At 69.0% G+C, this 56,357-nt stretch carries 55 protein-coding genes (1 of these 55 running past the window's edge); 27 read left to right on the top strand and 28 right to left on the bottom strand.

The window, feature by feature from the left end:
* A protein-coding gene (locus tag E1267_RS08090) for a diacylglycerol/lipid kinase family protein (protein ID WP_132331361.1) crosses the window boundary here: on the bottom strand, positions 1-193 show its 5' portion. It extends 767 nt beyond the left edge of the window; the window shows 193 of its 960 coding nt (coding positions 1-193); it begins with the start codon at positions 191-193; its stop codon lies off the left edge, out of view.
* 89 nt (positions 194-282) lie between these two features.
* Here E1267_RS08090 and E1267_RS08085 point away from each other — a divergent pair, with 89 nt between their 5' ends.
* Positions 283-666 (top strand): hypothetical protein, encoded by a 384-nt coding sequence (locus E1267_RS08085; RefSeq protein ID WP_132331359.1) that lies wholly within the window; start codon positions 283-285, stop codon positions 664-666.
* Between the two features lie 4 nt (positions 667-670).
* On the opposite strand, the gene E1267_RS08080 is transcribed toward E1267_RS08085, so the two are convergent.
* From E1267_RS08080 to sodN, 3 genes are all read right to left on the bottom strand, one after another.
* Positions 671-1,450: an RNA polymerase sigma factor SigF gene (locus E1267_RS08080; RefSeq protein ID WP_171055307.1), complete on the bottom strand. Its 780-nt coding sequence runs from the start codon at positions 1,448-1,450 to the stop codon at positions 671-673.
* 17 nt (positions 1,451-1,467) lie between these two features.
* Positions 1,468-1,914: an ATP-binding protein gene (locus tag E1267_RS08075; protein WP_132331358.1), complete on the bottom strand. Its 447-nt coding sequence runs from the start codon at positions 1,912-1,914 to the stop codon at positions 1,468-1,470.
* A gap of 173 nt (positions 1,915-2,087) precedes the next feature.
* The gene (gene sodN, locus E1267_RS08070; protein ID WP_132331356.1) at positions 2,088-2,489 is read right to left on the bottom strand and encodes a superoxide dismutase, Ni; all 402 of its coding nucleotides are present in this window, start codon (positions 2,487-2,489) and stop codon (positions 2,088-2,090) included.
* A 17-nt stretch (positions 2,490-2,506) separates the two neighbouring features.
* On the opposite strand from sodN, the gene E1267_RS08065 reads away from it, so the two are divergent.
* Entirely contained in the window at positions 2,507-2,911 is a 405-nt protein-coding gene (locus tag E1267_RS08065) for a S24 family peptidase (RefSeq protein ID WP_220449378.1), read from the top strand.
* A 1-nt stretch (position 2,912) separates the two neighbouring features.
* Here the strand turns inward: E1267_RS08065 and E1267_RS08060 are convergent, their stop codons facing one another.
* The 4 genes from E1267_RS08060 to E1267_RS08045 all read right to left on the bottom strand — a co-directional run bounded on the left by E1267_RS08060 (position 2,913) and on the right by E1267_RS08045 (position 5,830).
* A complete protein-coding gene (locus E1267_RS08060) occupies positions 2,913-3,338 on the bottom strand; it encodes a CGNR zinc finger domain-containing protein (protein ID WP_132331352.1) in 426 nt (141 codons plus the stop codon).
* Between the two features lie 66 nt (positions 3,339-3,404).
* Positions 3,405-4,148 carry an amino acid ABC transporter ATP-binding protein gene (locus tag E1267_RS08055; RefSeq protein ID WP_132331351.1) on the bottom strand — a complete coding sequence of 248 codons (744 nt, stop codon included), beginning with the start codon at positions 4,146-4,148 and terminating at the stop codon, positions 3,405-3,407.
* Positions 4,145-4,972 carry an amino acid ABC transporter permease gene (locus E1267_RS08050; RefSeq protein WP_132331349.1) on the bottom strand — a complete coding sequence of 276 codons (828 nt, stop codon included), beginning with the start codon at positions 4,970-4,972 and terminating at the stop codon, positions 4,145-4,147. Before E1267_RS08050 ends, E1267_RS08055 begins: the two co-directional genes overlap by 4 nt.
* A 3-nt stretch (positions 4,973-4,975) precedes the next feature.
* Positions 4,976-5,830 (bottom strand): ABC transporter substrate-binding protein, encoded by an 855-nt coding sequence (locus E1267_RS08045; protein ID WP_132331347.1) that lies wholly within the window; start codon positions 5,828-5,830, stop codon positions 4,976-4,978.
* A 273-nt stretch (positions 5,831-6,103) separates the two neighbouring features.
* Between E1267_RS08045 and E1267_RS08040 the strand changes: the two genes are divergently transcribed.
* On the top strand, positions 6,104-7,294 hold the full coding sequence (locus E1267_RS08040; protein ID WP_246063602.1) for an NAD(P)-dependent malic enzyme: 1,191 nt from the start codon (positions 6,104-6,106) through the stop codon (positions 7,292-7,294).
* A 237-nt stretch (positions 7,295-7,531) separates the two neighbouring features.
* Positions 7,532-8,884 (top strand): NsdA family TPR-like regulatory protein, encoded by a 1,353-nt coding sequence (locus E1267_RS08035; protein ID WP_132331343.1) that lies wholly within the window; start codon positions 7,532-7,534, stop codon positions 8,882-8,884.
* A gap of 68 nt (positions 8,885-8,952) precedes the next feature.
* Here the strand turns inward: E1267_RS08035 and E1267_RS08030 are convergent, their stop codons facing one another.
* The 4 genes from E1267_RS08030 to E1267_RS08015 form a co-directional block, all read right to left on the bottom strand.
* Entirely contained in the window at positions 8,953-10,452 is a 1,500-nt protein-coding gene (locus tag E1267_RS08030; RefSeq protein ID WP_132331341.1) for a trypsin-like serine peptidase, read from the bottom strand.
* Positions 10,453-10,629: 177 nt separating this feature from the next.
* Positions 10,630-12,162, bottom strand: coding sequence for a trypsin-like serine peptidase (locus E1267_RS08025; RefSeq protein WP_132331339.1), 1,533 nt, complete (start codon positions 12,160-12,162; stop codon positions 10,630-10,632).
* 433 nt (positions 12,163-12,595) lie between these two features.
* Positions 12,596-14,125, bottom strand: coding sequence for a trypsin-like serine peptidase (locus E1267_RS08020; protein WP_132331337.1), 1,530 nt, complete (start codon positions 14,123-14,125; stop codon positions 12,596-12,598).
* 518 nt (positions 14,126-14,643) lie between these two features.
* Positions 14,644-15,081: a transposase gene (locus E1267_RS08015; RefSeq protein WP_132331335.1), complete on the bottom strand. Its 438-nt coding sequence runs from the start codon at positions 15,079-15,081 to the stop codon at positions 14,644-14,646.
* 319 nt (positions 15,082-15,400) lie between these two features.
* On the opposite strand from E1267_RS08015, the gene E1267_RS08010 reads away from it, so the two are divergent.
* Positions 15,401-16,477 carry a DUF418 domain-containing protein gene (locus tag E1267_RS08010; RefSeq protein WP_132331333.1) on the top strand — a complete coding sequence of 359 codons (1,077 nt, stop codon included), beginning with the start codon at positions 15,401-15,403 and terminating at the stop codon, positions 16,475-16,477.
* Between the two features lie 185 nt (positions 16,478-16,662).
* Positions 16,663-18,744: a sugar transferase gene (locus E1267_RS46205; RefSeq protein ID WP_132331331.1), complete on the top strand. Its 2,082-nt coding sequence runs from the start codon at positions 16,663-16,665 to the stop codon at positions 18,742-18,744.
* Between the two features lie 36 nt (positions 18,745-18,780).
* On the opposite strand, the gene E1267_RS07995 is transcribed toward E1267_RS46205, so the two are convergent.
* A complete protein-coding gene (locus E1267_RS07995) occupies positions 18,781-19,866 on the bottom strand; it encodes a trypsin-like serine peptidase (protein ID WP_132331329.1) in 1,086 nt (361 codons plus the stop codon).
* 339 nt (positions 19,867-20,205) lie between these two features.
* The gene (locus E1267_RS07990) at positions 20,206-21,330 is read right to left on the bottom strand and encodes a trypsin-like serine peptidase (protein WP_132331327.1); all 1,125 of its coding nucleotides are present in this window, start codon (positions 21,328-21,330) and stop codon (positions 20,206-20,208) included.
* 283 nt (positions 21,331-21,613) lie between these two features.
* Here E1267_RS07990 and E1267_RS07985 point away from each other — a divergent pair, with 283 nt between their 5' ends.
* The 4 genes from E1267_RS07985 to E1267_RS07970 all read left to right on the top strand — a co-directional run bounded on the left by E1267_RS07985 (position 21,614) and on the right by E1267_RS07970 (position 26,171).
* Entirely contained in the window at positions 21,614-23,053 is a 1,440-nt protein-coding gene (locus E1267_RS07985) for an acetyl-CoA synthetase (RefSeq protein ID WP_132331325.1), read from the top strand.
* 264 nt (positions 23,054-23,317) lie between these two features.
* Positions 23,318-24,217, top strand: a complete 900-nt coding sequence (locus E1267_RS07980) for a hypothetical protein (protein ID WP_132331323.1) — start codon at positions 23,318-23,320, stop codon at positions 24,215-24,217.
* Between the two features lie 65 nt (positions 24,218-24,282).
* The gene (locus tag E1267_RS07975) at positions 24,283-25,239 is read left to right on the top strand and encodes a zinc-binding dehydrogenase (RefSeq protein ID WP_132331321.1); all 957 of its coding nucleotides are present in this window, start codon (positions 24,283-24,285) and stop codon (positions 25,237-25,239) included.
* 74 nt (positions 25,240-25,313) lie between these two features.
* On the top strand, positions 25,314-26,171 hold the full coding sequence (locus E1267_RS07970) for an oxygenase MpaB family protein (RefSeq protein ID WP_132331319.1): 858 nt from the start codon (positions 25,314-25,316) through the stop codon (positions 26,169-26,171).
* 82 nt (positions 26,172-26,253) lie between these two features.
* Here the strand turns inward: E1267_RS07970 and E1267_RS07965 are convergent, their stop codons facing one another.
* From E1267_RS07965 to E1267_RS07945, 5 genes are all read right to left on the bottom strand, one after another.
* Complete coding sequence (locus E1267_RS07965; RefSeq protein WP_132331317.1) at positions 26,254-26,994, bottom strand: PadR family transcriptional regulator; 741 nt, start codon at positions 26,992-26,994, stop codon at positions 26,254-26,256.
* Complete coding sequence (locus E1267_RS07960) at positions 26,991-27,794, bottom strand: DUF4097 family beta strand repeat-containing protein (RefSeq protein ID WP_132331315.1); 804 nt, start codon at positions 27,792-27,794, stop codon at positions 26,991-26,993. Before E1267_RS07960 ends, E1267_RS07965 begins: the two co-directional genes overlap by 4 nt.
* A gap of 98 nt (positions 27,795-27,892) precedes the next feature.
* Positions 27,893-28,072, bottom strand: a complete 180-nt coding sequence (locus tag E1267_RS07955; protein WP_132331313.1) for a DUF6104 family protein — start codon at positions 28,070-28,072, stop codon at positions 27,893-27,895.
* 100 nt (positions 28,073-28,172) lie between these two features.
* Positions 28,173-31,811 carry a multifunctional oxoglutarate decarboxylase/oxoglutarate dehydrogenase thiamine pyrophosphate-binding subunit/dihydrolipoyllysine-residue succinyltransferase subunit gene (locus E1267_RS07950; protein WP_132331311.1) on the bottom strand — a complete coding sequence of 1,213 codons (3,639 nt, stop codon included), beginning with the start codon at positions 31,809-31,811 and terminating at the stop codon, positions 28,173-28,175.
* 203 nt (positions 31,812-32,014) lie between these two features.
* On the bottom strand, positions 32,015-32,659 hold the full coding sequence (locus tag E1267_RS07945) for a B3/B4 domain-containing protein (RefSeq protein ID WP_132331309.1): 645 nt from the start codon (positions 32,657-32,659) through the stop codon (positions 32,015-32,017).
* Between the two features lie 73 nt (positions 32,660-32,732).
* Here E1267_RS07945 and E1267_RS07940 point away from each other — a divergent pair, with 73 nt between their 5' ends.
* Both E1267_RS07940 and E1267_RS07935 read left to right on the top strand, forming a co-directional pair.
* Positions 32,733-33,299: a winged helix-turn-helix domain-containing protein gene (locus tag E1267_RS07940; RefSeq protein ID WP_138199345.1), complete on the top strand. Its 567-nt coding sequence runs from the start codon at positions 32,733-32,735 to the stop codon at positions 33,297-33,299.
* A complete protein-coding gene (locus E1267_RS07935) occupies positions 33,296-34,579 on the top strand; it encodes an MFS transporter (protein WP_132331306.1) in 1,284 nt (427 codons plus the stop codon). Before E1267_RS07940 ends, E1267_RS07935 begins: the two co-directional genes overlap by 4 nt.
* Here E1267_RS07935 and E1267_RS07930 read toward each other — a convergent pair.
* Positions 34,527-35,372 (bottom strand): glutathione S-transferase family protein, encoded by an 846-nt coding sequence (locus tag E1267_RS07930; RefSeq protein ID WP_132331304.1) that lies wholly within the window; start codon positions 35,370-35,372, stop codon positions 34,527-34,529. The two genes, E1267_RS07935 and E1267_RS07930, sit on opposite strands and share 53 nt — an antisense overlap.
* Before the next feature lie 55 nt (positions 35,373-35,427).
* Between E1267_RS07930 and E1267_RS07925 the strand changes: the two genes are divergently transcribed.
* The 8 genes from E1267_RS07925 to E1267_RS07890 all read left to right on the top strand — a co-directional run bounded on the left by E1267_RS07925 (position 35,428) and on the right by E1267_RS07890 (position 44,559).
* On the top strand, positions 35,428-36,486 hold the full coding sequence (locus E1267_RS07925; RefSeq protein WP_132331302.1) for an MBL fold metallo-hydrolase: 1,059 nt from the start codon (positions 35,428-35,430) through the stop codon (positions 36,484-36,486).
* 82 nt (positions 36,487-36,568) lie between these two features.
* Entirely contained in the window at positions 36,569-37,441 is an 873-nt protein-coding gene (locus E1267_RS07920; RefSeq protein ID WP_132331300.1) for an SDR family NAD(P)-dependent oxidoreductase, read from the top strand.
* 195 nt (positions 37,442-37,636) lie between these two features.
* Positions 37,637-38,794, top strand: a complete 1,158-nt coding sequence (locus tag E1267_RS07915) for an ROK family transcriptional regulator (RefSeq protein ID WP_132331298.1) — start codon at positions 37,637-37,639, stop codon at positions 38,792-38,794.
* 38 nt (positions 38,795-38,832) lie between these two features.
* A complete protein-coding gene (locus E1267_RS07910; RefSeq protein ID WP_132331296.1) occupies positions 38,833-40,317 on the top strand; it encodes a sugar ABC transporter ATP-binding protein in 1,485 nt (494 codons plus the stop codon).
* Positions 40,317-41,348: an ABC transporter permease gene (locus E1267_RS07905; protein WP_236667550.1), complete on the top strand. Its 1,032-nt coding sequence runs from the start codon at positions 40,317-40,319 to the stop codon at positions 41,346-41,348. The genes E1267_RS07910 and E1267_RS07905 overlap by 1 nt, the downstream gene beginning before the upstream one ends.
* Complete coding sequence (locus E1267_RS07900) at positions 41,345-42,391, top strand: ABC transporter substrate-binding protein (RefSeq protein WP_132331294.1); 1,047 nt, start codon at positions 41,345-41,347, stop codon at positions 42,389-42,391. Before E1267_RS07905 ends, E1267_RS07900 begins: the two co-directional genes overlap by 4 nt.
* A gap of 11 nt (positions 42,392-42,402) precedes the next feature.
* Positions 42,403-43,554, top strand: coding sequence for a Gfo/Idh/MocA family protein (locus E1267_RS07895; protein ID WP_132331292.1), 1,152 nt, complete (start codon positions 42,403-42,405; stop codon positions 43,552-43,554).
* A gap of 3 nt (positions 43,555-43,557) precedes the next feature.
* Positions 43,558-44,559: a sugar phosphate isomerase/epimerase family protein gene (locus tag E1267_RS07890; protein ID WP_132331290.1), complete on the top strand. Its 1,002-nt coding sequence runs from the start codon at positions 43,558-43,560 to the stop codon at positions 44,557-44,559.
* Positions 44,560-44,684: 125 nt separating this feature from the next.
* Here the strand turns inward: E1267_RS07890 and E1267_RS07885 are convergent, their stop codons facing one another.
* Genes E1267_RS07885 through E1267_RS07875 form a run of 3 tightly spaced genes read right to left on the bottom strand, consistent with a single transcriptional unit; the run spans position 44,685 to position 46,473 of the window.
* Complete coding sequence (locus E1267_RS07885) at positions 44,685-45,773, bottom strand: Zn-dependent alcohol dehydrogenase (RefSeq protein ID WP_132331288.1); 1,089 nt, start codon at positions 45,771-45,773, stop codon at positions 44,685-44,687.
* A 59-nt stretch (positions 45,774-45,832) separates the two neighbouring features.
* Positions 45,833-46,024 (bottom strand): ferredoxin, encoded by a 192-nt coding sequence (locus tag E1267_RS07880; protein ID WP_132331286.1) that lies wholly within the window; start codon positions 46,022-46,024, stop codon positions 45,833-45,835.
* The gene (locus tag E1267_RS07875; protein WP_181957761.1) at positions 46,021-46,473 is read right to left on the bottom strand and encodes a pyridoxamine 5'-phosphate oxidase family protein; all 453 of its coding nucleotides are present in this window, start codon (positions 46,471-46,473) and stop codon (positions 46,021-46,023) included. Before E1267_RS07875 ends, E1267_RS07880 begins: the two co-directional genes overlap by 4 nt.
* An 86-nt stretch (positions 46,474-46,559) precedes the next feature.
* On the opposite strand from E1267_RS07875, the gene E1267_RS07870 reads away from it, so the two are divergent.
* The gene (locus E1267_RS07870; protein ID WP_132331385.1) at positions 46,560-47,189 is read left to right on the top strand and encodes a class I SAM-dependent methyltransferase; all 630 of its coding nucleotides are present in this window, start codon (positions 46,560-46,562) and stop codon (positions 47,187-47,189) included.
* 271 nt (positions 47,190-47,460) lie between these two features.
* Here the strand turns inward: E1267_RS07870 and E1267_RS07865 are convergent, their stop codons facing one another.
* The 4 genes from E1267_RS07865 to E1267_RS07850 form a co-directional block, all read right to left on the bottom strand.
* Positions 47,461-48,456, bottom strand: a complete 996-nt coding sequence (locus E1267_RS07865) for a DUF1702 family protein (RefSeq protein ID WP_132331284.1) — start codon at positions 48,454-48,456, stop codon at positions 47,461-47,463.
* A 131-nt stretch (positions 48,457-48,587) separates the two neighbouring features.
* Positions 48,588-49,670, bottom strand: coding sequence for a glycoside hydrolase family 15 protein (locus E1267_RS07860; RefSeq protein WP_165959508.1), 1,083 nt, complete (start codon positions 49,668-49,670; stop codon positions 48,588-48,590).
* On the bottom strand, positions 49,667-50,377 hold the full coding sequence (locus tag E1267_RS07855) for a class I SAM-dependent methyltransferase (RefSeq protein WP_181957760.1): 711 nt from the start codon (positions 50,375-50,377) through the stop codon (positions 49,667-49,669). Before E1267_RS07855 ends, E1267_RS07860 begins: the two co-directional genes overlap by 4 nt.
* Before the next feature lie 31 nt (positions 50,378-50,408).
* Positions 50,409-51,653 (bottom strand): glycosyltransferase family 4 protein, encoded by a 1,245-nt coding sequence (locus E1267_RS07850; protein ID WP_132331282.1) that lies wholly within the window; start codon positions 51,651-51,653, stop codon positions 50,409-50,411.
* Between the two features lie 248 nt (positions 51,654-51,901).
* Between E1267_RS07850 and E1267_RS07845 the strand changes: the two genes are divergently transcribed.
* Entirely contained in the window at positions 51,902-52,933 is a 1,032-nt protein-coding gene (locus tag E1267_RS07845) for a GDP-mannose 4,6-dehydratase (RefSeq protein WP_132331280.1), read from the top strand.
* 110 nt (positions 52,934-53,043) lie between these two features.
* On the opposite strand, the gene E1267_RS07840 is transcribed toward E1267_RS07845, so the two are convergent.
* A complete protein-coding gene (locus tag E1267_RS07840) occupies positions 53,044-53,958 on the bottom strand; it encodes a helix-turn-helix transcriptional regulator (RefSeq protein WP_132331278.1) in 915 nt (304 codons plus the stop codon).
* A 60-nt stretch (positions 53,959-54,018) separates the two neighbouring features.
* Between E1267_RS07840 and E1267_RS07835 the strand changes: the two genes are divergently transcribed.
* The 5 genes from E1267_RS07835 to E1267_RS45525 all read left to right on the top strand — a co-directional run.
* Complete coding sequence (locus E1267_RS07835) at positions 54,019-54,597, top strand: helix-turn-helix domain-containing protein (RefSeq protein ID WP_132331277.1); 579 nt, start codon at positions 54,019-54,021, stop codon at positions 54,595-54,597.
* Positions 54,590-55,423: an SRPBCC family protein gene (locus tag E1267_RS07830; protein ID WP_132331275.1), complete on the top strand. Its 834-nt coding sequence runs from the start codon at positions 54,590-54,592 to the stop codon at positions 55,421-55,423. The genes E1267_RS07835 and E1267_RS07830 overlap by 8 nt, the downstream gene beginning before the upstream one ends.
* Positions 55,424-55,476: 53 nt before the next feature.
* On the top strand, positions 55,477-55,887 hold the full coding sequence (locus E1267_RS07825) for a DUF2000 domain-containing protein (RefSeq protein WP_132331273.1): 411 nt from the start codon (positions 55,477-55,479) through the stop codon (positions 55,885-55,887).
* 45 nt (positions 55,888-55,932) lie between these two features.
* On the top strand, positions 55,933-56,160 hold the full coding sequence (locus tag E1267_RS07820; protein ID WP_132331271.1) for a hypothetical protein: 228 nt from the start codon (positions 55,933-55,935) through the stop codon (positions 56,158-56,160).
* Positions 56,157-56,357 (top strand): hypothetical protein (locus E1267_RS45525; protein ID WP_220449376.1); only part of this gene is annotated, 201 nt, incomplete at its 3' end. The genes E1267_RS07820 and E1267_RS45525, both read left to right, overlap by 4 nt.

Here is a 56,357-nt window from a genome sequence, read left to right as displayed (position 1 = left end):
CGTCGCCGCCGAGCACCGCCACCAGGTCATATCCCTTGGCCCGCGCCGTGGACGCCAGCGAGGCCGCGTGACCGCGGTAGCGGGTCTCCTCGACGGCGAGGTCGACGGCCGCGCCGAGCGCGCGGATCAGCACGTCACGCGTACGGGCGTTGGTGGTGGTGGCCTTGGGGTTGACCAGCAGCATGGCGCGCATATCGCCAGCGTAGCCGGTCTGGCTCGTCCGCTTTATGGGCCTTACGTCCTGTTTCTCGGAGCGAACGTCCCGGGCGGTAGGGTACGGGCGTGAACGGTCGCCCGCTTACCCTGCTCATCGCCGCCGCCGTCGTCGCCCTGGAAGGGCTCGTCGCGCTCGGGCTCGGCGTGCTCGTCGCGGTGCAGACGCTGACCGGGACGCCGGGCAACGTGACGACGGCCCTGGCGGAGTCGGGGTTCGCGCTGCTGGTGGCGGCCGGGCTGCTCTGGGTGGCCTGGGGCGGCCTGCTCAGGATGGAACGGTGGGGGAGGTCACCTGCCGTGCTGACGCAGATCTTCATGCTGATCATCGCGATCACGCTCATCCGGTCGGACCAGCCGCAGCTCGGCATCCCGCTGGTCGTGGTCGCCGTGGCAGGGTTCGTCACCCTGCTGGCGCCCCCCACCACCCACGCGCTCTATGGAGACGGTTAGACGGTTAGTCGTCGGCGGTCAGGCCCTCGCGCAGCTGGGCCAGCGTGCGGGCCAGCAGGCGTGAGACGTGCATCTGTGAGATGCCCAGCTCGGTGGCGATCTGCGACTGCGTCATGTTGCCGAAGAAACGCAGCAGCAGAATACGTTTCTCGCGCGGGGGCAGCCGCTCCAGCAACGGCTTGAGCGACTCGCGATATTCGACGCCCTCGAGAGACTCGTCCACGATGCCGAGGGAGTCGGACACCGCGGGAGCGTCGTCGTCGCCGGAGTCGGGGGCGTCGAGCGAGACCGTCGAGTAGGCGTTGGCCGACTCGAGGCCCTCGAGCACCTCCTCCTCGGTCATCTTCAGGTAGGAGGCCAGCTCGGAGACCGTCGGAGCCCGGCCCTCGCGCTGCGACAGATCGCTGATGGCCTTGGTGAGCGAGAGCTTCAGCTCCTGCAGGCGGCGCGGCACGCGGACCGCCCAGCCCTTGTCGCGGAAGTGCCGCTTGATCTCGCCGACGATCGTGGGCGTCGCGTAGGTGGAGAACTCGACCCCCCGGTTGAGGTCGAACCGGTCGATCGACTTGATCAGACCGATGGTGGCGACCTGGGTGAGGTCGTCGAGCCACTCGCCCCTGTTGCGGAAGCGGCGCGCCAGGTATTCCACCAGCGGAAGGTGGAGCTCGACCAGCTCGTCCCTGATCCGCTGGCGACGTGGCTCCTCGGGACCCAGCTCGGCCAGCTCGGCGAAGAGCCTGCGGGCACGGACCCTGTCGGGCACGGCGTGTTCGCTGGTGGCCATGGCTCCAGTCCTTTCCGTCACGCCGGCCCCGCCGTTCTCTGGGCCGCGCCTCGGCGCTTGCGCAGGACGATCGCCATGCGATCGGGGAAGCCCTGGGAAGGTGCCACGGCATCCACGTCGTCGGCCAGGGCGGTCAGCACCATCCAGGCGAAGTCGTCACGCTTGGGAGCGGAGCTGCCGACGGTGGCGACCTCGACCCTGATCTGCATCTCCTGGCCGGTCAGCTCGAACTCGGCGGTCAGGTCGGTGCCGGGCACCGCCTCGCTCAGCAGCATGGCGCACGCCTCGTCGACCGCGATCCGCAGATCCTCGATCTCGTCCAGCGTGAAGTCGAGCCGCGCCGCCAGCCCGGCGGTGGCCGTGCGCAGCACGGACAGGTAGGCACTGGCGGCGGGGAGCCTGATGCTCACCACGTCACGGATGCCTGCCACGCCCTCCGCGCGGGTCTCGGTTTCCTCGGTCACGTTCCTCCTCGCGTACGTGGGAACCGCCACGTGGCGGGCTGCTGACCGCGACCCACCGTATCCGACGCCAACTGCAACTTACCGCCCCTGAGCGGTGCTTGGACGCTTCAGACTCGCCATCAATGGAAAAGGCTCTGCGCGGTCGCCGACCGCGCAGAGCCTTAGGTGCCGTTTTATGCGGCCTTGGTCTCCCAGAAGATCTTGGAGATCTCGTCGATCTTGCCCAGAAGGTCCTCGGCCTTGCCGACGTCGACCGTGCCCTTGGCGCCGGCGGCGCCCGCGAGCTTTGTCGCGTCCCAGAACAGCTGGTGGAGCTGAGGGTACTGCTCGAGGTGCGGCGGCTTGAAGTAGTCGGTCCAGAGCACCCAGAGGTGGTGCTTGACCAGCTCGGCGCGCTCCTCCTTGATGGTCACCGCGCGGGCGCGGAAGACAGGGTCCTCGTTCGCCGCGTACTTCTCCATGATCGCCTTGACCGACTCGGCCTCGATGCGGGCCTGGGCGGGGTCGTAGACCCCGCAGGGCAGGTCGCAGTGTGCGGATGCGACATGCTTGGGTCGTAGCAGTCGTGCGAGCATCGGAAAGTCCTTCCTTGATGCTGAATCAGCTTGGTCCACAACCGACCTTACTCGGGTCCCGGTGCCCGTGGAGCAGGGGGTCGCAGCCCATGAGAGTGCGTGTCGAAGGTGACTCGATGCGTCCCGCGCTGGTGCCGGGAGACTGGCTCCTCGTGCGCCGCGGCGCCGCCGTGCGCCCTGGTGACCTCGTGGTGGCCAGGCTCCCCGACGATCCGGAATGCCTCATCGTGAAGAGGGCGCAGTGGCACGGCGCCGACGGCTGGTGGCTGGAGAGCGACAACCAGCGGGCGGGCGGCCGGCGCGACAGCTGGGACTTCGGCCCCGTCCACGACATCGTCGGCCGCGTGGTGCTGCGCTACTGGCCGCTGGTGCGCCGGGCGGGCACCGCGTCCCGGCCTCGCCGGCGGCGGCAGACGTCCTGAGTCAGGAGGCGGTCCTGCGGCGGGCGCGGAAGGCGGCCACGTTGGCGCGGCTGGCGCAGCGGGCCGAGCAGTAGCGGCGCGAACGGTTGGACGAGGTGTCGAGGAACGCCTTGCCGCAGCGCGGGTCGAGGCACCGGCCGAGCCGGTCGACGCCCAGTTCGGCCACGACCGCGGCCAGGCCCATCACGGCGCAGGCGGCGTAGTCGTCGGCCAGATGGAGGTGCCAGGGCCCGCCGTCGTGGTCGGAGAGCTGAGGGCGTACGGGATAGCGCACGAGCAGGGCGTTGAGCAGCTCGACCACCCGCCGGTCGTCGCCGGCCGCGTCGAACACCGCGGCCAGCTCGTCGCGCAGGCGGGCGAGGTCGGGCGGCGGGGCGGGATCGTCGGCCAGCCGGACCGCCCACGAGGCGTAAGAGGTCAGGTCCATCCCGGTCCATTACATCACGACGGCCGGGACGGCGGGCCGGTCCGTGGAGCCGGCCCGCCGCCGGCGCTATCCCTCGGGGTGCAGCACCCGGTGCAGGAACGCCTGGGTGCGCTCCTGCTGCGGGTCGCCGATGACCTGTGACGGAGGACCGTCCTCGACGACCACGCCGCCGTCCATGAACACCACCCGGTCGGCCACCTCGCGGGCGAAGCCCATCTCGTGGGTGACCACGAGCATGGTCATCCCCTCCTCGGCCAGCTTGCGCATCACGGTCAGGACGTCGCCGACCAGCTCGGGGTCGAGCGCCGAGGTCGGCTCGTCGAACAACATCAGGTCGGGGTCCATGGCCAGTGCCCGCGCGATGGCCACCCGCTGCTGCTGCCCGCCCGACAACTGGCCGGGCAGCGAATCGCACTTGTCGCCCACGCCGACCTTGTCGAGGTTCTCCCGGGCGGTGACCTCGGCCTCGCGCCTGCCGCGCTTCAGCACCCGCTGCTGGGCGATCATCACGTTCTGCAGCGCGGTCATGTGGGGGAAGAGGTTGAACTGCTGGAAGACCATGCCGATGCGGCGGCGTACGGCGTCGATGTCGACGTCGGGGTCGGTGACCTCGATGCCCTCCACGAACACCTTGCCCTTGGTGGGCTGCTCCAGCAGGTTGACGCAGCGCAGCAGGGTGGACTTGCCCGATCCCGACGGGCCGATCACGCAGACCACCTGCCCGGGCTCGACCGTCATGTCGATGCCCTTGAGCACTTCGTTCTTGCCGAAGTATTTGTGCAGGTTCTTGAGCTCGATGGCGTGCGTCATCGGTTCCTCCCCTTACGTCCCTCCAGCCGGGACGCGAGGTATCCCAGCGGGATCGTGACGATCAGGTACGTCACGCCCGCCACCATGATGGGCGTGGCGTTGGCGTACTGGGAGGCCAGGTCGTTGCCGAACTTGGCGAGCTCGACGTATTCGCCGGAGACGCCCAGGAACAGCACCAGCGACGAATCCTTCAGCAAGGAGACGAACTGGTTGGTGGTCGGCGGGATCACCATGCGGACGGCCTGCGGGATCACCACCGTGATCTGCGCCCTGGTCGCCGACATGCCCAGCGACCTGGCGGCCTCTGTCTGCCCCTTGGGCACGGCCTGCAGCCCGGCGCGGAAGACCTCCGCCTGGTAGGCGGCGCCGACCAGGCCGAGGCCGAGAATGCCCTGGCCGTAGGTGCCGAACGGCACCTCGAACCCGGGCAGCGCCAGCGGCAGGAAGGTGATCATCAGGAAGATCAGCAGCGCGGGAAGGCCGCGGAAGACCTCGATGTAGAGCAGCGAGATCCAGCGGTAGGGCTTGACCTGGGAGAGCCGCATGAGCGCGAGCACCAGGCCCAGCACGAACGCGAAGAGGAACCCTCCGGCCGCGTAGATGATCGTGTTGCGCAGCGCGATGGTGAAAAGGTCGGGCAGCGCCTGCTCGGCCACCTGAACCTTGGCGAAGTTCTCGGCGAGGCTGCCCCAGTCGGCGTACAGCGCCACGGCGACGAGCGCCACGACCAGGATGGCGTATTGGATGCCGCGGCTGATCTGCTGTTTTTTCCGAGGGCTGAACCTGGCGCGGACAGGCTCAGCCGTCGTCGGCTGGTCGGCCATGGATCAGCTCAGCTCGCCAGGCTTCTTGCCGAACCACTTCACGAAGATCTTCTCGTACGTGCCGTCGTCCTTGGCCTTGGCGAGCTCGTCGTTGATCGTCTTGAGGAGCACCGGGTCGGCGTCCTTCTTCAGGCCGATGCCGTACTGCTCGCCGGTGTCGAGGCTGGCGATCATCTCGAACTTGGCGGCGACCTCCGGCTTCTTCAGCCAGGTGAGCACGACGGGCAGGTCCTGGACGATCACGTCGGCCTGGCCGGCCTGCAGGGCGAGCAGTTCCTTGGACGAGTCGGCGTACTCGGTCGGGTTGTGGCCGTTCTTCTTGACGTAGTCGAGGCCGGTGGTGCTGGCCTGCGCGCCCAGCTTGAGCCCTTTGGCCTTCACGTCCTCCAGCGACTTGGCGCCCGTGCCCTTCTTGGCCAGCAGCGCCTGTGTGGCGTCGAAGTACGGGTCGGAGAAGGCGATGTTCTGCTGGCGCTCCGGGGTGATGGTCATGCCGGCGGCCGCCACGTCGCACTTCTTGGCGGCCATGGCGGCGCCGCTCTTGATCACCGCGAAGTCGATGTCCACGATGTTCTGCTCCACGCCGAGCTTCTTCGCGGCGAGGTCGACGATGTCCACGTCGAACCCGACGATCTTGCCGGTGTCGTCCTTGAACTGGAAGGGTTCGTACGGGATGTTGGTGCAGACGGTGAGTTTGCCCGGCTGCACGAGCTGGGCGCCACCGGCTGCGGAGGCGCTGGCGCTCGTGGTGCCGGAGCTCGAGCCGGATTCGCTGCCGCACGCGGAGAGCGCGAGAGCGGCGGTCAGGGCGAGCGCGCCGGCGGCACAGCCACGGCGGCCCTTGGGGCTGAGGGCCATGAACGGCCTCCTCGAAGTGAAAAGCCACGAAACTTGCGTTTTGTGCAGTTTAAATGGGGTTTTGTCCAGGTACGTCATCTGTGATTTAACGATGCGTCAACGGAAAGGCGTCGGCGCCGACACCATCTCACCATGTGGCAAGATGGGCACACGGGTGACCCCCGTAACCCCCTCCGAGATGACCGACGAGGGGATCCTGGCAGCTACCGAGGCCAGCCCGCTCGCGCTCGTCGCCGAAGGTCTCTTCCGCTACCGATATGCACAGGGGTCGTTGTGGCTGCCACGCCCGCTTCTTCTTCTCCCGACACACTCGACGTCGATCCTGCCTTCGCTCTGCACCGCGGGGGCAAGCTCGAAGTCCGTTCCACCGTTCCCGTCCGCGACGCCGGCGACCTGTCGCTGGCCTACACGCCCGGCGTCGCCCGGGTCTGCACCGCGATCGCCGACAACCCCGCCCTGGCCGGCGAGTACACCTGGGTCCCCAACGTGGTCGCCGTCGTCTCCGACGGCACCGCAGTGCTCGGCCTGGGTGACATCGGCCCCTCCGCCGCCATGCCGGTCATGGAGGGCAAGGCCCTGCTGTTCAAGGAGTTCGCCGGCGTCGACGCCGTGCCGATCTGCCTCGACTGCACCGACGTCGACGCGCTCGTCGAGACCGTCGTGCGGCTCGCGCCCTCGTTCGGCGGTATCAACCTCGAGGACATCAGCGCCCCGCGCTGCTTCGAGGTCGAGGACCGGCTGCGCGACCTGCTCGACATCCCGGTCTTCCACGACGACCAGCACGGCACCGCCATCGTGGTGCTCGCCGCGCTCAAGAACGCCGCCCGCCTGACCGGCCGCCCGCTCGGCGGCCTGCGTGCCGTGGTGGCCGGCGCGGGCGCCTCCGGCGTCGCCGTCACCAAGATCCTCCTGGAGGCCGGCGTCGGCGACATCGCCGTCGCCGACTCCAAGGGCATGATCTACGAGGGTCGCGAGGGCCTCAACCCCGTCAAGGAGGCGCTCGCCAGCCAGACCAACAAGGCCGGGCACACCGGGTCGACGGAGGACGCCCTCGCGGGCGCCGACGTGTTCATCGGGCTGTCGGGGTCGACGGTGTCCGAGCAGGCCATCGCGTCCATGGCACCCGACGCCTTCGTCTTCGCCCTGTCCAACCCGACGCCCGAGGTCGAGCCCGACGTGGCCGCCAAGCACGTCGCCGTCGTCGCCACCGGGCGCTCCGACCACCCCAACCAGATCAACAACGTGCTGGCCTTCCCCGGTGTCTTCCGCGGCGCTCTCGACGTGCGGGCCACCACCATCACGGAGAACATGAAGGTGGCCGCGGCCACGGCGTTGGCGGACGTCGTGGGCGACGACCTGTCGGCGACGTACGTCATCCCGAGCCCGTTCGACGACCGGGTCGCGCCCGCCGTGACCGCCGCCGTGGCCGCCCAGGCCCGCGGGGACGGCGTCGCCCGAGCCTGACCTGCGGCATCTCTCCCGAGCGGGGGCCTGCCAGGCCCTCGCTTTCCTATTGCCGCGGTTATCCCGTGAAACGGCGGGTAGGTGCGGGCCCTCTGCAGGAGAGGGGGCGCAGACGGGTCGCGTGCGGGATGGAGTCTGGTTGAGGTCAGCGTACTGCCACATTTTCTTTACGCTAAGTGCTATAACTGTAGCTCTCTGTAAAGTTTGTGGGCGCCGGCTCCTGCGACGAGGAGAGCGATGGAACGCGAGCCTAACCGTCTGCTGCAGCAGCTCATCGCGGAGGCGGGGTTCTCCCATAAGGGACTGGCCAGACGCCTCAACGATCTGGGAGCCGCACGCGGGACACCAGGCCTCAAGTACGACCACAGTTCCGTGCTGCGCTGGATCGGCGGGCAGAAACCGCGTGATCCCGTGCCGAGTCTGCTCACCGAGATCTTCGCGCTACGGCTGGGCAGACGGGTCACCTCGGAAGACCTGGGCATGCCGGCCGTCGCCCCCCTCGATCTCGGACAGGAGTTCACGCACACCTGGCAGGAGGGGGTCGCGACCGTGACGGCGCTATGGCATGCCGATGTAGAGCGACGAAGGTTTCTGATCGACTCGACATTCGCGATCGGAGCCGGCTCCGTAGGAGCCATACGCTGGTTGACGTTCCCCACCGAGGGACGCCCGAGCGGGATGGGCGCGCGGCGGGTGGGCCGCGCGGACATCGCCGCCATCCGCGAGGTCACCCGATCGTTCGGTGAGCTCGACAACCGCTTCGGCAGCGGCCGGGTCCGCTCGTCCGTGGTGAAATATCTCGACAACGCCGTCTCGCCGCTGCTCAAGGACGGCTCCTACGACGACGCCACCGGCAAGCAACTGGCGTCCGCGGCCGCCGAGCTGACCCGGCTGGCCGGATGGATGGCCTACGACATGGAGCAGCACGGCCTCGCCCAGCGCTATCTCATCCAGGCCCTGCGGCTGGCCAGGGGCGCGGACGACCAGACCCTGGGGGGCGAGATCCTGGCCGGCATGGCCCACCAGGCCATCTACATGGGCCAGCCGGCGCACGCCCTCGACCTGGCCAGGGCCTCCCAGATGGCGGCCCGCGGCGCCGGCGTCAAGACCCTGCTGGCCTCCTCGCAGGTCCTGGAGGCCCACGCCCACGCCGCCATGGGCGACACCCGCTCCTGCTCCGCCTCGCTCAACGAGGCTGAGCGCGCCTTCGACGCCCGCATGCCCGCCGACGAGCCCTCGTGGCTGAGCTACTTCGACGAGGCCTACCTGTCGGCCAAGTTCGCTCACTGCTTTCGCGACCTGGGGGCGGGCGAGCAGGTCGTCCGCCACGCGCACCGCTCGCTCGACATGGACGGCCGCTACGTGCGCGGGCGGATGTTCAACCTGTCGCTGCTGGCCGCGGGCCTGCTGCAGTCGGGTGAGCTGGAGGAGGCCTGCAAGGTCGCGACCCGCGCGCTGGAGCTCTCGGGTGAGCTTCAGTCGTCCCGGTCCCGCTCCTACGCCGACGACCTGCGGCGGCGCCTGAAGCCCTACCGCAACGAGCGGCCCGTGCGGGCGCTGCGCGAACGGCAGTTGTCCGTCGCCGTCTGAACGGTGCTCCCGACACGGAACGGCCCGGACCGCCCCTGCGGGGGATCCGGGCCGTCACGCTGTTCCTCCTACTTGAGAAGCTCGCCGTGCGGGCCGACGATCCTCTTGGTGGCCGCGTAGTTGGCCTTGTTGTACACGTCGGCCGTCTCGCTGTCGAAGACGGCCGAGCTGATGGTGTCGATCCGGCCGTTCTTGTCGGTGTCGTGGAACATGCTCGTCACGCCGTTGACGTAGCCCACGCGCTTGGCGTTGCTGTACTTCATGAGCCACGGGCCACCGTCGGCGCCGGGGGTCATCGAGCACTTGAGCGTCTGGTGCGTGTCGACCCTGAACATGTTGACCTGAGACTTCTTGGTGCCGGTCTTGCCGTAGCAGTGCTTCGGCGTCACACCGGTGAAGGGCTTGTTGCCGTCGGGGTGCGGGGCCGACGGGTAGCCGAAGGCCATGACCTTCTGGTTCAGCGGCTGGTTCCAGGAGAAGCCCTGACCACCGACGGTGTCGCCGAGCCGGCCCATGTCCTTGGCGATGCCGATGATGAACTGTGCCTCGTAGTACTTACGGGACGTGCCAGGCTTGACCCACTTCTGCACGTAGTAGTGGGTGATCTTGTAGTTGCCGAGGGCGTCGGGGCCCCTGCCCTTGTCGCCGGGACCGTTGTAGGCGGCCCACTTGCGCTTGGTGACGTGCTCGACGACGGGCTCACCGAACTTGAAACCCTGGCCCTTGCCGACCCTGGCGGCCTTGTACTTGGCCGCGCTGACCTCGACCTTCTCGAGGACGGCGTCGGGGTGGTCGGGGCCGACCAGGTCGGCGGGCGTGGTCTTGCCCTCGGAGTAGCACTCGCCGAGGTTCAGCACGCACTTGAGGTATTCCTCGCGGCTGATCTCGCGCGGCTTCACCCACTTGTCGCCGGCCCAGGCCTTGAACTGCTTGAAGGAGACGGCCCTCTCCGGGCCCAGGGAGAAGCCGTTGTGCACGGCGACGAAGGCGTAGTCGCCGTCGTAGTCGTCGTAGGTGTCCAGGTCGTACGCGGTGTAGGCGTACGCGCCGACGTAGACGCCCCAGGGGGCCTTGCCCTGGTAGTAGCCGGGGACGAAGATCCACTTGTCGTAGACGTCGTCCTTGCCGTTCTCGAACACGCAGTGTCCGGCGGTGGCGACCAGGTTGCGGTTCCTGGACTGGATGGACGTGGCCGTGCACCAGCGGTAGCGACCGGCCTTGTCGAGGAAGAAGACCTTGCCGACGGTCTTGGGCAGGTTGACGTTCGAGACCTTGGCGGAGCTCTTGGTCGTGCCGGTCGGGGCGGTGCTCCCCGGCTTGCCGTTGTCCGTGCTGCCGTTGCCGCCGGACGTCACCATCTTCGGCACGGCCTTGGTGTCCAGGGTGTACTGGGTGGCCTTCTTCAGCGCGGCTCCGTTGGAGTCGAGCCAGAAGAAGGCGGCGCCGTAGGCGTCGGCGGGCTTGGGCTGGAGGTTGTCGGACGCCCAGTTCGGTTTGGCGGTGGCGGGTGCTGCAAGGGTAACGGCGCTCAGGCCGGCGGCGGCTAGGGGGATGAGCAGGCGCTTCACGGGAGGCTCCACAGTTGTCAAAACGGGCGTAAGAACCCTATCGACCCTTGAGTCACTCTTGTAAGGGGATTCACGGATTTCACGCTATTAACGGCCAAAGGGCCCGGCTGGATGCCGAGCCCTTCGGGTTGAGCTGGGTGAACGAAGACGGGTCCTCGTTCACGTCCGTAGCGTGAACTACGGGATGAGCTTGCCGGACCACGCGGCCGAAGCGGCCTTGTAGACCGTGTTGGCCTCACCGTCGAAGTACGCCGAGGTGATGGTGTCGTAGCGCTTGTTGTCGTCGCTGTCGACGATCAGGCTGGTGACACCGTTCACGTAGCCGAGACGCTTCGCGTTGCTGTACTTGTACAGCCACGGGCCACCGGCGTAGCCACCGGTGACGGCGCACTTCAGCGCCACCTGCTCCTCGACCCTGTACTCGGGGATCTTGTAGGTGTTCTTGCTGGTCTTGCCGTAGCACCACTTCGGCGTAACGCCCGTGTAGGCCTTGTTGCCGTCGGGGTGCGCGCCCTGCGGGTAACCGAACGTCCGGACAGCCTTGCCGGTCGGCTGGTTCCACGCGAAGCCCTGGCCACCAACGTTGTCGCCCAGCTTGCCGACGCTCTTCACCTCGTGAACGATGATGAAGAAGTCGGTGCGGAGGTACTTCCGCTCCGAGCCCGGCTTGTACCACGCCTGCACGTAGTAGTGCGTGATCGTGGAGTTGCCGCGCTTGTCCAGCTTGACGGTGCCGGGGAACTTGTCCCGGTCCCGGCGCTGGTTCTGGAGGTACTTCCAGGCGTCGTTGTAGGTCACGTTCTCGACGATGGGCTCGCCGAACTTCTTGCCGTTGCCCTTGCCGACGCCCGCGGCCTTGTACCGGCCCTCGGAAACTTCGACCTTGGCCACCTCGGCGCCCGGGAAGTCAGGGCCGGCAAGCTCGGCCTTGCTGCCCCGCTGCACCGAGTAGTAGTCGGCGGTCTTGGGGTCGAGAACGCCCTTGCGGTACTCGTCCCTGCTGACCTCGACGTCCTTGGCCTCCTTCTCGCCCTTGTAGGCGTCGAACTCGGCCTTGGTGACCTGCTTCGGCTTGTTCAGCGAACCGCCGATGCCGTCGTAGACGGTGACGAACGCGTAGTCGCGGTCGAAGTCCTCGTACACGTCGAAGTCGTAGTGGGTGAAGGCCTGCTTACCCACGTAGACGCCCCAAGGAGCCTTGCCCTGGTAGTAGCCGGGGACGAAGACCCAGCGAGACACGGTCTCCTGGTTGGCCTTGATGTCGTACACGCAGTGACCGGCCGTGGCGACCAGGTTGCGGTACTTCGACTGGATCGAGGTGCCCGAGCACCAGTACAGCTTGCCGTCGCGACCCTCGAAGAACACCTTACCGATGGACTTCGGGAAGTTGACGTTCTGGGTCTTGGAGGAGGACTTCTTCTCCTCGCCGATCGGCGCGGTGGAACCGGGCTTGGTGTCCGCGGAATAGCCGCCGCTGCTCGAGATCTTCTTGACCTCGAGGGAGTCCGGGCTGAACGCCACGGCGCCCTTGAGGGCAGCGTTGTTGGACTTGGTCCAGAACTCGAGCGTCTCCGCCGCCTTCTGCGCGTTCGCCGCCAGGGCGTCGCTGGCGACGGTCTTGTCGGCGGCCTGAGCGGTGCCGGCCAGACCAGCGGCCAGCATGCCGGTGGCCAGAACCACGCCACCAGCCGGGATGAGGATGCGCTTCACTGTGACTCCTTGCGCTGTCGTGGAACGCCTCTTGCGTCCCATGCGTCAGTAAAGGGATAGCCAGGAACATACAGTGTCGATCTTGGGAACCGGTAGCCGCTTTGCCAGGAAAAGGCGCGACAAGTCGGGCGTGATCGTTTCGTGATGTTTAGCTGGCTGAACCCCAGGAGCTGAGCGAAGCTCGCCTTGTTGTTGTTTGCCCTGATCAACATGAGTGCGTTCTCAGGGTGGTCAGCGGGACCCCAGGGCCACGATGACCGAGGGCGACGGACCGATGTGACGCAGATCACAACGTATGCATGGCACCATCTGGCGGTCCCGTGCGTCCAAACGCCTTCACTTCTGAGCCGGAAAAGCAGAGAGGCTCGGCAAGTGCCGAGCCTCTCGCTTGTAACGCCTAACGAACGGTTGGAGGCCGGTCGCTATGTGTTACTTAGACGACCTTGCCGGACCACGAGGCCGCAGCGGCCTTGTAGACGGTGTTGGTCTCGCCATCGAAGTACGGCGACGAGATGTAGTCAACGCGGCCGTTGCCGTCCTGGTCGTTGAAGGTGCTCACGACACCGTTCACGTAGCCGAGACGCTTGGCGTTGCTGTACTTGTACAGCCACGGGCCACCGTCGGCGCCCTCGGTCATGGCGCACTTGAGGGCGACGTGCTCCTCGATCTTCTTGGCAGCCGAACCGACCAGCTTCTTCGTGGTCTTGCCGTAGCACCACTTCGGAGTAATGCCGGTGTAGTTCTTGTTGCCGTCGGGGTGCGGAGCGGCCGGGTAGCCGAACACGCGGACAGCCTTGCCGGTGGGCTGGTTCCAGGCGAAGCCCTGACCGCCGACGTTGTCACCGAGTCGACCCGCGTCCAGGGACTTGTGGTCGATGATGTAGAAGACGGTCTTGAAGTACTTCGCGGCCTTGCCGGGCTTGTACCACGCCTGCACGTAGAAGTGCGTGATCGTGGAGTTGCCACGCTTGTCCAGCTTGACCGTCCCCGGGAACTTGCCCGGGTTCTCCTTCTGGTTCTTCAGGTAGGCAGCGGCCTCGTTGTAGGTCACGTTCTCGACGATGGGCTCGCCGAACTTGCGACCGTTGCCCTTGCCAACCCTGGCGGCCTTGTAGCGGCTCTCGGAAACCTCGACCTTGGCCACTTCGGCGCCCGGGTAGTCGGGGCCGGCAAGCTCGGCGTCGCTACCCTTCTGGCGCCAGTAGTAGTCGGCGGTCTTGGGGTCGAGCTTGCCCTTGCGGAACTCTTCCCGGCTGACCTCGATGTCCTTGGCGTCCTTGAGGCCCGCGTACTTGTCCCACTCTTCCTTGGACACGTTCTTGGACTTGGTCGCGTCCAGCTTGACACCGTTGTAGACGGTGACGAAGGCGTAGTCGCGGTCGTAGTCCTCGTACACGTCGAAGTCGTAGTGGGTGAAGGCCGTCTTGCCGACGTAGATGCCCCAGGGAGCCTTGCCCTGGTAGTACCCCGGAACGAAGACCCACTTGTCCATGGTGGCTTCGTTCTTCGCAGTGTCGTACACGCAGTGACCGGCCGTGGCGACCAGGTTGCGGTACTTCGACTGGAGCGAGGTGGCAGAGCACCACTTCTTCTCGCCCTTGCTGTTGACGAAGAACACCTTGCCGATGGTCTTCGGCATGTTGACGTTCTGCGTCTTCGAGGAGGACTTCTTCTCCTCGCCGATCGGGGCGGTCGCACCCGGCTTGGTGTCCGAGCTGTAGCCGCCCTTGCTCTGCATCTTGCTCACGTCGGACTTGGCCCAGACGTCGGACTCCTTGGCGGCCTTCAGGGCAGCGCCGTTGTTCTCCGCCCAGAAGCTCGCGATGGCGTTTGCGTTGGCCGCGCTGGTCGCCAGGTTGTCCTTGGCGACGTCGCTGTCGGCCTGAGCCGTACCGGCGAGGCCGGCGGCCAGAAGACCGGTGGCGAGAACGGCACCACCGGCGGGGATGAGAATGCGCTTCAAGGGAACTGCTCCTTGCTCTGTCGTGGGTCGCAACTTGCGTCCCATGCGTCAGTAAAGGGATAGCAAGGAACATAGCGTGGTGATCTCCGCAGGTGAAACCCGCTTTGGAAGATCCGGAAGGCGCCCCTATCGCCGTTACCGTGCTGTGACCAGTCAGAGATCTTCGCGTATGGTGACCGAGGCGTTACGTTTTTGCAGGGTACGAGGGAGATGTTGCTTGCGGTACGAAAGTTCCGTTAGTGCCCCGACACAGAGTGTAGTCGGTTGAATGTGACTTAGATCACAGGAACCAGATGGAACCCTAACCCGTCTAATGTGCTCGGCCTCTCACAGACGATCTTCAGGTTCCGACCCAAAACATCCGCATTAGCCTTATTTGTCGGGATTCTGTTGCCCGAGCAACAAGGCGCGGTCCCCCTGTGAGCCGGCGACCGGCCGCTCGGGAAGGCGTGGCTGGGCGGGCCGGGCTCCGACCCCAGAGTTGTTGTCCCTCGACCCTGCTGAACGGTGCGGCGGAACTAGACGGTCCTCCGGCTGACGACCTCCGCGAGGTGGTCGCGCAGCCGCGCCAGCGCCGGATGGCTCGGAGTGGCCCGCCTGCGTCGCGGCGCCGGCGGCGGGACGGCGCGCAACTTCGGGCGACGACTCGACGCGCCGCTGGGCGTCTGCGCGCACGTGCCCTGCACGACTTCGATCGCGGACAGCAACTGTTGCCAGGTGCCGTCCGCCGCCCACCGTCGATGACGCTTGTATATGGCGACCCAGCATCCGAACCGCTGTGGCAGATCTCGCCAGTGCTCTCCGGTGCGGGCCTGGTAGAGCATCCCGTTGATCGCCGCTCGATGACCGGTCCGCGGACGGCCGCGCCGGCTGTCGTCAGGAGGGAGCAGCTCTTCCGGCGGCAGCAACGGCGCCAGGCGTTCCCATTCGGCGTTCGTCAGATCACCACGACGCATGCGCTCATCGTGACAAGGTCAACACGGTGTGTCAGACAAACCAAAGAAGATCTTCCTAAGCGCCCCGCCCGCTGCCGCAGTCCCGCTTCTGGTCAGACGGCCTGCGGGACGCCCATGGTGCCGGGCGGCTGCAGGAAAGGCCACCCGCACCAGCGCCGAAAGCGACCGCATCGAGGTCACCGACCAGGCTGCAACAAGACGGCCGACCATGGGGCGTCGCCACCGTCGGCAACTCCGCCTGAAAGTACGTTCATGGATGCGGCTGACCGTGCTTTCGGCCGATGTCGTCCCCGGGGGCGGCTCTGCAGGATACGGCCCTATGCCTCGCGAAGAGTTCCCCGGAGAACCGACCGGCCATCCCGGTCGCCATCTCCCGGACGACGCCACCGCCTCTACTGCCACGCCCGCGTCCGGCCGGTCGCCGACGGCTGCGCCCGCCTCTGGGCGGCCCCGCATCATCGCGCTCGACGTGCTGCGCGGGTTCACGTTGTGCGAGATCCTGTTCGCCAACATCCAGCTGATCGCCGACCACGGCACCGCCGTCGTGACGCAGCCCATGGGCGACTGGGATCCGTGGCTCGGGTTACCGATCTTCTCCCTGCTGTTCGGCATCGGGTTCACGCTGCTGCTGGACTCCGCCGCCGACCGCGTCTCCCGCCCGCGGCTGGTGCTGCTGCGACGGCTGGTGGCGCTGCTCGCGATCGGGCTCGTGCACGTGGTGCTGTGGCCGGGGGAGATCCTGACCAGGTACGCGGTCGTCGGCCTGCTGGTGCTGCTGCCCTCGTCCTGGCTGCCGCGATGGGCCGTGGCCGGCCTCGCCGCCGTGCTCGTTCCGGTGGCGCTGTGGGGCGGGGGCGGGCCCCTGCTGATCGCCGGGCTGTTCCTGCTCGGCTCGGCACTGGCCCGCTATGGGGTGGCCGACCAGATCGAGCGGTCCATCCGAGGGCCGCTCCTGCTGGGGCTGGTCCTCACGGCAGGGGCGGCCACTGCCTTGTGGGCGCACGGCCAGATGGAGGCCGGGGCGGACCCGATGCAGCCGTCGTTCACGTCCAGCCTGGCGGATCTGCTGATCGCCGGCGTGGTGGTGTGCGCCCTGCTGGTCCTGCTCAGAACGCCGCTGCGGCCGGTGCTGCGGGTCGTCTTCGCGCCGCTGGGCCGGATGGCCCTGACCAACTACCTGACCGCCACGCTTCTCGTCCTCGCGGCGACGCACGTTCTCGGCCTGCCGATCGGGCAGTCCTTGCAGGTGGCGTTCCTGGCCGCGGGAGCCATCCTCGCGGCCCAGTGGCTGCTGTCCGCCCTGTGGCTGCGCCGCTACCGCCAAGGCCCGCTCGAATGGCTCTGGCGCTGGGCCACCTGGGCCCGCCGCCCGCCCTCCAGCCGGGTCGGTACGTGAGGAACTGCGCCCCGGATCGCGGGCCGCGGGTCGTGTGCTCTCCTGAATGCTGACGAAGCTGCCCATGCCTCGCACGGTGTGGATGGAGCCCTCTTCGCGGAGGGCTCTCATGGCCTTGCGCGCCGTCATGCGAGCGATGCCGAACTCCTGCATGAAGGCTGCGCGTACGGTCGTCGACCCGTAGCGTGGGGTTCTGTACCCGAATTGCACCGTTCGGTGATTCTCGTACACTCTTGACAGTCTTCCTGACAAGATCAACCCGATCGTCGGTAAAGCTCGCTGGGGTCGCAACCATGCCGGAAACCGCATTCTCCGCCAAACTGTGGATGGGAGCCGGGGGTGGCGTCCACGACGCGGCGCGCGCCCTGCGGGTCGGTGTGGACGAGTTCTGCGACGCGATGGGCGAGCGGCCGTTCGGGAGTGACGATCTGGGCCGGGCCCTGTACGAGGGCGATCGGGCGCGCAAGGCGCCGGGTTTCGTGGGGCTGCGCGACGCCCTGCTGGAGAACCTGGTCGGTACGGTGAACCTGCTCCAGGGCATGTCCGCCGGGATGGTCAACGCCGGCACCGTCTACCGCAGCGCCAACAGCGCGACCATGGATGTCCTGGACGGCCGTGAGTCCTCGCAGCCCTCGTCCTCCGCGGCGTTGGCGGAGATCGAGGAGTATCGGCCGGTGATCGACGGCGGCAGGCTGCCCTCGACGGTCGAGCCGCCCGGTTTCGTGCAGCAGGCCGCATGGTTCTTGCAGGCCATGGGTTTCGGGTGCGCCTACCCTGATGGCGACATCGCCCAGGTGAACGTGCTGCGCGAGGCCGCCCTGACGATCGGCCGCGTTGTCGATCGGGCGGCGGAGGAGGTCGATCAGCACGCGGGGCGGGTGATCGCGTCCGGGCACGGGCCGAACACGGACGAGTTCAAGAACGCCGTGAAGATGCTCACCGGCGAGAAGGGACTGCTGAAGGAGCTGAAACGGCAGACGGATGAGCTCGCCGACTACTGCCGGACGGGGATGGACGCGATCTCCAAAGCGCAGTGGCACTACTGGGTGGCCGCCGCCTTCGTGGTGACCTTGGTGTACGTGGCGATCGTCATCAACCCCTATCTCAACGCTGCGGCGGCGAGGCTCATCCGGCTGGAGGGTATGGCCCTGCAGATCACCTTGCGAATCATTCGCGAGGCGGTGCTGGGCATGGCCTTCGCCGGGGGGCTGAACATGATCGACCAGCTGTTCGCCACCGGTGACATCGACCTGAAGCAGCTGTTGCAGTCGACATGGCACGGGGCGGTCGCCGGCGGCCTCATGGCCGGCGCGCACGGCGCCCTGCCCTCGCTTCTGCGCAAGGGCGGCCCCCTGCTGACCGGCCTGGCCTCGGCGATGGAGAAACCCGGCTGGGAACGGGTCCTCTCCCGCCTCCTCGTCGGGGGGACGGTGAGCACCGGCGTCATGGCGACGGCCGGATGGGCGAGCGGGTACGGCTGGGACTGGAAACATGCCGCACAGGTCGGCTTCGGCATGGCTCTCCTCGGCACCGGCGCGGAACTGGCCGGCAAGACGTTCGCGGCCGGCCGGCAGCGTGTGTCCCCCGAACTGGGACTGCGCCTGCCGTGGGAAGCCTTCCCCAAGAAGGGGCTGCAGTGGCTGGGCAGCCCCGAGAAGAGGTGGATGGAGTTCAAGTGGTCCATGGCGTTCATGCCGCTCGCCGCGCCTGTGGCCGGCCTGACGGCGGTGGTGAAGTTCGCCGAGGACGGCAAGAGCCCCTTCATGACGCAGCCGCGGCTCGGAAAAGACGGCAAAGTCTTCAACATGTGGAAGTTCCGTTCGATGAAGAGCGCCGACGGCATGGATTCGAGCCACGGCGCCGGCGATGTCCGGGTCACACGATTCGGCAAGGTCATGCGAGCCGCCGGATGGGACGAACTCCCGCAGGTGGCGCAGGTCGCCGCCGGGAAGATGTCGTGGATCGCACACCGTCCCCTGGTGGAGGCGACGCATCGCGAGATGGAACGCGATCTGAGCCCGCCAGCCTACCAGAAGTGGACAACCGGCAAGTACGCCGTCAACCCGGGGATGGGAAGCCACTTCGGCTACTACAAGGAGTTCTTCGGCTATGAGGCGGCCTCCCCGGAGTTCAACAAGCTACGCGAGAAGCTGGACAACTGGCATTTCGCGCATGCCAGCGAGTCGATCGACCGCGCGCATTTCGCCAAGGAGTTCAAGAAGATGATGCGGGCGTGGGGTTCCGCGGTGACGGGAGGAAAGGACTGACGCCCGTGCGGTCCCGGGAGGCGGCCGGGGGCGCGGTCAGCCGATTCTGGAGATGGTCCGTACGGAGGAGGCGTGCCGGTAGACCTCTCCCGTGGTGGTGTCGAAGTACGGTGACGACACCGCGTCGTACCAGCCCTGCGCGTCCCTGTTCCAGGTGAGGCTGTTGACACCGACCAGGGTGCCGAGCCCGCGGTTCTCGTTCCAGCCGATCAGCCAGGGCCCGCCGCTCGCGCCGTGGCTGAAGTCGCACGGCTGGAGTTGTACGCCCTTCTGCAGGTCGAAGGCGGGGGCCACGGCGGCCCACTGGGTGACGGTCCGTTCGCAGCTGCGCAGGCTCTTGCCGTTGAACGGGTGGCTCCTGTCGGGCTGCATGCCCGCCGGGTAGCCGAAGGAGATCGGGGAGTATGCGGAGGGCTTCTTGTTGAGTGAGAGCCCCTGCCCGCCCACGTTGTCCTGGAGCCGGCCGATGTCCTTCATGACGTAGGTGCCGTTCTTCTTCGTCCAGGTGAAGCCGCGGTGCACGGTGACGAACGCGTAGTCGTAGTCGTAGTCGCCCTTGCCCGACCAGTCTTCGTGCATGCTGATGGCGGCGCCCACGTAGATGCCTCCGGACGCTTCGCCGCTGGGGACGAAGATCCAGGAGTCGGCGGCCCTGGCCTGGCGCGAGTCGTACGCGCAGTGTGCGGCTGTGGCGACGACGCTGCGGTTCTTGGCGGCGACGGCGCTGGCCGAGCACCAGTACTCCTTGTCGCCGAAGCGGAAGTAGACCTTGCCCATGGTCGTGGCCGACTTGCCCTTGCGCGGCATCACGGCGGCCACGTTCTGTGCGGCGAGGGAGCGCCTGATGGCGGCGACGGGGTTGCGCTGATCGGTGGGCGTCACGGGCTGCGACGTCGGGGCAGCCTTGGTTTCGGGTGTGGCGGGGCTGTAGTTGTCGGCCACCTTGAGCCGGTCGGGCTTCCAGTGTTCGGCGACCCTCTTCACGTCCGCCTGGGTGGTGGCCAGGGGGACGGCGTACACCTTGCTGTCGCGTGCGGCGTCGGCGATCCCCGTGAGGGCGGGCAGCACCAGCAGCGCGCTGCTCAGAGCAGCGAGCGCGACGTGCCTGGCCCGGGGGATCATCTTTGCCTTTCTTGGGGTCGTAAGGAGGGATTTTTCCAGATGTACAGACGGTATTGCAGCGTGGATAGAGATTCGTTACCTGATCAAGGGTGCACTTCGCACTATAAGGAGTCTGTCAGACATCCACTCCACATACCTCTAAATGATCATTAAGATGTTGCATCTCCGCAGGTCGGAGCAGGTATGTGGATCACATGATGTGTCGTGAAAAGTCGTCATTTCGTGGGGCTTTCGGTGTTGACCGAGTGGCGCACACCACGTCACCGCCGGCCCAATTCCGCCGCCAGGGGAAGGCCCCGGAACCCACCCGGGAACCGGGGCCTGGGGTGTCGCGCTTGATCACGGCATGTTGCCGGTCCAGCGGTTGGCGGCGGCCTTGTAGACCTTGTAGGTGTCGGTGTTGAAGTACGGCGACGAGATGTGGTCGTAGCGGTCGTTGCCGTCGGTGTCCCACGCGACGCTGTTGACACCGATCAGGTAGCCGGTGCGCGACGCGCTCTTGTACGAGTAGAGCAGCGGCCCGCCGCTCGCTCCGGCGGTGAAGGAGCACTTGAGTCCCACGTGCTCCTGCAGGTTGTACTTCCTGGCCTCGGGCATCGGCTTGGTCTTGCCGTAGCACCACTTCATCGTGCGCCCGCTGAACGGCTTGTCGCCGTCGGGGTGCTCGCCGGCCGGGTAGCCGAAGGAGAACACGGTCGCCTTCGTGCTGCGGTTCCAGGTGAAGCCCTGACCGCCGACGTTGTCACCGAGGCGGCCGACGTTCTTGACCGTCCACTTCCAGCGGCCCCTGTCCTTCGCCCAGTCGACCTTGATGCCGTTGTAGACGTTGACGAACGCGTAGTCGTAGTCGAAGTCCTCCTTCACCAGGAAATCGTCGTGCGCGTTGAACGTCTTGGCGGCGTAAATGCCGTAGGGCGCTTTGCCGTCCCAGACGCTCTTGCCGTCCCAGTACGAAGGAATGAACACCCAGTTGTCGTAGAAGGTGTTCTTCTTCGTGTCGTACACGCAGTGGGCGGAGGTCGCCACGAGGTTGCGGTACTTGCCCTGCACCGAACTGGCCGAGCAGTATCGCCAGTTCTTCGGGTTGCGCGGGTCGGCCTTCGGCAGCGTGAAGAACACGCGGCCGACGGTGTTCGGCAGGTTGACCTGCTTGCTCTTCTTGGCCTTGGTCTTCTTCTCCCCGCCGATCGGCGGGACGGATCCGGCAGGGCCGTCGGGGGTGCTGTTGCTGCCCCGGAGACCCTTGGTGGTCAGGTCGATGACGTCGTCGTGGTCGGTCGCCCGCTTCACGCGGTCCGGCGTCCAGAACTGGATGGCCTGCTCGGCGGGGGTGGCCGCGTTCTTGGACACGACGTCTGAGGGTGCCGTCGCGCCGGCCGCGGCGCCGCTGAGCGTTCCCGTGGCCAGCCCGACGGCCACCAGGCCGGCCAGCGGGATCGCGATGCGCCTTGCTCGGGAATACATGGAGCTCCTCTCGGCTTTCGGCGGCCCAGAGCGGGGTGCTGCGCCCCGGGTGGGCCAGGAAAACGATCGGAACGTTAATAAATGGCCGGAGCGGCGGCCAGGAAACGACGTGAAAAAGCATGGCCCGGTCCCGTTCCGTTATGGAAATAGCGAGATCGTATGTATTCCTGATCGGCATCTCAGCAGGTGGGATGGCTGGTGTCTCCGCTCCGGCAACAACGGTAACTCGCTTTATCAGAAGCCACTGCTTATCAACCGAATGTTGTTCTGGTTAGATGGTTTCATGGATCCTCGCACGCCCTGCCTCATCGGCATCGCACAACGCACCATTCGCGAGCAGCCCGGCCCGGAACCGCTCGCCCTGTGGGAGGAGGTGGCGCGCGCGGCCGCCGCCGACGCCCGCCTCCCGGCCGGGCGGCTCGACTCGATCCAGCTCGTCTACAGCGACTCCTGGCAGTACGACTCGCCGGTGGGCCGCCTCGCCGAACGCCTCGGAGCCGCGCCGCGCCACCGCGCCTACTCCAAGGTCGGCGGTACGGCCCCGCACCTGCTCATCGGCGAGGCGGCCGCCAGGATCGCGGCAGGCGAGATCGACTCGGCGCTGGTCGCGGGGGCCGAGGCGCTGGCCACGCGCCGGGCGTACCGGCAGGCGGGCGAGAGCGTGCCGTGGAGCCATCCGGCCGTGCCCAAACCCCCGTACGGATGGGAACGGCCGCCGCATCCGTCGGCGCTGGCCCACGGCCTGTTCATGCCGGTGCACACGTACGCGATCATGGAGACGGCGCGGCGTGCGGCGCTCGGCCTCACGATCGAGGAGGAGATGCGCGAGCGGGGGCGCATGATGGCGCCGATGACCGAGGTGGCCGCCGCCAACCCCTACGCCTGGCGCAGGACCCCGCGCACCCCCGTCGAGCTGGTGCACGGCAACCGTTTCGTCGGCTGGCCCTACACCAGGAACACGGTCGCCGTCATGGAGGTGGACCAGGCGGCGGCCGTCGTCCTGGCGAGCTCGCGGCTGGCCGACCGGCTCGGGGTGCCCGCCGGTCGGCGGGTGTACCTGCGTGGGTGGGCGTACGCGGAGGACACCTGGGAGGTGGCGGCGCGGCCCGCGCTCGGACGCTCAGAGGCCGTCGGGAGGGCCGCGGAGGTCGCCTTCAAGCGCGCGGAGCTCGGGCCGGACGACCTGCACGCCCTCGACCTCTACAGCTGCTTCGCGATCGCGCTGCGGCAGGCGTGTGACGCCGTCGGGCTCGACCCGCTGGACCGGCGCGGGCTCACGGTGACCGGAGGGCTGCCGTACGCGGGCGGGCCGGCCAGCGGCTACGTGCTGCACTCGACGGCCACCATGGCGGGGCTGCTGCGCACGCAGGCTGGGCACGGCCTGGTCACCGGGGTGGGGATGCACCTGACCAAGCACGCCTGCGCCGTCTGGTCCAGCGAGCCCGGCGGAGGTCTCGGAGAGGCGGCGCCGGTGTTCGTGGCCGAGGAGAGGCCGATCGTGCCGGTCTGTACGGGCGAGGCCGTCGTGGCCGGCTACACCGTGGCGCACGGGCGGGACGGTGAGCCGGAGCGCGGGGTGCTCGTGGTGGACGTGCCGTCCGGCGGGCGGGCGTACGCGGTGGTGACGCGGGACGACCTGCTGGCCGACGCCGAGTCGCGCGAGCTGGTCGGGCAGGTGGTACGGGTCGCGCATGACGGTGAGGTGAACGTGGCGACCTGGTGATCCCCCGAAGTGGATTCGCGTCGTCCTACCGCAACCAGCCGCACGCACTGGTGGTCAGCGGCGCGGACAGGCACTGGGAGATCTTCGTCAGGCTGGGCAGGCAGGCCGGGCCTCGGGCAACCTCGCCGCGCTCGCCACCGAGCACGGTTGTGAATTCGTGACCTGTGACAAGGATTTCGCCAGGTTCGAGGGCTTGCGCCGGCGGTCCCCCTCAACTGAACTGGAGGGAAAGGGCGCAAGCCAGGCTACTCGGCGAGGAACGTCGTGGCTGAGCGGTTCGACGTCATCGAGTCAGGCGGCGAGCGCGGACGCCGCCGCTGGATCGGGTTGGTGGTCCTGGCGCTCCTGCTGGTCCCTGCCGTCAGCCTGCTCGTCAGCCAGGATCCCGATCCCGCTCCCGCGCCCGACCCGGTGTCGCCGCCGGCCCCCGGGCCCATCAGGTCCTTTCGCACGATCGACAACCCGCCCAACGTTCTGCACGCCGAGGCCACGGAGAGGGGCGGCGACGAGGTTCTCGACGTGGTGTTCCCGCACGGGGCACGCGCCAAGGTGCGCTATCCGGCCGAGCTCGGCCTCGCCGACATGGGCTCGCGGCCGTTCCAGGGTGTCTGGGTGGAGGGGAGCTACCGCCAGTTCGTCGCCCCGTACGGCGGCGAGATGCAGATCACCCAAGGCGGCGAGCCGATCAGAAACTACGCCCCCAACGTCACGCTGTGGCCGCGCCAGGCGGGCAGCGGCGGCTACGGGCAGGTGCTGATGTTCGCGTTCGGGCCGTGGCGGCTGGCGATGTACGACCGGGGGACCGGGCTGTCGTTCGAGGAGCGCACGGCGCTGGCCGAAGGGCTGCGGGGCAAGGTGACGAAGGACGGCTACCTGGTGTTGTCGGTCGAGGACGCCGGTGACGGCGTGCGGCTGGCCCAGCCGGGCGGCACCGTGCGGGGAGAGCCGGTGGGGCCGCAGCTGTGGTTCGGCGGCGGGGCGGGGACGATGGTGGTGCTGACGCCGGCGCCCGGCTGCGAACGCACCGCCACGGTCCCCGACGTGATCAGCGGGCGCGGGCGACCCGTCGACTCGGTGTGCCGCGGCGACGTGCAGGTCACCGTCACCGGCTCCCAGAGGTTCCGCGACCAGGTCGTCCAGGGCATCCGCATCACGCACGAGTAGGTTCGCGGGTCCGCGGCGGCAGGGCGGCGGGCCGTTGATCGCAATCTTGTTAGTAAGGTGCGGCCATGTTCGCCGTAACCGCCACCCAGACCGATCCCGACCATCCGCTCGCCGGGCTGACGCTCGGCGAGCGCCCCGAGCCGACGACGCCGGACGGCTGGACCACCGTCTCCGTGCGGGCCGCCGCGCTCAACCACCACGACCTGTGGACGCTCAAGGGCGTCGGCATCCGGCAGGACCGGCTGCCGATCGTGCTGGGCTGCGACGCCGCCGGCGTGGACGAGGACGGCAACGAGGTCATCGTGCACGCGGTGATCGGCTCGGGCCCCGACGAGACGCTGGATCCCCGGCGCAGCCTGCTGTCGGAGACGTACGACGGCACGTTCGCCGAGCGGGTCGCCGTGCCGCGCCGCAACCTCGTGCCCAAGCCGGCCTCGCTCAGCTTCGAGCACGCCGCCTGCCTGCCGACGGCCTGGCTGACCGCGTACCGCATGTTGTTCGACAAAGCCGGGCTTGAGCCCGGCTCCACGGTGCTCGTGCAGGGCGCGGGCGGCGGCGTCGCCACCGCGCTGATCGCGCTGGGCCGGGCCGGCGGCTACCGCGTCTGGGCGACCAGCCGTACGGAGGCCAAGCGTGAGCGCGCCCGCGAGCTCGGCGCCGACCAGGTCTTCGAGACGGGCGCGCGGCTGCCCGAGCGGGTCGACGCCGTCATGGAGACCGTCGGGCAGGCGACCTGGGCCCATTCGCTCAAGTCGCTCAAACCGGGCGGGCGTATCGTCGTGTCGGGTGCCACCAGCGGCGGGGTCCCGCCCGCCGATCTCAACCGGGTGTTCTTCCTGCAGCTGTCCGTGGCGGGCTCGACGATGGGAACGCGCGACCAGCTCCAGCGGCTGGCGGTGTTCCTGGAGCAGACCGGCGTGCGTCCGGTCGTCGACCGGACGTTGCCGCTGGCCGAGGCGCGGGAGGGGTTCGCGGCCATGGCGGAGGGGGAGATCTTCGGGAAGATCGTCTTTTCGGGATAGATAAGTAAATGGGTACTTCTGCTCTCCTGGGTGATACAAGCAGGGAAAGCCGTATCACCCGGGAGGCCGTCAGCATGGACGTCGAACCCTTCGGACCAGGCTCGTTGCACTGGGACACGGCCGGCGAATACCGCAACCTGCTCGTGGCCGGCAGCGCGCTGGTCCTCCAGACGATGCACCCGGCCGTGGGCGCGGCCGTAGCGGAGCACTCCACGTACAAGTCCGACCCGTGGGGACGGCTCACCCGCACGCTCACGTCCGTCCAGACCTGGGTGTACGGCGGCGCCCGCGGCCCGGCGGAAGGCGAGCGGCTCAGAAGGCTGCACCGGGGCATCAGCGGGGTGGACGAGCACGGCAGGCACTATCACGCGCTGAACGGCGAGGCATGGGCCTGGGTGCACTTATCGCTGTTCGAGCGCTTCCTCACGCTCAACCGGTGGTTCGGCACCCCGTTCACCCACGAGCAGGAGCAGCGGTTCTACGCCGAGTCGCGGCAACTCGGCGTGATCCTGCGGGTGCCCGAGCGGGAGCTGCCGGAGGACCTGGCGGCGTACCGGCGCTACTTCGACGACATGGTGGCCGACCGGCTGGAGCCGCACCCGACCGCTCTCGACGTGCTCGCGGTCATGCGCGGCACGCCGGCGCCGCCCGGCCTGCCCTGGCCGCTGCGCAGGCTGTGGACGCCGGTCGGGGCGGGATCCGGGGGGTTCAACCACTTCGTGACCGTCGGTACGCTGCCGCCGGCCGTACGCGCGAAGCTGGGGCTGCGCTGGACGGCGCGGGACGAGCGGCGGCTGCGGCAGGTCGGGCACGCCGTGGCGACCCTCGCGCCGCGCCTGCCGGAACGCCTGCGCTACATGCCCATCGCCTACCGCGCCCGCCGCGCCGCCCGCCGGTCACGCCGCGCCGAGCGTCTCCCGCGCCCGGCCTGACGCGGCCGGTTCCCGCACGACATCTCCGGGCGCGGTAGGACCCAGGTCGCGAGCATCCCCGGCTGGGGCAGGCGCGGGGTGGTCAGCGTTCGAGGATGTCGCGGACGCTACGGGCGGCGTCGTCGAGCGTCACGCGCAGCGCCGCCACCTTCTCCGGTGTCAGGCGCGTCCCCGACGCCTCCTCACGGGCCCGGGCGACGAAGTCGGCCAGCAGCTCGCCCAGCTCGGCGTCGAGGTCGGCCCGGTTGGGCGGCGCGCCCCCGAGTGTCGCCCAGACCTCCGACCAGATTCTGCGCCACTCCTTGCTGAGCCGCTCGCCCTCGTCCTGCCAGTGGTTGGCGTGCTCCATCCACTGGCGCTTCTGCTGCTCCTTGAGCCGCCTGAGGTCCTCCCGCTGCTTGTCGAGCAGGTCTCTGGCGTCGTCGTGGCTGCTGGTGCGCACGTCCTTGGCCATCCGGGTCAGCTCGTCGCGCAGCGACTTGACGGTGTCGCGGACGTCCTCCTTGACCTCGCGGGCGATGTCGCGCACGGAGGCGGAGATCTCCTCCTCCAGGTCGTCGAGCTCGTCGAGCCGGTCGTTCAGTTCCTCGCGGCCCCTGTCGGTGATCGAGAACACCTTCTTGCCCTCGACCACCTCGTGCGTCACGAGGCCCTCCTCCTCCAGGCGGGCCAGACGCGGGTAGATGGTGCCGGGCGAGGGCGAGTAGACGCCGAGGAAGCGGTCCTGGAGCAGTCTGATGACCTCGTAGCCGTGGCGCGGGCTCTCGTCCAGCAGCTTGAGCAGGTACAGCCGGAGCCGGCCGTGACCGAAGACAGGGCTCATTCCTTCTCTCCCTTGAGCAGCGTGACCTCGCCGGACACGGTGATCGCCGACAGTGAGGCCATGCCGCCACCCAGCCGCCCCGTCAGCGCTTTGGCGCCGGGGCCGCCCGTGTTGGCCAGTTCGTGGAACGTGCTGACCAGCCTGCCCGAGGTGGATCTGAGGCTGACGTCGGCCTCGGCGTTCTCCGGCAGCCTGACCACGATGTCACCCGAGACGCTGTTGAGTGTGACGTGACCTGTGGGGCGCAGCGCCAGGTCGGCCGTGAACCGTCCGGAGATCGTGCCGGCCTTCAGCCGGCGCGGGCTGCCGTCGGCCACCGTCAGGTCGCCGGAGACGCTCTTGAAGGCGAGGTCGCCGGACATCGCGCGGCTCTCGACGGAGCCGGAGACGGTGTTGGCCAGCACGTCACCGCTCACGCCGTCGAGCACGAGCTCGCCCGACACGCTCTTGACGTGGGTCTTCCTCTCGAACCCGGCAACCACGGCGGGCGCGCTGACCACGCCGGCGTTGACCGTGCAGGTCTTCGGCACGGCGATCGACAACACGGTCCTGCGGCGGTCACGGCGCAGCCACCCGAGCATTCCGTCCCAGGTCAGGTCTTGGTAGGCGACGGTGAGCGAGCGAGTGTGCTCGTCGTAGGTCACGATGAGCGGCGCGGCCGAGTCCATTTCGGCCACCTCCAGCGTGGGCGGGCCCTCGCTGGCGAGCACGGCCAGCCGTCCGGCCACGATGCGTACGTCAAGCGTCTCCACCTGGCCGAACGTGAGCTGTTCGGGTGTCTCGATCGCCCACTGTTGCATGATCCCTGCCCTTCTCGGCGACACGTCTACTAGAGACACGATATGTCGCGTCTGCGGAGAGCTCAAGATGTATCGCGTTTTCAGGCGTCAGGAACGCCCTACTCCTCGTCCTCGTCGTCCAGCCGGGCCAGCCACGTCGCCAGCCGCTCGACGGGCGTCTCGAACTCGGGATTGAGGTCGACGAACTCGCGCAGCCGCTCGCCGAGCCACAGAAGGCTGACCTCCTCCTCGCCCCGGCGCTCGACCAGTTCCTCGATCCCCCGATCGGTGAAGTACATCGTCGTCCATTCCTTCCAACGGGCGATTCGCCCGCATCAACCTGTCAGAACGCCAGTGAGCCCCCGGACGGGCCGGGGGCTCACCGTGCGGACCTGCTTTTCAGCCGAAGATCTGCTCGAGGATGCTCTCGAGCTCGTGGTCGTGCGTGTTGTGCGAGCCCGTGGCCGGCGAGCTGTTGGGCGTGCGCGACACCCGGCGCACCGGCCGCCCGCCCAGGACCTGCGGGTCCTCGGCCAGCTTGAGCGCCAGATAGGGCCACGGCCCCATGTTGACCGGCTCGTCCTGGGCCCAGACCAGCTCCGTCTGCTCGCCGTAGCGCGCCAGCTCGGTGGCCAGCTCGTCGGACGGGAACGGGTAGAGGCGCTCCAGCCGGACGAGGGCGACGTCGTCACGGCCCGTCTTGTCGCGCTGCGCGGCCAGCTCGTAGTAGAGCTTTCCGGAGCAGAGCACGACCCTGGTGACCTTGCCCGGGTCGACCGTCGTGTCGCCGAGCACCGGCTGGAAGCTGCCCGAGGTGAAGTCGGACGCCTTCGACGTGGCCGCCTTGTGCCGCAGCAGCCACTTGGGCGTGAAGACCACCATCGGCTTGTGGCGCTTGGACTCCACCTGCCAGCGCAGCAGGTGGAAGTAGTTGGCCGGCGTGGTCGGCTGCGCCACCGTCATGTTGTCGAGCGCGCACACCTGGAGGAACCGCTCGATGCGGGCCGAGGAGTGGTCGGGGCCCTGGCCCTCGTAGCCGTGCGGCAGCAGCAGCACGACCGAGGACTTCTGGCCCCACTTCTGCTCGCCCGCCGAGATGAACTCGTCGATGATCGTCTGGGCGCCGTTGACGAAGTCGCCGAACTGCGCCTCCCAGGCGACCAGCGCGTCAGGACGCACGACGCTGTAGCCGTATTCGAAGCCGAGCGCCGCGAACTCGCTGAGCAGCGAGTCGTAGACGTAGAACTTCGTGGTGCCGTGGTTGAACGTCTTGAGCGGCGTGTGGTCGGCCCCGGTCATCCGGTCCACCAGGACGGCGTGGCGCTGGGTGAACGTGCCGCGCCTTGAGTCCTGGCCGACCAGGCGCACCGGGTGGCCGTCGATCAGCAGCGAGCCGAACGCCAGCGTCTCGCCCATCGCCCAGTCGATCGCATCCTGCTCGACCATCTGGCCGCGGCGCTGCAACACCGGCGCGAGGCGCGGGTGCGGCGTGAAGCCCTCGGGCAGGCTGAGCTGGGTGTCGACGATGCGCTTGAGCGTCTCGTCGCTGATCGCCGTCGGCGTGTCGTCGTGCGACCACTTGACCACCTCGGCCGGCGGCACCCGCATGGCGCCCGCCTCCAGCGGCTTCTTCGCCGCCTCGCGGGTCTCGGTGAACGCCTGCTCCAGCTTGGCCTGGTAGTCGCGCAGCGCCTGCTCGGCCTCCTCGACCGTGATGTCGCCCCGGCCGATCAGCGCCTCGGTGTAGAGCTTGCGGGTCGAGCGCTTGGCGTCGATCAGGTCGTACATCAGCGGCTGGGTGAAGGCGGGGTTGTCGCCCTCGTTGTGGCCGCGGCGGCGGTAGCAGATGAGGTCGATGACGACGTCCTTGCGGAACGCCTGGCGGTATTCGTAGGCCAGCTCGCCCACGCGCACCACGGCCTCGGGGTCGTCGCCGTTGACGTGGAAGATCGGCGCCTGGATCATCCGCGCCACGTCGGTCGCGTAGACCGACGAGCGGGATGAGGCGGGCGAGGTGGTGAAGCCCACCTGGTTGTTGACCACCACGTGCACGGTGCCGCCGGTGCGGTAGCCGCGCAGCTGCGACAGGTTGAGAGTCTCGGCCACGACGCCCTGGCCGGCGAAGGCCGCGTCGCCGTGGACGAGGACGGGCAGGACGGTGAAGCCCTCCTCGCCGCGCTCCAGCAGGTCCTGCTTGGCGCGTACGACGCCCTCCAGGACCGGGTCGACCGCCTCCAGGTGGGAAGGGTTGGCGACCACGGACGCGGTGATGGTCTTGCCGCTGGGCGCGGTGAACTCGCCCGTCGCGCCCAGGTGGTATTTCACGTCGCCGGAGCCGTGCGCGGTGCGCGGGTCGATGTTGCCCTCGAACTCGCCGAAGATCTGCGCGTAGGACTTGCCGACGATGTTGGCCAGCACGTTGAGCCGGCCGCGGTGGGCCATGCCGATGACGACCTCGTCGAGGTCTTCGTCGGCGGCGTCACTGATCACCGAGTCGAGCAGCGGGATCAGGGACTCGCCGCCCTCCAGCGAGAAGCGCTTCTGGCCGACGAACTTGGTCTGCAGAAACGTCTCGAACGCCTCGGCGGTGTTGAGCCGCGACAGGATGTTGAGTTGCTCGTCGCGCTCGGGCGACTTGTGCGGCCTCTCCACCCGCTCCTGGATCCAGGCCCGCTCCTCGGGGTTCTGGATGTGCATGTACTCGATGCCGACCGTGCGGCAGTAGGAGTCGCGCAGCACGCCCAGGATCTCGCGCAGCTTCATCAGCGGCCGGCCGCCGAACCCTCCGGTGGCGAACTCCCGCTCGAGGTCCCACAGCGTCAGGCCATGCGACTGGATGTCGAGGTCGGGGTGCTTGCGCTGCTTGTATTCCAGCGGGTCGGTCTCGGCCATCAGGTGGCCGCGCACGCGGTAGGCGTGGATCAGCTCCAGCACGCGGGCCGACTTGGACACGTCGTCGTCGTGCGACGTCGACACGTCCTGGACCCACCGCACCGGTTCGTAGGGGATGCGCAGGGCCTCGAAGACCTCGTCGTAGAAGCCGTCCTCGCCGAGCAGCAGCCGGTGGATCTGGCGCAGGAAGTCGCCCGACTGGGCGCCCTGGATGATCCGGTGGTCATAGGTGCTGGTCAGCGTCATGACCTTGGAGACGGCCAGGCGCGAGAGCGTGTCGGGCGAGGCGCCCTGGTATTCGGCGGGGTATTCCATCGCGCCGACGCCGATGATCGTGCCCTGGCCCGGCATCAGCCGCGGCACGGAGTGCACGGTGCCGATCGTGCCGGGGTTGGTGAGCGAGATGGTGGTGCCGGAGAAGTCGTCGACGCCGAGCTTGCCGGCCCGCGCCTTGCGGACGACCTCTTCGTAGGCCATCCAGAACTGCCGGAAGTCCATCTCCTCCGCGCCCTTGATCGAGGGCACGAGGAGCTGTCGCTCGCCGTTGCTCTTCTGCACGTCGATCGCCAGGCCGAAGCCCACGTGCTCGGGCTTGACCAGCGTCGGCTTGCCGTCGATCTCCGTGAAGGAGTAGTTCATCTCCGGCATGACCCGCAGCGCCTTGACGATCGCGAAGCCGATCAGGTGCGTGAAGGACACCTTGCCGCCGCGGCCCCGCTTGAGGTGATTGTTGATCACGATGCGGTTGTCGACCAGCAGCTTGGCAGGGATGGCGCGCACGCTGGTCGCCGTCGGCACCGACAGCGACTGCTCCATGTTGGCGGCCGTGCGGGCAGCGGCCCCGCGCAACTTCACCTCCTCGGCGCCCTTGGGCACCGGAGCGGCCGGTTGCTTCGGCTTCTCGGCTGCCGGTGGCGCCTTAGGCGCCGCCTTGGAAGGCGCGGGGGCGGTCACTGTGCCGTTCCCCGCCTCCTTGGCCGGGGTCCGGCCCGGTCCGTAGTCAGGGTTGTAGTCAGCGAAGAAATTCCACCAAGCCTTGTCGACCGACTCGGGGTCTTGGAGGTATTTCTGGTACAGCTCGTCGACAAGCCACTCGTTCTGACCAAAGCTTGCCAGCGGGTTTGTCCGCGACGACTCAGACGACACGGCGGAAATCGCCCTCTTCCGCAGATCGGCGTTGATGTTAGAGAACCTTTCCAAGGCTACTCGCCCGGACCGGCAGCGCGCGCCCAGGTGGTCGTGCCGCCACGCACGATCCTCTCAGGACGGCGCGGTCACGTCGCTACCCCCTAGTCAACCCGGGGGTCGCGCATTTATCACTATTTGATATCAACACCCTGCCTGGAGGTTTACTTCCCTCTGGAGATCACTCTGCTGGTGATCCGCACCTGAGGGGACAACTCGGACAGCAGATCGGCGAGTTCCTCACCCGCCTGCTTGAGCTCCACCAGCGACATGGGCTCCAGGCGTTCGAGCAGGAAGATGGCGTTGGTGGTCTCCTCGGTGAGCCGGGTGCGCACCACCTGGCGCCAGTTCCACCTGCGGCAGGTCACGCCGATGTCGTCGCGCCAGATCACCTCGCCGGGGTCGGGTGTGCCGAGCGCCTCCTCGGACGCCTCCTCGCCGCTCGCCCTGACCAGCCGCGCCGGCCCGGAGTAGTGGTCGAGGTCTTCTCCGCCGATGGGCAGTGCGTGTTTCACGCTGATCGAGTTGTACGCGTCGACGACCTGGTTGATCTCCGGCAGCGGCATCCGGCGGGTGAGGGCGTCGACCGAGGGCCTGGTGCGCTGCGGTTTGGCCCCGAACGCGCGGTAGGCGTCCTTCCAGGCGTCGATCTTCTCCGTCTGGACGGGCGCGGCCGAGGCTTCGGCGAGCCAGGCGCGTGAGCGCTCGTCGGTGGGGCCGTTACGCAGGTCGTGGGCGGTCATGACGAGGACCGCGAAGTCGGGCCGCAGCGCGAGGACCGCGTCGTCCACCTGGATGTCGTCAAGCATCTCCACAGTTTACGATCCCGGGAAATCGCAGAATTTACTTTGCAAAATTCCCTTTGCGGCCTACGGTGGACGTGTGGAGGAGAAATACAAGATCAACGATCCGCGGGTGCTCAAGGCCGTGAGCCACCCGCTGCGGGCCCGCCTGCTCGGCCTGCTCCGCGCCGACGGGCCGTCCACCGCCAGCGAGCTCGGCCGCAAACTGGGCGAGAGCTCCGGCTCCACCAGCTACCACCTGCGCGAGCTGGCCAAGTACGGCTTCATCGAGGAGGACCCCGAGCAGCGCGACGGGCGCGAGCGGCGCTGGCGTTCCCGGCACCGCTACACCTCGTGGAACAGCCGGGAGATGTCCGGCACTCCCGAGGGGCGCGAGGCGGTCAGAGTCATGCGGTTGTGGCAGGCCGAGGTGCTCGGGCGGTTCGTCCAGGAGTTCGACGAGTCCGAGTGGCCTCCGGAGTGGGTGGAGACCGCGGGCCTGAGCGACCACATCGCCGAGCTGCCGCCGGCCGGGCTGGCCGAGTTCATGGCGCGTACCGAGGAGCTGCTGCGCGAGCTGACCGTGCGCCACGCCGGCGCAACCGACGCCGAGCAGGTGCGGATCTGGGTGGGGGGCTTCCCCAGGGAGCGGAGGTCGGAGCCGTGACCGCGCGGTCGGCGTTACGGCGCTACATGCTCGTCAGCTTCCTGACCTGGCTGCCGATCGGGCTCGCGATGGCCGCCCAGGTGTTGCTGATGACAGAGAGAGGCCTCGGGCTGGCGCAGATCGGGCTGGCGACGACGGTGTTCTCGATCGTCACCGTGAGCCTCGAACTGCCCACCGGCGGGCTGGCGGACGTCCTGGGGCGGCGGGTGGTGCTGGCGGCCTCGGCGGCGTTCACCGTCGCGGCTCTGGTTCTGATGAGCGTGTCCACGACGTTGTGGATGTTCATGGCGGCCGGCGTGCTGAAAGGCGTGGCCAGGGCACTGTCCAGCGGCCCCGCCACCTCCTGGTACGTCGACACGCTGCACGGCGTCGAGGGCCGCGACGCCGACCTCAAGCCCGGCCTGGCCAGGGGCGGCGCGATGGAGTCCGCGGCCCTGTGCGCCGGCGTGCTGGCGGGCGGCGGCCTGCCGCTTCTGGTGCCGCCCTCGCTGATCCTGCCCCTCGCGGCGCCGTCGCTGGTGGGTGCGGTCGCGGCGGCGCTGCTGCTGTTCGTGGTGGTGTTCGCGCTGCCCGAGCCGGCCCACCGACGCCGCACGCTGCCGGGCGTGCTGCGCGAGGTGCCGGCCACGGTGGCGGGCGGCGTGCGGCTGGTCGCGGGCCGCCCCCTGCTGCGCAGGCTGGCGATGGTCGCGGCGGCCACGGGCGCGGTGCTGATGACCATCGAGCTGCTCACCCCGGGCCGGCTCGCCGAGCTGGCTGGCACGGCGGAGGGGGGCGGCATGACGTACGCGGTGGTCGCGGCGCTCGGCTTCGCGGGCAGCGCGATGGGCAACGCGCTCGTGCCGCGCGTGGCCCGGCTGGCCGGCGGGTCGGCGGGGGGAGCGGTGGCCGGGACGGTGCTGGCCGCGCTCTCCGTGGGAGCGCTGGCCGCGACGGCCGGCCTGGAGGGCCTGCCGGGAACGCTGAGCGCGGGGCTGGCCTACGTCGTGCTGTTCGTCGGCATCTCGCTGACGGGCACGCTCTGCCTGGAGCTGACCCACAGGGCCGTCACCGCCGCCGAGCGCACCACGGTCGCCTCGACGAGCTCCATCGCCCTGCAGTCCGGCGGGACCCTGGCCAATCTCACGCTCGGTGCCCTGGCCGCGCAGGCGGGCCTCGCCGCCGCCTGGGCCGTCGTGGCCGTCGTGACGCTGGCCTCGGCGCTGCTGTTCGTCAGGATGCCCGCGCCTACGGGCTCCAGTCGAGCTCAGGCCCGACTGGCACGATCCGGCTCGGGTTGAGGTCGGTCTGGGTGATGAAGTAATGACGCTTGATCTGGTCGAAGTCGGTGGTTTCGCGGAAGGCCGGGATGCCGTACAACCTGCGCGCGTACGCCCACAGCGCCGGATAGTCGATCAGCCGCCTGAGGGAGCACTTGAAGTGCGTGTGGTAGACGGTGTCGAACCTGGCGAGGGTGGTGTAGAGGCGCACGTCGCTGTCGGTCAGCGTGTCGAAGAGGAACTCCGATCCCGCGAGGCGCACCTCCAGGAAGTCGAGGGTGGTGAAGACGCAAGTCACCGCCTCCTCGTACGCCTGCTGGTCGCGGGCGAAGCCGGCTTCGTACACCGCGTTGTTGAGGCCGTGGTAGAGGCGGTCGTTCATGATGTCGACGTCCGGGCGCAGGCGCTCCGGGTAGAGGTCCGGAGAGGTGCCCCATGACGTCTCCAGGTCGAGGGTGATCCGGGGGAAGTCGTTGGTGACGATGCGCCGGTCCTTGGCGTCCCAGATGCAGGGGACGGTGTAGCGGCCCGTGTAGCCGGGATCGGTCGCGAGATAGAGCTCCGAGAGATATTCCGGGTCGCCGCCGGGGACGCGCCAGCCCTTCTCGTCGCGGATGGGATCGACGATCGTGACGTCCAGCAGGTCCTGCAGCCCGAGGAGCGACCGTACGATCAGCACGCGCTGCGCCCACGGGCAGGCGTAGGAGGCGTAGAGCCGGTAGCGTCCCGGCTCGGGCGGGCCCAGCCGGTCGGTGAAACGGTTGGGCTGCCGGACGAAGCGGCCAGTGTCGGAGAGCTCGCGGCTCGGCTTCATGGTCCTAGTAGAACATGCTTCGAAAGCCGAACTTCGTTCGGGCACAATCGGGGCCATGACGAAATTCGTGGTGACCCCTGCCAATGTGGCACAGCGGGACGCGTGGGCCGGCGGGGCGATCCCCGAGGTCGAACGGGTGCGTCCGGGACTGTGGTCGGTGCCGGTGCCGATTCCGGTCAACCCCCTGCGGTACGTGCTGGTCTACGTCCTGGAGCTGCCCGGCGGGGTGGCGATCGTCGACGCCGGGTGGAACACCGACGAGGCGTACGACGCGCTGGTCGCCGGACTGGCCGTGGCCGGCTACGCGATCACCGACGTCAAGGGTGTGCTCGTCACGCACATCCACCCCGACCACTACGGGCTGGCCGGGCGTGTGCGGGAGATGTCGGGCGCGTGGATCGCGCTGCACCCGGCCGACGCGCGGCTGGTCCGCGAGCGTTACGACGACGCGGCCATCGACTCCCTGGTGGAGCGGGAGCGCGAACTGCTGCGCCGCTGCGGGGTGCCCGCGCTGACGCTGGACGAGCTGGCCGGGGCCTCGATGATGATCCGGCACATGGTCACCATGGCCAGGCCCGACCGGCTGGTGGAGGACGGCGACGAGCTCGGGCTGCCCGGCTGGGACCTGCGGGCCGTCTGGACGCCCGGCCACTCGCCCGGCCACCTGTGCTTCGTCTCGCCCGCGCGCGGGGTGTTGTTCTCCGGCGACCACGTGCTGGCCAAGATCACGCCGATGGTGGCCGTGCACCCGCAGTCCGGTCCCAACCCGCTCGCCGACTATCTCGACTCGCTGGCCGCCGTACGCAAGCTGGACGTCGAGGAGGTGCTGCCCGCGCACGAATACCGGTTCCTGGAGCTGGCCGAGCGGGTCGACAGTGTGATGGCGCACCACGACGAGCGGCTGGCCGAGATCGAGCGGGCGGTGGCCGCGCTCGACGGGGCCGCCTGCTGGGACCTCGCCACCCGGCTGACCTGGTCGCGGCCGTGGGAGACCATTCCGCCGTTCATGCGGCGCGCGGCCAACAACGAGACGCTCGCGCACCTGGCGTGGCTGGAGGCCAGGGGACGGGTGCGCCGGGTGGCGGGCGAGCCGGATTTGTGGTTCCCGGCCTGACGACCGGCGCTTGCGGGCGCGGGGACCTGGGGCGGGTTATCGTACTCGTACTAGAATGTTGTTCTCCTGCCTGGGAGGTTCGATGCTTCGGTTCGATGACAGGGTCGCGATCATCACGGGGGCGGGGCACGGCCTCGGCAGGTCGCACGCGCTGCTGCTGGCCGAGCGCGGGGCCAAGGTCGTGGTCAACGACCTCGGCGGCGCGCTCGACGGCACCGGCGCCTCCACCGGGCCCGCCGCGGAGGTGGCCGAGCTCATCACGAAGAACGGCGGCCAGGCCGTCGCCAGCACCGACAACGTCGCCACGCCCGAGGGCGCCAGGGCCATCGTGCAGAGCGCGGTCGACGCGTTCGGCAAGGTCGACATCGTCGTCAACAACGCGGGCATCCTGCGCGACAAGTCGCTCGGCAAGATGACGGTCGAGGACTTCGACGGGGTGCTCGCCGTGCACGTACGCGGCTCCTTCCTGGTCAGCCACGCCGCCTACCCGCTGATGAAGGCGGCCGGCTACGGACGCATCGTCAACACCTCCAGCCCGGCCGGCCTGTTCGGCAACTTCGGCCAGGCCAACTACTCGACCGCGAAGATGGGCCTGGTCGGCCTGACCAAGACCCTGGGCATCGAGGGCGCGCGCAACGGCATCAAGGCCAACGCCATCGCTCCCATCGCGTGGACCAGGATGACCGAGGCGCTGCTGCCCGCCGAGTTCGAGGCCAAGTTCACGCCGGAGCGGGTGAGCGCGCTGGTGGCGTGTCTCGTGCACGACTCGTGCGAGGTCAGCGGCGAGGTGTTCAGCGTCGGCGGCGGCCGGGTGGCGCGGGTGTTCGTGGCCGAGGGGCCGGGCTGGAAGACGGACGACCTCACGCCGGAGGCGATCGCCGGCAACTGGGACGCGATCATGGCCGAGCAGCCGTACGTGCTCACCGCGAGTGATTCGATGAAGGCCATGCTCTAGCCGCGCGCGGCGCTTCCGAGCCGGTCCTCGCCTGCGGCGGGGGCCGGTCTCGTCGTTCCGGGGTCATCAGACGAATGCCTAAATGTCGGGAGTGAGGGCCAAAGGGCAGGCTTTGTTCGATCTTCGGCGGAAGTTACGGGGGTTTGGGCGATCCATACTCTTGATTTGCCGCATCAGTGATCTTATTGTCGCCACATGACCCCCCAGCCGGGCTCCGCCGGCGACGTGCTGACGCTGATCAGCGCCGGATCGGCGACCACCCGTTCCGACCTCGCGCGGCTCACCGGCCTGGCCAGATCCACGATCTCGCAGCGGGTCGACGCCCTGATCGAGCGCGGCCTGGTGGAGGAGACCGAGAACGGCGAGTCCACCGGCGGAAGACCGCCGCGGCAACTGCGCCTGCACACCGAGGACCACGCCTTCGCCGGCGTCGACCTCGGCGCCACGCACTGCCGGGTCGCGCTGATGGACATCTCCGGCAACGTGCTCGCGGAGTGCGAGGACTCGATGCTGATCGGCGAGGGTCCCGAGAAGGTGCTCGCCCACGTCGACCAGCGGCTCGACCGGCTGCTCGGCACCGCGGGACGGCCCAGGTCCGCTCTGCGCGCCATCGGCATCGGGGTTCCGGGACCCGTCGAGTTCGCCACCGGCCGCCCGAACAACCCGCCGATCATGCCCGGCTGGAACGACTACCCCGTCCCCGACTACTTCGACGGGGTGGAGGTGCTGGTCGACAACGACGTCAACGTGATGGCGCTCGGCGAGCACCGCAACTCCTTCGCCGACGCCGGCCACCTGCTGTTCGTCAAGGTCGGCACCGGCATCGGCTGCGGCATCGTGGCCCAGGGCCGGCTGCACAGGGGCGCGCAGGGTTCCGCGGGCGACATCGGCCACATCAGGGTCAGCGGCCACGAGGACGCCGGCTGCCGGTGCGGCAACAGCGCCTGCCTGGAGGCCGTGGCCGGCGGCGCCGCCATCGCCAGGCGACTGACCGAGCTCGGCCTCGCCGCCGAGACCGGGGCCGACGTCGTGGCACTGGTGCAGGCCGGCAACACGCAGGCGCTGCGGCTGGTCAGAGAGGCGGGCCGGCTCATCGGCGAGGTGCTGGCCAGCCTGGTCAACTTCTTCAACCCCGAGGTCATCGTCATCGGCGGCGCGTTGTCTCGCGTGCACGAGCACCTGCTCGCAGGGATCAGGGAGACGGTCTACCGCAGATCGCTCCCGCTGGCCACGCACCACCTGTCGATCACCCCCAGCCGTACCGGTATCAACGCGGCGGTGCTCGGCGCCGGGATGCTCGCCATCGAACACTACCTGTCACCCGACAACATCAACCGCATAGTCAACGCCTGAGCAGTACGCCCCCACGAGAACGCTGAAAGGGATCTCCGATGCTGGTCATGAAGGGCATCGTCAAACAGTTCCCAGGCGTGCGCGCGCTGGACGGGGTCGACCTGGACGTACGGGCGGGCGAGGTGCACTGCCTGCTCGGCCAGAACGGCGCCGGCAAGTCCACCTTGATCAAGGTGCTGGCCGGGGTGCACCAGCCCGACGCGGGCACGATCGCGTTCAACGACGCCGAGGTGCGGCCGGGCAGCCCGATCGACGCCATCAGGCTCGGCTTCGCCACCATCTACCAGGAGCTCGACCTGGTCGACGGGCTCAGTGTGGCCGAGAACATCTTCCTCGGCCACGAGCACGCCCGCTTCGGCTTCGTCAACAGGGCGGCCGCCCGGCGCGCGGCCCGCGAGGTGCTCGAACGGCTCGGCCACGGCGAGATCAGCCCGTCGGCCGAGGTCGGCCGGCTCTCGCCGGCGGCCAAGCAGGTCGTCTCGATGGCCCGCGCGCTCTCCCACGACGCCCGCCTCATCATCATGGACGAGCCGTCGGCGGCCCTCGCCCACGACGAGGTCGCCAACCTCTTCCGCATCATCCGCGAGCTCACCGCCCAGGGCGTGGCCGTGGTCTACATCTCCCACCGGCTGGAGGAGATCCGCGAGATCGGCGACCGGGTCACCGTGCTGAAGGACGGGCGTACGGTGGCCGTCGGACTGTCCGCCCGCGACACCCCCACCAGCCAGATCGTCTCCCTCATGACCGGCAGGAACGTCGAATACGTCTTCCCCGCCAAGGCGGACAGGGCGCCGGGTGATGAGGTGCTCAGGGTCGAAGGCCTGAGCTCGCCGGGCGTCTTCTCCGACGTCTCGTTCACCGTACGGGCGGGCGAGATCGTCGGGCTGGCCGGACTCGTCGGTTCAGGGCGGTCGGAGATCCTCGAAGCCGTGTACGGCGCGCGCCCCGCCACCGGCCGGGTGGTACTCGACGGGCAGGAGGTACGCCGCAGCGTCGTCGGCACCGTACGGCACGGCATGGGCCTGGCGCCCGAGGAGCGCAAGGCCCAGGCCCTGCTCCTCGACCAGAGCGTCACCGCGAACATCACCCTCGGCAGCCTGCCGGGGTTCGCCCGGTTCGGCTGGCTCGACCGCAAACACGAGCGCGAGGAGGCCAAGAGGCTGGCGGAGATGCTCGACATCCGGCCACCCGACCCCGAACGCCCGATCCGGACTCTTTCGGGCGGCAACCAGCAGAAGGCCGTGCTCGCCCGGTGGCTGCTCGGCAGCCGCAAGCTGCTCCTGCTGGACGAGCCCACCAGAGGCGTGGACGTGGGCGCCAGGGCCGAACTGTACGCGGTGATCCGCAACCTGGCAGAGGAGGGCATCGGCGTGCTGCTGGTCTCCAGCGAGGTCCCCGAGGTGCTCGGCCTGGCCGATCGGGTGCTGGTGCTGCGCGAGGGGACCGTCATCCACGAGGGCGACGCCGCCGGGCTGGACGAGCACGGCGTACTCGACATGATCATGAATGGGAGGGCGGCGTGATGAGCGAGCCCACGAAAGCGCAGACGCTCTCGGCCGCGGGAGGCGGCGGGCCGTCGCGCCGGGGCATCCCCGGTCTGGGATCGCTGGGCGGCGTCGGGGAGATGCGGCATCTCGGCCTGCTCGGCGCGCTGGCGCTGCTGGTCGTCGTCGGCCTGGTCACCAGGCCGGAGAACTTCGCCACCGCCTCCAACCTGGTCAGCATCCTGTCCCTGGCGGCCACGATCGGCGTGATCACGGTCGGGGCCACGTTCGTGATCATCGGTGGCGGCATCGACCTGTCGGTGGGCGCGGTCATGGCGCTGGCCTCGGTCTGGGCGACGACGGTGGCCACGCAGTCGTACGGGCCGGTGACCATGGCGATCTGCGCGATGCTCGTCGGCACCGGGGCGGGGCTGGTCAACGGGCTGCTCATCGCCTACGGGCGGCTCGTGCCGTTCATCGCCACGCTGGCCATGCTCGTCGCCGCCCGCGGGCTGGCGCAGCGCATGTCCGACCGCAAGACGCAGATCATCGACGCCGACAACACCGCCGTGGTGGAGTTGTCGACCACCCGCGTGCTGGGCATCCCGCTGCTGGTCTACATCTTCGCGCTCGTCGTGGTGCTCGGCTGGGTCGTGCTCAACCGCACGACGTTCGGGCGGCGCACCTACGCGGTCGGGGGCAACCCCGAGGCGGCCAGGCTCGCCGGCATCGACGTGCGCAGGCACACGATGCTGCTCTACGCCCTGTCGGGGCTGTGCTGCGGCATCGCCGCCATCCTCATCATGGCCCGTACGACGACGGGCTCGTCCACCCACGGAGACCTGTACGAACTGGACGCCATCGCCGCAGTGATCATCGGCGGCACGCTGCTCACCGGGGGCCGGGGCACGATCATGGGCTCGATCCTGGGCCTGCTGATCTTCACGCTCATCACCAACCTGTTCATTCTCAACGGCCTCAACACCAGCGACCAGCTGATCGCGAAGGGCCTGATCATCGTCGCCGCCGTCCTTCTCCAGCGGCGGAATCTGAAGGAGAGAGCACCATGAGTGACAAAGTCGCGCGCAGGGGATTCCTCGTCGGCGGAGCCGCGCTCTTAGCGGCGGGCTGCACCAGCAACGAGCCCGAGGCCGCGCCCTCCAGCGCGGCCGCCGTGCCCGCCCCCGCGGCGAGCGGCAACGACGAGCCGGGCCAGAAGGTGGTGATCGGGTTCTCGGCGCCGGCCGCCGACCACGGGTGGATCGCGGCCATCGCCAAGAACGCCGAGGCCACCGCGAAGCAGTATTCCGACGTCGAGTTCAAGCCGGTCGAGCCGACGAACGACATCAACCAGCAGATCTCCGCGGTCGAGTCGCTCATCGCGGCCAAGGTGAACGTGCTGGTGATCCTGCCGAACGACGGCCAGCAGCTCAACCAGGTCGCGCTGCAGGCCACCGAGGCGGGCATCCCCGTCGTCAACCTCGACCGCGTCTTCCCCGACAAGCTGGCCTACCGCACGTGGGTCGGCGGCGACAACTACGGCATGGGCGTGGCGGCCGGGCACTTCATCGGCAAGCAGCTCAAGGACAAGGGCGTGTCGGACCCGGTGATCGTCGAGATCCAGGGCATCGCCACGCTGCCGCTGACCCAGGACCGCACCAAGGGCTTCGCCGACGCGCTCAAGACGTACGGGTTCAGCGTCACCGCCAAGCAGGACGCGCAGTTCACCGTGGAGACCGGCAACGAGGTGGCCACGTCGCTGCTGCAGGCGCACAAGAAGATCGACGCGCTGTGGAACCACGACGACGACCAGGGCGTCGGCGTGCTCGCCGCCATCAAGGAGGCCAACAGGGACGAGTTCATCATGGTCGGCGGGGCGGGCTCGCTGAACGCGATGAAGGAGATCCAGTCGAACACCTCGGTGCTGAAGGCCACCGTCACCTACAGCCCGACGATGGCCTCGTCGGCGATCAAACTGGCGCGTCTGATAGCACAGGGTAAGGGCATGAGTGACCTGGTGGAGAACCAGGTGCCGCAGTCCATCACACTCGCGTCCGAGACCATCACCAAGGAGAACGTCGAGAACTACATGTCGCTCGGCTTCGAATCCTGATCGGGGGTTGCATGTCAGACAGAACCACCATCGGCGTGGGCATGGTCGGCTACGCCTTCATGGGTCGCGTCCACTCGCAGGCCTGGCGGAGTGTGGGGGCCTTCTTCGACCTGCCGCTGGCGCCGCGCATGGCGGTGCTCGCGGGCAGGTCGAAGGAGCGCACCGAGGCGGCCGCCGCGCAGCTCGGCTGGGACGCCGTCGAGACGGACTGGAGAGAGCTGGTCAAGCGCGACGACGTGCAGATCGTCGACATCTGCACGCCGGGCGACTCGCACGCCGAGATCGCCCTGGCCGCGCTGGAGGCCGGCAAGCACGTGCTCTGCGAGAAGCCGCTGGCCAACACCGTCGCCGAGGCCGAGGCCATGGTGCGAGCCGCCGAGGCCGCGCCGGGCAAGAGCATGGTGGCCTTCAACTACCGGCGGGTGCCCGCTGTCGCGCTCGCCCGCCGCTACGTCGAGGAGGGCAGGCTCGGCGAGATCAGGCACGTGCGGGCTCAATACCTGCAGGACTGGATCGTCGACCCGGAGTTCCCGCTGGTCTGGCGGTTGCAGAAGGACAAGGCGGGGGCCGGCGCGCTCGGCGACATCGGCTCCCACATCATCGACGCCGCCCAGTTCATCACCGGGCAGAACGTGGTGGGCGTGTCCGCGCTGACGGAGACGTTCATCAAGGAGCGGCCGCTGGCCGCCGAGTCGGCCGGGCTCGGCGCAACAGGAACCTCCGCCACGGGGCAGGTCACCGTCGACGACGCCGCCCTGTTCATCGGCCGGCTCTCCGGCGGCGCGGTGGCCTCGTTCGAGGCCACCCGCTTCGCCACCGGGCGCAAGAACGCCATGCGCATCGAGATCAACGGCTCGCACGGCAGCCTCGCCTTCGACTTCGAGGCCATGAACGAGTTGTGGTTCAGCGCGGGCGGAGGCGGTTTCGAGCGCATCCTCGTCACCGAGCCCGACCACCCCTACGTGGGCGCCTGGTGGCCGCCCGGGCACGGGCTCGGCTACGAGCACACCTTCACCCACGAGGTCAAGGACTTCCTGGAGGCGATCGCCACCGGAGCCGACCCCACGCCGTCGTTCGCCGACGGGCTGCGGGTGCAGCGGGTGCTGGCGGCGGTCGAGCAGAGCGCGGCTGAGGGCAGCCGCTACACGAACGTGGAGGACTGACTCATGCGACCCGTCACGCTGTTCACCGGGCAGTGGGCCGACCTGCCGTTCGAGGAGGTGTGCCGGCTGGCGGCGGAGTGGGGTTACGACGGTCTGGAGATCGCCTGCTCCGGCGATCACTTCGACGTCGCCCAGGCCGTGGCCGACCCGTCGTACGTCGAGCAGAAACGCGCCCAGCTCGACAAGCACGGCCTGAAGGTCTGGACGATCTCCAACCACCTGGTCGGCCAGGCCGTCTGCGACCTCATCGACGAGCGCCACAGGGCCATCCTGCCCGCCCGCATCTGGGGCGAGGGCGACCCCGAGTCGGTGCGTCAGGCCGCCGCCGAGGACATGAAGAACACCGCGCGCGCCGCCGCGCTGCTCGGCGTGAACACGGTGGTCGGCTTCACCGGCTCGTCGATCTGGCACACCGTCGCCATGTTCCCGCCGACGCCGGCGTCGATGGTGGAGGCCGGCTACCAGGACTTCGCCGACCGCTGGAACCCCATCCTCGACGTCTTCGACGAGGTCGGCGTACGTTTCGCGCACGAGATCCACCCGAGCGAGATCGCCTACGACTACTACACGACCCAGCGCACGCTGGAGGCCATCGGCCACCGGCCGGCGTTCGGGCTCAACTGGGACCCGTCGCACATGGTGTGGCAGGACCTCGACCCGGTGGCGTTCATCCTCGACTTCAAGGACCGCATCTACCACGTCGACTGCAAGGACACGCGTATGCGCGTCGGCGACGGCCGCAAGGGCCGCATGTCCTCGCACCTGCCGTGGGCCGACATGCGGCGTGGCTGGGACTTCGTCTCCACGGGCCGGGGCGACGTGCCGTGGGAGGACTGCTTCCGCGCGCTCAACTCCATCGGCTACGACGGCCCGATCTCGATCGAGTGGGAGGACGCCGGCATGGACCGGCTCGACGGGGCCAAGGAGGCGCTGAGCTATATCCGCACGCTGAACTCCATCACCCCGCCCGCCACGGCCTTCGACGCCGCCTTCTCCACCGAGTAGCCCCTCCGCGCGGCGCGCCACCGGTCTCGGCCGGCGCGCCGCGCTTGCCGCTGGACGCGGAGCTCGTCCCGCCTCCACCGGAACGCCTCCACCGTTCACCGGGTAACGGACCACAGGCGGGTTCGTCAGTCCATGATGACGATCTGGCGCAGGACCTCGCCGCCGCGCAGGGCCGCGACCGCGTCGTTCAGGTCCGCCAGGCGGATGCGTGAGCTGATCATGGATTCCAGGTCGAGCTTGCCGGCCTTGTGGAGCTTGGCGAAATAGGGGAAGTCGTGGCGTACGTCCGCCTCGCCGTACAGGCTGGACAGCAGGTTCTTGCCCTCGAACAGCAGGCTGAACGCCGAGATCGAGACCATGTCGTCGGCCGCGCCCGCCCCGACCACGACGACGTCGCCGCCCGCCCGCGTGACCTGCCAGGCGCTCTGGATCGTGGCCGCCTTGCCGACGACCTCGAACCCGTAGTCGAAGCCCGCGCCCCCGGTGAGCTCGCCGACCGCCTCGGGAACCTGCTCGGGCGTCACCGCGTGCGTGGCCCCGACCTTCCTGGCCAGCTCGTGCTTGGACTCCAGAGGGTCGACCGCGAGGATCGTGCGCGCGCCGGACAGGCGGGCGCCCTGGATGACCGACAGGCCCACGCCGCCGCAGCCGACAACCGCGGCCGTGGAGCCGGGGCGGACCTTGGCGGTGTTGATCGCGGCGCCGACGCCGGTCGTGATGCCGCAGCCGATCAGGGCCGCCGCCTCCCACGAGACGTCTTCGTCGATCTTGATGGCGCCCTGCCACGGCACGATGACCTCTTCCGCCCAGGTGCCGCACCCCGCCATCCCGAACACCGTCGCCTCGTCGCCGCCGAGCCGGAAGTTGCCCTTGCTGAAGGACTCGATGACGTACTTCATGCACAGGTACGGCTGGCCGCCCACGCACAGGTCGCACTCCTGGCAGGCCGGGCGCCAGCTGATGACGACGTGGTCGCCCGGCTTGACGGACGTGACGTGCTCGCCCACCTCGACGACCTCGCCCGCGCCCTCGTGGCCGGGGACGAGCGGCACGGGCTGCGGGAGCACGCCGCTCATGGCCGACAGGTCCGAGTGGCAGACGCCCGTCGCCCTGATGCGCACGCGTACGTCCGACGGCCCCACGGGGGCCAGGGTGACGTCGTCGCGGATGTCGAGCTTGTCGTTGCCTACGGCGTGCAGGATCGCGGCGCGCATGTGGAGCTCCTCCTCGGTGGGACGGGTGGGGGTGCTTGCGGGCGGTGAACCCCGTCGGGCTACTCCTCCAGCGAAAGGGCGGCCTTGGGGCAGGACCTGACCGCGTGGCGGACGCGGTCCCGCATCTCGGGCGGTGGTTCGGGCAGCAGGATGTGCAGCTGGTCGTCGTCGTCCACCTCGAAGACGTCGGGGGCGAGCCCCATGCACACGGCGTTGGCCTCGCAGACCAGCTCGTCAACGGTCACTTTCATACGAGCCTCCTGTGGTCCCATGAGACCACTTTGGTGCGCTCGACGACGTACGCAACCCGTTTGAGCCCGGTTTTCTCGACGTACGGGCGCAGCAGCTCGTCCGGCACGCCGGGCGTCGTCCTGCGGGCGACCATCATGCCGACGTCCATGACGCGGTCGCGGTCGTCGAGCCGCCCGGCCCTGCCGTAGACCAGGACGCCGCGCAGCTCGTCGTAGGCGTCGCCGGTCTCCACGAGGCAGGTCACCCGGGGGTCGCGGGCGAGGTTGCGGGCCTTCTGCGACTTGGCGTAGGTCCAGAAGGCGATGCGTCCCTCGGAGAGCCCGTAGAACATCGTCACCAGATGCGGCGTGCCGTCCCTGTTGACGGTGGCCAGCTGCAGCTTGCGTGCGGCATCGAGGAAGGAGGTGACGTCGTCGTCGGACATCGCGATGCGAACGCGCTGATTCACGAAGCCAAGTAGAACAGGTTACAGAAGTACCGGGCAAGAGCCCGACGGAATGTTGTTCGGTTCGGCTAGGGTGCATGTCTATGACCATGCCGTCGGAGCTGCTCCACGCGGCTGAGCGCGCCAAAGGATTCATGCCGCCCGAGGAAGGGAGCGCCCTCTTCGAGACGGCCCTGCGCTACGGCCCGCTCGGCCCCATCTGCGAGATCGGCACCTACTGCGGCAAGTCGGCGATCTACCTCGGCGCGGCGGCCAGGCAGGCCGGGTCCGTGGTCGTCACCGTCGACCACCACCGCGGCTCCGAGGAGATCCAGCCCGGCTGGGCACACCACGACCCGGCGCTGGTCGACCCCCGGTTCGGGAAGATGGACTCGTTGCCGGTGTTCAGGGCCACGATCGCGGCGGCTGGCCTTGAGGAGGACGTGATCGCGGTCGTCGGCAGGTCCGAGCGGGTCGCCGCGCTCTGGAACACCCCGCTCGGCATGGTGTTCATCGACGGCGGCCACTCCGACGAGCCGGTGACCCTCGACTACGAGGGCTGGGCGCCGCACGTCATGGAGGGCGGCGCGCTGGCGTTCCACGACGTCCACCCTGACCCGGCCGACGGCGGGCAGGGCCCTTACCGCGTCTACCGGCGCGCGCTGGAGTCGGGCGCGTTCGCCGAGGTGGCGGTGCACGGCTCGCTCCGCGTGCTGGAGCGCGTCGGCCAGGGCATCTAGACGCGCGATCGTGCGTCCGGCGCGCCGGCGCCGGTGCCTTCGCCGACGCGCGTCTCGGGCGTCGTGAGCGCCACCGCCAGCGCGGCCGGGCCACGAGCGCGACACCGTACACGGCGAAGACCGACAGAAGGCTCGCCACCGGGCTCGCGCCAGGGAAGAACGCCTCGGCGACGGCGACGGCCGAGAAACCGTAGATCGCGAAGTGGTCAGCCCGGACAGGCCGGTTGGCGTGCCGGTGGTCGGTCCGGCAGGCCGGAGCTCGCGCCGCAGGTCAGGTGCGCTGGCGGCGGGTCCAGGAACGGCGGGTCCGCGCCTGCCAGCCGCGGTAGTCCTCGTGCGTGCGTGCTTCGTGCCCGAGCGCGATGAGCGCCCGGTCGGTCCACGAGGCCGCCTCCTCCGGGTCGGTGCCGGCCAGGATCGCCACGGCCTGGGCGGCGTGGCCGGGCAGCAGGCCCGAGCGCAGCCGCGCGGCCACGGCGAACGCGCATCCCTGCGCCAGGTGTGCCCGGAACCCGTCGGCGCCCGCGTGCTCGGTCAGCCACCACAACTCGTCGTTCTCGGCGCCGCCCGTGTACGTGGCGGCGAACCCGACGCCGCTCCACAGGTCGGCCCGCCGTCCCGCCGGGAACCGGGCGATCCTGGCGGCGAGGTCGCCGGCCGAGGCGCCGTCGTGGTACCACAGCAGCCGTCCCAGCCCTTGGTCGAACACGGCGCCGTGAGCCCTGGTGAGCACATCGGGCATCGTGCGGTCGCCCACCATCCGGTCGGCCCTCGCCAGGCTCCACTGGAACCCGAACCCGTCGACGGCCAGCCAGCGCAGCAGCGGGTGCGCGCGCCGGGCGCCGCGTACGGGGCGCAGCCGCAGGAGCGCGTACCCGCGGCCGGCACCGAGGTAGGCGGCGTGGCGGTGGTGCTGGGCGGGGCCGGCCAGTAGCTCGTGAAGGCGCCGGCCCCGGGTCAGCGTGAGAAGGTCGAGTACGGTGCAGGCGGCGGCGGCCCCTTCGTAGCCGAAGGGCCGCAGCTCGGCCGCGACTTCCTCAACCTTCTCGACTTCTCGCGACATCACCGCGTTGAAGCCGAAGACATACGACTTTTCGGCATCGGTGAACTCTGTCGGAGAAGCTCCATCTCTGAGCCGGAACCTTCGCCGGCCCAGATCGGACTCCTGCGGATCCTTGGCCAGGAACCGCCGCCATCCCCGCGCCTGGGAAAGTGTCGGCTCGGTCCTGACCTGATCCAAGAACGTTGTTGTGCCCGTGTCGCCCACGCTTCCCCCGAAGACGTCTCGTACCGGCCACTGAAGAAGCTAGTTACCTCATTGCGCCTTTCACCGGCGGCGCACCGGATTTCCCCGGCAAAGAACCCGCAAAAGCCCTTGTGGACCGGCGAAGTACCAGGTCAGACGCCTTCGCCCGAACGTCCCTCCGGCACCGGGGGAGGCAGGCGGCGTCCCGTACCGGCTGCGCATCCGCAGACGTCCGGGTCGAACACGGATGTTCCGGCGATGTCACGGAACAGTCCGGATCCCGGCGAGAGCCCCATCAGCGCGTCGGCCGCGAGGACGACCGCCGCCGCGGTGTACCCGGACCGCTCGTGCGGGAAGTGCCTGCGGTTGGCGTACTGCCACCCCGTCCAGTACGAGCCGTCCTCGTGGCGCAGGTGTTGCACGTCGGCGAACAACGCCGCCGCCCGCTCCCGGTCGCCCAGGGCGTCGAGCGCCAGCACCAGCTCGCACGTCTCCGCCCCCGTCACCCACGGCTGGTCGGACACGCAGCGGATGCCGAGCCCCGGCACCACGAACGTCGCCCACTCGCGCTCCAGCAGCTCGTACGCCTGCCGCCCGCGCACCGCGCCGCCCAGCACGGGGTAGTACCAGTCCATCGAGAAGCGGCTCTTGTCGGCGAACGCCTCGGGATGCGCCGCCAGCACGTGCGCCAGCCGGTCGGCTGCCAGCTCCCAGTGGGGCTGCGGGTCGCCCAGCCGGTCGGCCAGCAGCACGCCGCAGCGCAGCCCCTGGTGGATGGAGGAACACCCGGTGAGCAGCGCGTACGCCGACGGCTTGCCCTGCGCGTCGCGCTCCCAGACGATCTCGCCCCGCTCGGTCTGCAGCCCCGCCACGTAGTCGAGCGCGGCCTTGACCATGGGCCAGCTCTCCTCGGTGAAACGCCGGTCCCCGGTGACGAGATGGTGGTGCCAGACGCCGGCGGCGACGTAGGCGGCGTGGTTGGTCTCGCCGCCCAGCTCGGTGGGCTCGCCGCCGACCAGCTTCATCGGCCATGAGCCGTCGGCGCGCTGGTGGCGGGCCAGCCAGGCGTAGCCGCGGCGTACCGGCTCGGCCAGCCCGGCGACGGACATCGCCATCAGGCACTCGATGTGGTTCCACGCGTCGACGTGACCTTCCGGCCACGGCACGCCGCCGTCGTCCTGCTGCATGGCCGCGATGCTCTCGGCCGTACGCACGACCTCCGCGTGGGAGATCATGGCTTCCGGACGTAGAGGACCACGCTCTTGCCGATGACCGGGTTGAGCAGGGCTTCGGCGATCCTGGTGGCGGCGGGGCGTTTCATGATGTCCCAGACCAGCAGCTCGTGGTAGGCCTTGGCGAGCGGATGGTCGTCGTTGTCGACGCCGACCGCGCACTTGATCCACCAGTAGGGCGCGTGCAGGCCGTGGGCGTGGTGGTGGGGGCCGATCACGAACCCGGTGGATTTCAGCTTGGCCGACAGCTCCGCCAGCGTGTAGATGCGCACGTGGCCGCCGGGCGCCGTGTGATAGTCCTCGTCCAGCGCCCAGCAGATGCGCTCGGGCAGGAAGCTCGGCACGGTCACCGCGGCCGTGCCGCCGGGTCGCAGCACGCGGAAGATCTCCCGCATGGCCGCCATGTCGTCGGGGATGTGCTCCAGCACCTCGGCGGCGATGACCCGGTCGAAGACGCCGTCCTCGAACGGCATGTCGAGCGCCGTGCCCCGGACGGTTTCCCCGGTGGCGCCCTCGGGCACCTCGCCCGCCTTGTCCATGGCCGCGAACATGGCCGCCACGCTGTCGAGCTCCGCCTGGTCCATGTCGAACGCGGTTACGTCCGCTCCCCGGCGGAGCACCTCGAAGGCGTGCCTGCCGCCGCCGCAGCCCAGGTCGAGCACGCGTACGCCGGGGCCGACGGGAAGCCGGGCGAAGTCCACGGTGAGCACTGGTCGCTTCTCCTCGTGATCGAGTTCGGGGTCAGCTCTCGCGGGCCGCGATGGCCTCTCGGTAGGCCTCGACGGTCCGCTTGGCCACGACGTGCCAGGTGTAGCGCTCCATGACGCGGTCGTATCCGGCTCGGCCGACGCGTTCGCGGTACTCGGGGGAGTCGTGCAGGCGGCGCAGCACCGCGGCCAGCTCCTCGGCGTCGCCCGGCGGCACCTGTACGGCGGCGTCGCCCACGACCTCGGGCAGCGCGCCCGTACGGCTGGCCACCAGGGGCGTGCCGCAGGCCATGTGCTCGACGGCGGGCAGCGAGAAGCCCTCGTAGAGCGAGGGCACGACGGAGATCTCGGAGGTGGCGATGAGCTCACCCAGCTCGTCGTCGGAGATGCCGTGCACGAAGCGTACGCGGTCCTGCAGCGACAGCTCCTGGACGAGCTGCTCGGTGGGGCCGCCGGGGGTGGGCCTGCTGACGACGGTGAGGTTGACGTCGCGCTCGGTGGCCAGCTTCGCGACGGCCCTGAGCAGCGTGGCGACGCCTTTCATCGGCGAGTCCGCGCTGGCCACCGCCACGATGGACCCTTTGCGCCTGGGCATGCCGGGGCGGGGGTGGAAATAGCGGGTGTCGACGCCGAGGGGGATCAGGCGCATGTTGGCCTGGGGGACGTTGAAGTCGCGGTGGATGTCGGCCAGCGACGACTCGCTGACGGTCAGGATCGGGCTGAGCCGGGGAGCGACGCGGGCCTGCATCTTGACGAAGGCGTACCACCGGCGCATGGTCAGCTTCTTCGTGCCCCGGGCGGCCTCCAGTTCGATGCGGCGGTCGACGCTGATCGGGTGGTGGATGGTGCCGACCACGGGGAACAACTTCTGGATGCCCAGCAGGCCGTACCCGAGGGTCTGGTTGTCCTGCACGACGTCGAAGTCGCCGACCCGCTTCTTCAGCTCGCGGTAGGCCCGCATGGTGAACGTCAGCGGCTCGGGAAACCCGGCGGTCCACATGGTGCCGACCTCTAGCCAGTCGATCCAGTCGCGGTATTCGCGCAGCTTGGGCGTTCGGAAAGGGTCCTCGTCGCGGTAGAGGTCGAGGCTGGGCACCTCGCGCAGGATGACGCCGTCGTCGAGCTCGGGGTACGGCTGGCCGGAGAACACCTCGACGTGGTGCCCGAGTGCGACGAGCTCACGGCTCAGATGGCGGAGGTAAACGCCCTGGCCACCGCAGGTGGGTTTGCTGCGGTAGGACAGCAGCGCGATCCGCAGCGTTCGCTCCCGCACGGACACCCCTTTCTCGCCGGTGAGGCCCGAAGACGGGCGTGTACCGTAAAGATGACCTTAGTGCGAGAAGGCTACCATCCGGTAGGTTGGCGAGAATTGTTCACAGTGGCTCTCACAGGCCGTGCGAACTGCGAAGTCGCGGTGACCGAGCGTGGTTCGGTGGAACGCGTTCTAGGTGGCTTGATGCCCTATTGGGGCGCTTAGCTGTACATTTCCGTCCCAAAGGGACGCGGGACGCGATCGTTGGAGGACCCTTGGCCAGGCGCGCTCTGATCACCGGCATCACCGGCCAGGATGGTTCCTACTTGGCGGAGCATCTGCTGGAACAGGGCTACGAGGTCTGGGGGCTGGCAAGGGGGCAGGCGAACCCGCGGGTGTCCCGGATGCGCAAGCTGCTCGCCGACGTGCACGTGGTGCGGGGCGACCTGCTGGACCAGGGGTCGCTGATCTCCGCGGTGGAACGGGTTCAGCCCGACGAGGTCTACAACCTGGGCGCGATCTCGTTCGTGCCCATGTCGTGGGAGCAGGCCGAGCTCACGGCCGAGGTGACCGGGATGGGCGTCCTGCGGATGCTTGAGGCGATCCGCGTGTGCTCGGGCGTATCGAGGAGCAGCGGGAGTGCCGGCTCCTCCGGACAGATTCGCTTTTATCAGGCTTCGTCGTCCGAAATGTTCGGCCAGGTCAGCGAAACCCCGCAGACCGAGAGCACCGCCTTCCACCCGCGCTCGCCGTACGGGGTCGCGAAGGCGTACGGACACTTCCTCACCCAGAACTACCGCGAGTCGTACGGGATGTTCGCGGTGTCCGGGATCCTGTTCAACCACGAGTCGCCGCGACGCGGAGCCGAGTTCGTCACCAGGAAGGTGACGCTCGGGGTGGCCAGGATCAAACTCGGGCTGACCGCCCAGCTGCGCCTGGGCAACCTGGAGGCCCGGCGCGACTGGGGGTTCGCGGGCGACTACGTCAAGGCGATGCACCTCATGCTGCAGGCCGGCAGCCCCGAGGACTACGTGATCGGGACCGGGCGGATGAAGTCGGTCAGGGAGCTGGTGGAGGCGGCGTTCACGGCGGCGGGGCTCGACTGGGAACGGCACGTCGTGACCGACCGGGCGCTGCACCGGCCGGCCGAGGTCGACCTGCTCTGCGCCGACCCCAAGAAGGCGCGGGCGCAGCTGGGATGGGAGCCGAGGGTGTCCTTCGACGAGCTCGTCGCGATGATGGTCGAATCAGACCTCCGCCTCCTCACCGACGGCGGCGACCCCGATCAGGATTCTTCCTGGCCGTAGGTTGTCCTCATCTGACTCGACGAACCGGGCTTCGGCTTTTACGGCACCGCCAAGGCCCGCCAGCCGCCGTCGTCGGCTCGCCTCTGTCCAGGGGAACGGCCGCTGACCGGTCAGTGGCGCGCCGCCGTTACGGCGCGCACGGGCACCGTCGGCGTGGTCACTTCCTGCCCAAGGGCGCCAGGCTGATCCGGCCGGGCGAGGTCCGGTCCGGGGCGGAGGGCTTGGCGGTAGGCGCCTGGGGTCAGGCCGAAGTAGCGGGTGAACCAGCGGGTCAGGTGGCTCTGGTCGGCGAAGCCCGTCGTGGTGGCGGCCTCGCTGATGGGGACGCCGTCGGCGATCAGCGCGCGGGCCGCCCTGAGCCGTAGCTGGCGCTGGTAGTCGCTGGGCGGCAGGCCGTATTCGGCGTGGAAGGCACGGTAGACCGTGTAGCGGCTGGCGCCGGTGGCGCGGGCCAGGTCGTCGATGGTCAGGTCGTCCAGCGGGCGGTCGTGGAGCACCTGCCGTGCCTGTCGCGCCACCCGCGCCGGCCTGCCCGCCTCCGGGTGGACGGGGCGGGTGGCGGCGCGGCGTACGAGCTGGGTGATCGTCGTCGTGAGCAGCTCGTCGCGGCGCAGTGACGGCGCACCGGACAGGAGAGCGGTGTGCAGGGCGCGCAGCGCGCCCGCCAGGCGCGGGTCGTCGAACACGGGCTCGGTGAAGAGGGGAAGGCCGGTGCGGCGGCCCGTCACGTCCGCCAGGGTGCCGGAGACCAGGTCGGGGCCGATGTGGACGATCCGGTAGGTGAACCCGAGCGCGTCGGTGGCGTGGCCGTCGTGGGGGTCCTCGGGGTTGAAGGCCATGATCATGCCCGCCGCGCTGGTGTGGGCGGAGCCCCGGCAGGTGAACGACTGCGCGCCCGTCTCGGTGACCCCGAAAGAGTAGGTCTCGTGGCTGTGCCGGTGGTAGACGTGCCGTTCGAAGTGGGCGTGCATCGCCTCGATCGGGTGGTCCGGCGAGCGCCAGTAGCGCGACCAATCCTGCGCCATGAGCTCATCTTCCCATCCCCATTGACAAGAATGATTTTTACGTAAAGGATAGTTTTTGCGATGAGAGACATTCTGTATCTCGAAGAGATCGAGCAGGCCGAGGCGCTGCTCAAGCCGCAGCGCGTGGAGGTGCTGCGGCAGCTGGCCGAGCCGCGCACCTGCTCGCAGGTCGCCGAACGGCTCGGCCAGACGCCGCAGCGGGTCTACTACCACGTCAAGCGGCTGGTCGACGCCGGCCTCGTCGACCTCGTGGCCGAACGCAAGGTCCGCGGGATCAGCGAGGGCATCTACCAGGCGGGCGCCCGGTCGTACTGGCTGTCGCCCCGCCTGGTGGGCCGGATCGGGCTGCGCAAGGCACGCGACGAACTGAGCCTCGGCTACCTGCTCGACCTCATGGAGGAGGTGCAGGCCGACATCGCGGCGCTCGACAGAGCCGCGCCGGAGCTGCCGTCGCTCGGCCTGTCCGGGGAGATTCACGTGCGCCCGGAGAACCGGCACCAGTTCATGACCGAGCTGCAGACCATGCTGCAGGACCTGTTCACCAGGTACGGCGGCGCGGAAGGCGACGCCTTCAAGATCGCCGTCGCCTGCTACCCCAAGACAACGGATCGCCCTGAAGAGGAGCTAGACAATGACTGAGCCCATGATCATCCGCGTCCGTGTCCAGGCGCCGCTGAAGACCGTCAGGCACGCGCTCACCGACCCCGCCGCGTTGCGCGTCTGGCTGGCCGAGCACGCCGAGGTGGCACTGCCCGGCACGTTCGCGTTCTGGGGGCGCAGCATCCCCGAAGGCGACGCGCCGCACCAGCGGCCGCTGCATGCCGACGAGCGCACGCTGCGGTTCGCGTGGCTGCTCGACGGCGAGGAGACCACCACCGAGTTCACGCTGGAGGAGGACGGCGACGCGACCATCGTGGCGGTGTCCCAGACGCACTTCGACTTCCAGGACGTGATCACGGGTAAGAGCATCCGGGGCGTGCTGCAGACGTTCTGGTGCTGCGCGCTGGCCAACCTGGCAGAGCACCTCGAAGGGCGCGAACTCACGCCGAGGATCGACTTCACGACCACGGAGATGCGGGCCCGGCTCACGATCGGCGCCTCGCCGTCCGACGTGTTCGACTCGCTGACCGACTCGGAGGCGGTGACGCGGTGGTTCGGCTACCCCATCGAGATCGAGCCGTACGTCGGCGGGCGCTTCGCCATGGGCGGGCTGGCCGACAATCCCGACCCGGCCAAGGTGATCGAGCTGGAGCCCGGACGCAAGCTCTCCGTGGACTGGGGCGACGCGGGGATCGGTACGTGGGAGCTGGAGGGGTCCGGCGGCAGGACGCGGCTGACGTTGATGCAGAGCGGCTTCGACGAGGCGCGGCCCCCGTACGCGGCGTGGGGCGGCTTCCTGTCGGGGCTCGCGGAGCTGCGGCGCTACCACGAGGTGCCGGACTGGCAGCCGATGTTCCTGCCGTAGGGCGCGCACGAGCGTTCAAGACCTGGCCGGGCGGTGACGCCGAGACTTGAGCCATGCGATTCGATACCAAGATCGGCATTGTGGTGCGCGCGGATCTGGCCGCATGGCAGAAGCTCAACGTCACCGCCTTCCTGTCCGGCGCGGTCGCGGGCGGGGTGCCGGAGACCATGGGGGAGCCGTACGAGGACGGGTCGGGGAACGCGTACCTCCCGATGATCCGGCAACCCGTGCTCGTGTACGCGGCGGACCTGGCGGAGCTGCGCGCTGTTCGCGAGAGGGCGGTGGGGCGGGGGATGGACGTGGCCGTCTACATCGAGGAGATGTTCAAGACGGGACACGACGCCGACAACCGGGCGGCCGTACGGGCTGTGGAGGCGGGAGATCTGGCGTTGGTCGGGGTGGCCGTGCACGGGCCGAAGAACGGCGTCGACAAGGTCCTCAAGGGGCTCTCTCTGCACCCCTGACCTTCCGTACGAACCGGAACGACGTCCGGAGGTTGTCCACAGAACGTGGGTCGGCGTCGTGGCGCAGGCCGCTCAACTCCTGGCGCCTGCGAGACACCCTCGGCCTGGCCGATCGCGGAGCCCGGCGACGGCCGGTCCGCCTACCGCGACCTGGGATGGGAGCAGTACGAGGTCGCGGTCGAGTACGACGGTCAGGGCCACCACACGTCGCCCTCCGACCAGCGGCGCGAGCTGACCGCCGCGACGAGCTCCGGAGACGGGGCTGGCGGGTGATCGCCGTCCGGCGGGTCGTGGTGCCGAGCCAGGTCGCCGACCTATTGCACGTCGTCGCCAACGCCTTGATCGAATGCGGCGTGTCGGTGGGAGTCCTGGCGGGAAATGCGGGGGGTCGTCAGCCGATGGTGACCGGGAGTTCCTTGATGCCGTTGATGAAGTTCGAGCGCAGCCGGCGGGCCGGGCCGGTCTGGCGG

This window comes from Nonomuraea longispora (assembly GCF_004348345.1).
Lineage (GTDB): Bacteria > Actinomycetota > Actinomycetes > Streptosporangiales > Streptosporangiaceae > Nonomuraea > Nonomuraea longispora.
This window is presented reverse-complemented; position numbering and strand designations above follow the sequence as displayed.

Coding starts and splice junctions, on each gene's coding strand:
- E1267_RS08080 (WP_171055307.1), bottom strand. CDS start 1,450: ATGGCCACCAGCGAACACGCCGTGCCCGACAGGGTCCGTGCCCGCAGG.
- sodN (WP_132331356.1), bottom strand. CDS start 2,489: ATGCTCGCACGACTGCTACGACCCAAGCATGTCGCATCCGCACACTGC.
- E1267_RS08065 (WP_220449378.1), top strand. CDS start 2,507: ATGCTGAATCAGCTTGGTCCACAACCGACCTTACTCGGGTCCCGGTGC.
- E1267_RS08060 (WP_132331352.1), bottom strand. CDS start 3,338: ATGGACCTGACCTCTTACGCCTCGTGGGCGGTCCGGCTGGCCGACGAT.
- E1267_RS08055 (WP_132331351.1), bottom strand. CDS start 4,148: ATGACGCACGCCATCGAGCTCAAGAACCTGCACAAATACTTCGGCAAG.
- E1267_RS08050 (WP_132331349.1), bottom strand. CDS start 4,972: ATGGCCGACCAGCCGACGACGGCTGAGCCTGTCCGCGCCAGGTTCAGC.
- E1267_RS08045 (WP_132331347.1), bottom strand. CDS start 5,830: ATGGCCCTCAGCCCCAAGGGCCGCCGTGGCTGTGCCGCCGGCGCGCTC.
- E1267_RS08035 (WP_132331343.1), top strand. CDS start 7,532: ATGGAACGCGAGCCTAACCGTCTGCTGCAGCAGCTCATCGCGGAGGCG.
- E1267_RS08015 (WP_132331335.1), bottom strand. CDS start 15,081: ATGCGTCGTGGTGATCTGACGAACGCCGAATGGGAACGCCTGGCGCCG.
- E1267_RS08010 (WP_132331333.1), top strand. CDS start 15,401: ATGCCTCGCGAAGAGTTCCCCGGAGAACCGACCGGCCATCCCGGTCGC.
- E1267_RS07995 (WP_132331329.1), bottom strand. CDS start 19,866: ATGATCCCCCGGGCCAGGCACGTCGCGCTCGCTGCTCTGAGCAGCGCG.
- E1267_RS07990 (WP_132331327.1), bottom strand. CDS start 21,330: ATGTATTCCCGAGCAAGGCGCATCGCGATCCCGCTGGCCGGCCTGGTG.
- E1267_RS07985 (WP_132331325.1), top strand. CDS start 21,614: ATGGATCCTCGCACGCCCTGCCTCATCGGCATCGCACAACGCACCATT.
- E1267_RS07975 (WP_132331321.1), top strand. CDS start 24,283: ATGTTCGCCGTAACCGCCACCCAGACCGATCCCGACCATCCGCTCGCC.
- E1267_RS07970 (WP_132331319.1), top strand. CDS start 25,314: ATGGACGTCGAACCCTTCGGACCAGGCTCGTTGCACTGGGACACGGCC.
- E1267_RS07965 (WP_132331317.1), bottom strand. CDS start 26,994: ATGAGCCCTGTCTTCGGTCACGGCCGGCTCCGGCTGTACCTGCTCAAG.
- E1267_RS07960 (WP_132331315.1), bottom strand. CDS start 27,794: ATGCAACAGTGGGCGATCGAGACACCCGAACAGCTCACGTTCGGCCAG.
- E1267_RS07955 (WP_132331313.1), bottom strand. CDS start 28,072: ATGTACTTCACCGATCGGGGGATCGAGGAACTGGTCGAGCGCCGGGGC.
- E1267_RS07945 (WP_132331309.1), bottom strand. CDS start 32,659: ATGCTTGACGACATCCAGGTGGACGACGCGGTCCTCGCGCTGCGGCCC.
- E1267_RS07930 (WP_132331304.1), bottom strand. CDS start 35,372: ATGAAGCCGAGCCGCGAGCTCTCCGACACTGGCCGCTTCGTCCGGCAG.
- E1267_RS07925 (WP_132331302.1), top strand. CDS start 35,428: ATGACGAAATTCGTGGTGACCCCTGCCAATGTGGCACAGCGGGACGCG.
- E1267_RS07920 (WP_132331300.1), top strand. CDS start 36,569: ATGCTTCGGTTCGATGACAGGGTCGCGATCATCACGGGGGCGGGGCAC.
- E1267_RS07915 (WP_132331298.1), top strand. CDS start 37,637: ATGACCCCCCAGCCGGGCTCCGCCGGCGACGTGCTGACGCTGATCAGC.
- E1267_RS07910 (WP_132331296.1), top strand. CDS start 38,833: ATGCTGGTCATGAAGGGCATCGTCAAACAGTTCCCAGGCGTGCGCGCG.
- E1267_RS07905 (WP_236667550.1), top strand. CDS start 40,317: ATGAGCGAGCCCACGAAAGCGCAGACGCTCTCGGCCGCGGGAGGCGGC.
- E1267_RS07900 (WP_132331294.1), top strand. CDS start 41,345: ATGAGTGACAAAGTCGCGCGCAGGGGATTCCTCGTCGGCGGAGCCGCG.
- E1267_RS07895 (WP_132331292.1), top strand. CDS start 42,403: ATGTCAGACAGAACCACCATCGGCGTGGGCATGGTCGGCTACGCCTTC.
- E1267_RS07890 (WP_132331290.1), top strand. CDS start 43,558: ATGCGACCCGTCACGCTGTTCACCGGGCAGTGGGCCGACCTGCCGTTC.
- E1267_RS07885 (WP_132331288.1), bottom strand. CDS start 45,773: ATGCGCGCCGCGATCCTGCACGCCGTAGGCAACGACAAGCTCGACATC.
- E1267_RS07880 (WP_132331286.1), bottom strand. CDS start 46,024: ATGAAAGTGACCGTTGACGAGCTGGTCTGCGAGGCCAACGCCGTGTGC.
- E1267_RS07870 (WP_132331385.1), top strand. CDS start 46,560: ATGCCGTCGGAGCTGCTCCACGCGGCTGAGCGCGCCAAAGGATTCATG.
- E1267_RS07860 (WP_165959508.1), bottom strand. CDS start 49,670: ATGATCTCCCACGCGGAGGTCGTGCGTACGGCCGAGAGCATCGCGGCC.
- E1267_RS07840 (WP_132331278.1), bottom strand. CDS start 53,958: ATGGCGCAGGATTGGTCGCGCTACTGGCGCTCGCCGGACCACCCGATC.
- E1267_RS07835 (WP_132331277.1), top strand. CDS start 54,019: ATGAGAGACATTCTGTATCTCGAAGAGATCGAGCAGGCCGAGGCGCTG.
- E1267_RS07830 (WP_132331275.1), top strand. CDS start 54,590: ATGACTGAGCCCATGATCATCCGCGTCCGTGTCCAGGCGCCGCTGAAG.
- E1267_RS07825 (WP_132331273.1), top strand. CDS start 55,477: ATGCGATTCGATACCAAGATCGGCATTGTGGTGCGCGCGGATCTGGCC.